Genomic DNA, 51,222 nt, shown 5'->3' with positions numbered 1-51,222 from the left:
ATATCATTCCCACTAATTGGGGTCAGTCCATTCTTTCTAAACGTCGTTTCTTGCTCTTTTTTATTCTATTACAAAGTCCATTAATGCATGATTCATTTCTGAATATATATCTGCTGTTCGCCATTCTCTTTTGTAACCTAAACAAGGACATAAAAAGGTTATATTATTTTCTACTAAAGATTTACGAAAATGAACATGTCCCATAATACTGTATTTAATCGGAAACTGCTGATATAATCGGTCGAAATCTGATGTACCTATAAATGCATTGAAAAAATCAAAAATACGATGAGGGGTAGGTACTACAAATTTAGAATGTGTTACAATATGTGTCATTAAAATAATTTGTTTATCTTGAAGTTGCTCCAATTCTTGTTTAACATGCTCAGCCGCCTTTTTAGATAAAATAGTATCATCTTCATCCCAATCGATTTTCACTTTATCTTGCCAAGTGGCCCCATAATATTTTCCTTTTTTTAATCGAGTTTCTTCAAACTTTTTATCAGCGTAACTGTAATCATACCAAGCAGTATGGCCTACAATAGCCCAATTATCATTAATTACATATGGATGATCCAACAAACACTCTGGCTTTGTTCTATAAAAATCATAAATATCTTGAGATGTCGTTTCATCCTCTACTTTCCAATAATCATGATTTCCTGGAACAAATAATATAGGAATATGTAAAGTAGTTTTTAAATCTTTAATAAATTGATAGCTATCTTTAAAATAATTCGAAATATCTCCTGCAATTAATAGTAAGTCAATCTCTCTATGTTGTACGACTTTAATCAATGTTTCTAGATATACAATTGACTTTAGTTTAGGATGTCTATCTATATGTAGATCAGAAATCGCTCCGATTCTCATTCCTCTACTCCTCTAATACATTTTTAAATTTATCTATTATGCCATAGATTATTATAAACATAAATTATTCTGTTTTTCATAGTTGTATACACATATTTGTTTTTTTGAAAATTGAGAGTATAATAAAATTAACTTTTAACAAAGTTACATATTTAACAAAATTTAGAAATTGTATACCCAGCGTCAAATTTTAGATGAATTGATAGCTATAAATAAAGTTACCAATGAAATTGCCACGCAATTACGTGAAAATATTAACTATAATGAAATTGTACTTGCCAATGAATTAAATCATTAATATGTAGAAAGAACTCGAGAGACCAGTATCTTTCGAGTTCTTTTTATACTCTCCTACTTTTGTAATTTATAAGGAACCATCGCTAAAATCACATTTTTTTGATAGAATAAATGCATTTTTAATCGCAAGCTCGTTTGATTGTGTAAAAAGTTATGCCATGGTTTTTTAGGAATAAATTCAGTGACAACCACTGTGATGACATAGTTTTGATCATTCGCTTTTTTATTAATTTTATCGATAAATCGAGAAATTGGACGAATAACACTGCGATATTCTGAGTGTAACGTCACCAGTCTAATATCTGGATATTGTTTATTCCATTTTTCAATAAATAATTTATCAGTTTGATCTCCGAAAGATACATGTACCGCAATCACATCATCTGCAATCATATGTGCATAATAAATAGATTTATTTAATGCTGTAGTAATCGTATTGACAGGTACAATCGCTAGATTTTTATCAACTACTGGCATATCTTGAACAATTTTAGTTGTGCTAAGTTGCTCAGCAATATCCTTGTAATGTCTATTAATACGCGTAAATATATATACAACAATGGGTAAAAAGATTAAGATTGGCCATACTTGGCTAAATTTCGTAATTAAGAAAATCATAAATACGATAAAAGTAATAGTCCCCCCTACAGCATTTGCAATAAGTTTAGTAGACCATCCTTTTTCACGACCACGAATCCATTTTAAAACCATTCCATATTGAGCTAGTGTAAATGGAATAAACACACCTACTGCGTATAAAGGAATAAGATTTTCAGTTTTACCATGGAAAAAGATAATAAGCAACATTGCACAAATGCCTAAAGTAATAATTGAATTTGAATAACCTAAACGGTCTCCTCTTACGTTAAACATACGTGGCATATATTTATCTTTTGACATACTTGCAGCTAACATTGGAAAAGCTGTGAATCCAGTATTAGCAGCAAGGACAAGAATCATGACAGTCGTTACTTGTACAAAATAATATCCTACATTATGCCCTAAAATATTCATTGCAAGTTGAGATAATACAGTTGTTTCAGCCTGTGGCATAATACCATACCAATATGCTAATCCCACAATACCTACAAGTAAGAAAGCTAATATCATTCCCATAGTAATTAACGTTTTAACTGCATTTTTAGATCCAGGATCTTTAAAGTTTGTTACTGCATTCGAAATGGCTTCTACACCTGTTAGAGATGATGCACCTGAAGAAAATGCTTTAAGTAATAAAAATAATGTGACACCTGGCACTGCTGTTCCTACTGTCGCATGCATATGAGGCTCTGCTTGTCCTGTCGCTACTTTCCATGTTCCAATAACAATCATGACTATTAATCCAATTATAAATAAATAAACTGGATAAGAGAGCACAGTTGCTGACTCTGTTAAACCACGTAAATTCATTATTAGAATAAATAGTACTAATAAACATGCAATGAATACTTTATGGTGATATAAAGCTGGAAATGCTGCAACAAAGGCATCTGCACCTGATGAAATACTTACTGCGACAGTTAAAATATAGTCTACTAATAAAGAACCACCTGCAAGTAACCCCCATTTTTCTCCTAAATTGGTTTTAGAAACCATATACGCTCCTCCGCCTTTAGGATAAGCATATATAATTTGACGATATGATAGAATCAATGCCGTAAGTAGCACTAAAACAGCGGCTGCAATAGGCAATGTATACCAAGATGCAATCGCTCCAACCACAGACAAAGTAATTAAAATCTGTTCTGGACCATATGCTACTGAAGATAATGCGTCAGAAGATAAAATTGCTAAAGCCTTAAAGTTACTTATTTTTTCATTTTTTAAGTCTCTATTTTTTTTGGGCTTACCAATAATAAGTCTTTTAAATTGAGTGAACATAATCCATCCTTACCTCTTTTTTATATTCAATTTTAATGGATAAAATATACTCCCTTTTGGTGAAAAAGTATACATTTCCCCGGAAATAATATAGTATAAATTACTTTTTAAGTAACTTTTTACAATTATATTTTTAGGATATTCCTTTTTTATTAGTTATCAAGAGGTGTCAACAGTATTTAATACTTGTACAGAGCGGTTTCAATTTAAACTTGCTATACTACTTTTAGAGGTTTAAGTTTAGGGAGTATTAAGTAATAAGGAAGTAATGAAAAATGAGAAAAGAATTTATCATGATTGGGATGATTTTATTAGTAGGAATCATTATTCTTTCCATAGCTATTAAATTAAAACCTAGTTATCCAATATTTAGTCCATCGTCACAAAGTGATATCGATAAAATGATTGTTAATAAAATGAAAGACGATCATATTCCAGGAATGTCCGTTCTTATTGTAAAAAATAATAAGACGATTCTTAATAAAGGCTATGGTTTTTCAAATATTAAAAAGAAATCTAAAGTCACACCACATACGCGTTTTGAAATTGCTTCAAATACCAAAGCATTTACTGGTTATGCCATTATGCAACTTGTTGAGGCACATAAAATCAATCTCAATGATAAAATCAGTCATTATATTCCAGGTTTCTATATGAAATATAATCATAAAAAAGTAGATATCACAGTAGATCAATTGATTGCTCAAACAAGTGGTATTTCAGGAGACATCACAAATGATGATAAAATCACAAAAGACACAAACAGTCTAGAAGGCCTTGTTCATAGTATCAAAGGACGTAATTTAGATGCTAAACCAGGAAAGCAATTTGAGTATTCCAACATGAATTATGATATTTTAGGTTTGATTGTTCAAAAGGCTTCACATCAATCATATGCGAATTATTTAAGCACACATCTTTTCACACCATTACATATGACACAATCAACTGTAAAAGAAAGTAATATGAAAAAGAACAATGACGCTCAAGGGTACGTAATAAAAAAAGGAAAAGCTTATGCTGATAGTCCCGAATTTAATTTAGGAGATAATCCATCTGCTTATATGATGACGAACACGAAAGATTTAGCCTCTTGGTTGAAGTTTCAACTTAGTCCGCCAAAAAAGGTAGCATCATTAGTTCAACTAACGCATCAACCTAAAGTTAAAGCAATAGATAATTCTCAAGACGTTCACTATGCAGCAGGTTGGTTTATTGATGATAATCATTCAGAAACCATTGTATATCATCCTGGTACACTTGAAAACTTCTCTTCATATATTATTTTAAATCCAAAAAAAGACTATGGCATTGTAGTTCTTGCTAATAGCTATTCAAAAAATGTAGCCGAGCTTGCACAGCATCTCAGTACACAAATGAGTAATGGTCAACATATTAAAACATTACAATATCTTATTAATCAGTGGAATATCGTGTTTATCATCATCACTATTATTTTACTGATAGCTGTAGCAAGTGTTTTTCTAATCATTTATCGTTTAATTTTTAAATCTAAGTCTATTTATTTTAAAACGATGTCTCGTGGATTACTCATTAAAATAAGTATGATGATGTTAACTTTTACACTTATTTTAGCGATACTCTACTTACTTCCACCACTTTTATTATCAAATTCTGATTGGCGTTTTATGATGTCATGGTTACCATTACAAGCGAAAATAACATTATTTAGCTTCGTTTTGTTACTGACAAGTCTATGGAGTTATTTTATCCTAAAAATGATCACGCTATCTAAACGATCAATATAGGCTATTCAAACATGAATGTCTTCTTTTCTTTATTATTATGTTAAGCTTATATCACTAAGACTAAGATTATTAAAGACCAGTGTATAGGAGTTTAAATATGAAAAAGAAATGGTTCTTATTACCAATGGCCTTAATAATGCTTGCAGGCTGTGACTATTCTCATAAAGAACAACAACACGGCCTGTTTTATACTGTATTTGTAAAACCAATGGATGCTTTACTCCATGTTTTAGGACATGCATTCAATGAAAATTATGGTTTAGCTATTATCGTCATTGTATTTATATTGCGTTTAATACTGATGCCACTCATGTGTATTCAAGTAAAAAACATTCATGTTATCCGTGGCAAAACTGATGTCGTAAAACCAGAAATTAATAAAATCCAAGAAAAAATTAAAGACGCTCAATCGCCCGAAGAACGACGTGCAGCAAATAAATTATTAATGAAAAAATATAATGAGTATGGAATCAATCCTTTTAAAAATTTAATTGGTACATTTCCAATTTTAATTCAAATTCCAATTCTTCTCGGGCTATATACGTCAATTAAATATCCAACAAGTGGTGGTATTACTCAGCATCCTCATTTTTTATGGTTTAATTTAATGCATACTGATATCATTATGACCATCATTGCAGCTGTGATGTATTTTATACAACCTCTTGTCAACTCAATCCATTATCCCAAAAATGAACGTCGCTCTTATTATGTCATGATGGTTTTATCTCCTTTATTTATTACTTATGCATCATTACATTCAGCATCAGCGTTAAGTTTATATTGGGCTATAAGCGCAACTTTTTTAATTATTCAAATGTATTTCGCTCATAGTCATTATGCGAAAGTGGGTAAAATTGAGGGAGAAAAATTAAGACAACACATAGAAACAAAGCGTCAAACTACTTCTGAAATATCTTCAAGCACTTCTAACCATTGATGCGAGCAATTATATAAAAAAGGAAGAGCGTGATGCTTACGCTCTTCCTTTTTATTTATCGATGACTATTTCGTATTAAATCAATCGTATTCATCCAAACAATATGACCTAATAATTCTGAAATATGCTCTTCTTTAGGTAAATCTTTAACTTGTGGTGTTAGGTTTAATTTAGGCAGTATATATTCATGAAAAGCAATATGAATCAAAATACCGAAGAATGTCCCTCTTAATGTCGTCACTTTTGGGCACTTTTCAGCAAGTAATCCATATACCATAGCATTTGCAATTGAAAAGCCATAATGAATGCCCATGACAGTTATAGGTATATCGTTCTCGTTATAATGGTACGTAGCATGTTTAACATTGTCAGGTAAATTCAATTTATGCAGTAATGTCATCGGTGGTGGTTCTTCTTCACGTTGTGGCGTTCTAGGAGGGATGAGTGCTTCCCATCCCATTTTAACTGCGCCACTTAATAATCCGCCAATAACGCCCGTCATGATAACTCTTTTCGTTGATTGTTTCATTAGTTTCACAACTCCTTATCTCACTATATATTCTATTTACCCTTAATGATTAGAAATTAAAAAGTGAGTTCATCACTTTTAACTCACTTTTTACACTCTATTTACTTAGCTTGACGTTGCTCTTCTTTGGCATGTACCATATTCGCTACAAATTGATTAATTGGCGCATTGATATGATGTTCTGAGCCTAAGCGAGCTACTGCTCCGTTAATATAATCAATTTCAGTACGTCGATTATGATTAATCAAATCTTGATACATTGATGGGAAATGTGGACCTACTTTATCATTTAAATCGATAAGATAATGATAGACCTCATCTGCATTTAAATGTACATCATCAACAGTAGCAACTTCTACTATCTCTTTAGTAATGTCATATACAAGTTTTCTTGCGTATTCACTTTCATTTAATGTTGACAAACGACATTCTAAAATTGTACATAGCGCATTGGCTGTACCATTTACACAAATCTTCTTCCAAATAGATTGTTGCAAGTCTTCACTTTTATGTGGATTAAGCTTTGCTTGTTCTAATAGATTATATATCACTTCAACATGATTCTGTCCCTCTGGCACAAGAGAACCTATCTCTACTGGACCACTACCCATTAAATGAGTATGTCCAGGTGAATCTAAACCAGCTGTCCATGTAGTTACACCACGAACAATACGTGATTTATCTATATAATTTACAATACGTTCTTCATGTTTTAGACCATTCATTGTACAAACCATAATTGTTGTATCATGAATATGTGGCTGGATCTGTGTTAACATGCGCTCAAGTTGCATAGCTTTTGTAAATAAAAATACAATATCAAATTGAAGATCACTTGGTATTTCTGTATCTTGATACATCGGAATGTTTAAATGATAGTCTTCTCCATTTATATCAATATGTAAACCTTCATGTTTTACAGCTGTTGCTTGTGGCTCCCAGCCATCAATGAGTGTAACATCATTACCTTGGCGATATAACATCGCACCGAAACCACTTCCCAACGCTCCTGAACCAGCAATTGCTATTTTCATAACATTCGACTCCTTCTTTTAATATTATTTTTAAAATACTACTTTAATAAAGTATCGTCAATAATATAAACAGAATATTCAAAAAATTTGATAAAATTAGACCTTTTTTATTTTTCAATAATTGACGTAGAAGTCATTATCACACTTTATAAGTACTCATTATTATGTTTATATTCAATAAAAAAATCTGAGGTACGCTATTCGCACCTCAGATTTAAATTGTATGAATATCCAGTTTTAATTAAGCACGTTTAGTTTTACTTGGAATTAAGAAGAAAATGACAAAGAAAGCAGTTAAAACGATGATGGCATTAAAGAGTCCGCCCGCCAAACCACCAAGTTCTAAATTCATTTTCGCTGCACAAACACCATAAATCGTACTTGATAAAGCTACACCAAATGCATTTCCTAATGATGAAGCCATTTTATACAATCCAGAGGCAACCCCCACTTTATCATCTGGGGCTTGATCAACTGCTGTATCTGTAGAGGGTGTTGCATACATACCAAGCCCAATACCAAATAGTAGGTAACCAATAATACTTGAAATAATATAAAACAAATTAGGTAAGAAGGTTAATGATAAAAGTATTAACCCTAAAAATGTAAATCCACTACCTATAAGCAATGGCTTTTTAGCACCTAATTGTTGTAATAGTTTTTCACCTACACGAATCATTACAAGAACTGCTACTAAATAAGTGATAGAGATTAATCCTGCTTGTAATGAAGTAAACCCTAAATGACTTTGGTAATATGTATTTACTACGATGAGTGTACCACCCGCTACTCCATTTAACATGAAGTTTGAAAGTGTAGCACCACTATATCCTTTATTCTTAAATAAACTAAAATCCACAAGTGGGTTCTCAGTTTTAAGTTCACGAAGAACAAAGAATATACCAGCAATTAAAAACATTCCAAATAATGATAGAATGACGGGTGATAATAATCCACGATCAGAGGCTTGTGTTACCATCACATTGACACTTAATAATGTAATAACTAATAAAATTAAACCTATAACATCAAATTTTGAACCGCTGTTGTCTGTATCAGTATCTGATTCACTTTTTGTTTCTGGTGTGTGTCTAATTAAGAAAAATGAAAGTATCGACAAAGCAATAGAAATAATAAAAATCCATTGCCATCCTATGGTTGAAGCGACCAATCCACCGAACAATGAACATATTCCACTGCCGCCCCATGACCCAATAGACCAGAAACTTAATGCACGTTGTCTTTCTTTTCCTATGTAATATTCATTAATTATCGCAAGAGTTGATGGCATAATAAATGCACCTGATAAACCTTGCAAAGCACGTCCAATCAGTAATAACCATGGAACTGGCGTAATAATCAATAATAATGAACCAATGATATTTAAGCCTAGTCCCAAATAAGTCATTTTGACGCGACCAAATTTATCAGCAACATCTCCAGCACCTACAATAAACAAACCAGAAAATAAGGCAGATAAGCTCACTGCAATATTAATGATACCCAAATCGGTATTAAATGATGATTGTAGTGTTGGCACAATATTAAGTAACGATTGCGCAAACAACCAAAATGTTAATACACTAATAATAATTCCAACGAGTAACCGATTATCTCCCTTAAATTCTTTTGAAGACTCCATTATAAAAAAATTCCTCCTACTTTGCCCAAAAACTATATAATTTTAAACTACATTAAAATTTTATCATAGCTTACTATAATGGGATATAAAAAACTTTTTTCTTTTTAAATATTATTTTTCAAAATAAATTATCATTTAATATAAATTAAGTGCTAAGTATTTATAAATAAACATTTTAAACTATCCACTTTAAATTTTCCATACTATAATAAAAAGTGTAGTAAAAATTTTGAATTTTATTAATATACTTAATAGGTGCAAATATGTTTAATTTATTTATTTTATTACTTGAACGTGTGGGCTTAATTATTATTATTGCTTACATTTTAATGAATATTAGTCACTTCAAGACGATTATGAGTGCACGTGAAAAATTACGTGCTCAAATAGAACTCACCATCTTATTTTCATTATTCGCAATTATTTCTAACTTTACTGGGATTGAAATTGAGCATGACAAAATTATTTCTAGTAATATTTACTATCACCTAAATAACGAAACTTCACTTGCGAATACACGGGTGTTAACGATTGGAATGTCTGGTTTAATTGGTGGTCCTTTTGTGGCAATTATCGTTGGTATTATCTCAGGCTTGTCACGAATCATCATTGGTGGTGCAAATGCTTATACTTACTTATTTTCATCAGTCATCATTGCATTAATTTCTGGATTTTATGGATATCGCACCATGAGACATAATCGCTATCCAACTGTTTTAATAGGTGCAATGATCGGATTAATAAACGAAAGTATTCAGATGGCTTGTATTTTAGTTTTTGCTGATGATTTTTCTAATGCTTGGTCATTGGTAAAATTTATTGCTTTACCGATGATATTAATTAATAGTATTGGAACGGCGTTATTTTTATCTATTATTCTATCTACTTTAAAACAAGAAGAACAAACACGTGCAATTCAAACTCACGATGTCCTTGAATTAGCAAACAAAACACTACCTTATTTCCGTTCAGGATTAAATGAAAAATCAGCTCGTCCTGTAGCTGAAATTATACTGAGGCTAATGAAAGTATCTGCTGTAGCAATTACCAATAAAACCGATATTTTAACACACGTAGGTGCGGGTAGCGATCATCATGTCGCTAAAAAAGAAATCATTACTAATTTATCTAAAGAAGTCATACGCACAGGTCAATTAAAAGAAGCCAATTCAAAAGAGGACATTGGATGTAATAATCCGAATTGTCCGCTTCGAGAAGCTATCGTTGTACCCTTAATGACGCATGGAAACGTCGCAGGTACTTTAAAATTTTATTTTACAGACTATAACCATATTACGACATCAACTAAACAACTTGCTCGAGGTTTAGCAGATATTTTTTCAAGCCAATTAGAACTGGGACTTGCCGAAACGCAAAGTAAATTATTACGAGATGCTGAAATTAAGTCTCTACAAGCTCAAGTTAATCCACACTTTTTCTTTAATGCGATTAATACCATTTCAGCACTTGTACGTATTGATAGTGAAAAAGCACGCAAGTTACTTTTGCAATTGAGTCAATTTTTCAGATCAAATTTACAAGGTGCTCGTAATAGTACGATTACTTTAGAAAAAGAATTACAACAAGTCAGAGCATATTTATCATTAGAACAAGCACGTTTTCCAGATCGATTTACAATTAAATATCATATTGATGAAGCCTATAAACAAGTATTAATTCCGCCATTCATCATTCAAATTTTGGTGGAAAATGCAATTAAACACGCATTCAAACATCGTCGAAAAGATAACATCGTTTGTGTAGACGTTCAATACAAAGAAGCCTTATTAAAAATATCAGTTAGTGATAATGGACATGGTATAGCGCCTGAAAAATTACCCTCACTTGGACAAATCAGTGTGGCTTCAGAAACTGGAACTGGCAGTGCACTAGAAAACTTAAATCGCCGTCTCGTTGGTTTATATGGTTCTAATGCAAAGTTACACTTTGATACATCTGATCACGGAACAACAGTATCCTGTATGATTCCATATCATTTAATAAAGGAGGAACGTTAAATGAGGACACTTATTGTTGACGATGAGCCATTAGCACGTAATGAATTATATTACTTATTAAATGAAATATCTAGTTTCGAAATCATCGATGAAGCTGAAAATATTGAAGAAACTCTAGAAAAATTACTCTGTCATACCTATGATTTAGTGTTTTTAGATATTAATTTAATGGATGAAAATGGGATTGATTTAGCTCATAAAATTCGAAAAATGAAACAGCCCCCTTATATCATTTTTGCTACGGCACATGATACGTTTGCAGTAAAAGCATTTGAATTAGATGCAGTTGATTATATTTTAAAACCTTTTGAATTAGAACGGATTGAACAAGCAGTTCAAAAAGTAAAACGATTATTAAACGCTAAACAACAGATTCAAACATTTTCTGATCCTATTCACTCTCCACAATCACAAACGAGTACTTCTTCTTATAATAATCAAAGTGTACTTCCTATCGAAGTGGATGACCGTATTTATGTCATTAATTTAGACGATATTGTTGCGATTTCTGTGAACAACGGAATTTCTACTATTACGACTTTAAAAAAAACATATGAAACGACAGAACCACTCAATTATTATGAGAAGAAATTACCTAAGCAGTGGTTTATAAAAATTCATAGAGCTACTGTTATTAATAAGCAGTATATTGAAAGTGTCGAACACTGGTTTAATTATACGTATCAAGTGACAATGACAACGAATGTTAAATTTCAAGTTAGTCGTTCATTTATGAAATCATTCAAACAAGAAATTGGTCTTGTTTAATATCTATTCTAAATTAGCTTTTAACCTAACACTTCATATGATCAAGTGTTAGATTAAAAGCTTTTTTAATGACATCATAGTTCATTTATTGTTCTATAAACACGTTCTGATTTTCAACTGGAAAATACTGCAACTCACCTATTAATTTTCGTAACTCACATCTAAATCCAACTAAAGAAAGCGTTTTCATTTTATACTAACATCAAGAGAAAAGAAAAAGAGGGAGAGTATCAATATGGCGAAAAACAATTCAACTACCGCTAATACTCAGGAAAATAAGAAAGCAGGTAAAACTTACAATTTCTTTATCCAAGTATTAACTATTGTTGCTGTATTATTTGTTTCAAAAATTATTGAATCATTTATTCCGTTTCCAATGCCTGCATCGGTAATCGGACTCGTATTATTATTTATTTTATTAAGTTCAGGAGTCGTAAAATTACGTCAAGTAGAGGGTGTGGGAACCGCTCTAACAAATAATATCGGCTTCTTATTCGTACCAGCCGGTGTATCAGTTATTAATTCATTACCACTTTTAAGTCAACATCCAATTTTAATTATTCTATTAATTATCATTTCAACATTATTATTATTAGTCAGTGTGGGCTATGTATCACAGTTATTTGTAACAAAAACATTATTCCCTACTGAAGAACAAAATAAAAAAACACGACTTAAGGAGGAAAACTAATGGTTGATCACTTAGGTATTACAACACCTTATTTTGGTATTTTAGTCTCATTAATTCCATATATTATTGCACAATATTTCTATAAAAAAACAAATGGCTTTTTCTTACTGGCACCTTTATTTGTAGCGATGGTAGCAGGAATTGTCTTTTTAAAAGTAACAGGTATTAGTTACGATAACTATAAAATTGGTGGAGATATTATCAACTTCTTCTTAGAAGCTGCAACAATTAGTTTCGCGATTCCACTTTATAAAAAACGTCATGTACTTAGAAAGTATTGGTTACAAATTTTTGGTGGTATTGCTGTTGGTACGCTAGTTGCTTTAATCTTAATCTATTTAGTTGCAACATTATTCCACTTAGGTGATCAAATTAGTGCGTCTATGTTACCTCAAGCTGCAACAACTGCGATTGCCTTACCAGTATCTGACGGTATCGGTGGCGTAAAAGAATTAACATCATTAGCAGTTATCCTTAACGCTGTCGTTATTTCAGCATTAGGCGGCAAAATTGTAAAAATGTTTAAAATTTCAAATCCAATTGCACGTGGTTTAGCTCTTGGTACAAGTGGACACACACTTGGTGTTGCCGCTGCTAAAGAACTAGGAGAAACAGAAGAATCAATGGGAAGTATTGCAGTAGTGATTGTAGGTGTGATTATTGTTGTAATCGTACCACCACTTGCTTCACTATTATTCTAATTAAAAAAGCGTTGCTGACGAACTAAGTAACAACTTAGTCATCGTCTAAGCAACGCTTTTATTTTATCTTAAACTTTGTACTTGTTTACTAGAACGATGTGTGGGATCTAATTTTTTTTCTAATAAACGTAGACCAATATCAATTAAAATCGCAATTAATGCAATTGGAATCGCACCTGCAAGAATAAAGACTGTACCATCAGTAGAATTTGTTCCACGAATAATAATGTCTCCTAACGTCGGTGCACCAATAAATGAACCAATAGCAACAATTCCTATTGCTACAACAAGTGCAATACGAATACCACCGATTATCACAGATAGCGATAGTGGAAGTTCAATCATACGCATAACTTGGTTATTAGTCATTCCCATACCTTTACCTGCGTCTTTAATGTTGGAGTCAACTTCTGTAATACCTGTGTATGTGTTTTTAATGATCGGTAGCAAGGCATATAAAAATACTGCAAATACAACTGTTGATGGACCGAGTCCTAACGCCAACATAAGTATGGCAAGCATTGCAATGGCTGGCACGGTTTGAATAATATTAGCAATAGTAATCACTGGCCATGCTATTTTTGAATAACGTGCGATTAAAATACCAATTGGAATGCCAATAATACAAGCAAACAATACGCCATATATAGACATTAATAAATGTTTAAAAAAGAGTTCCATCAGATAGCCAAAATTCAAAGTGTAATATTCATAAAGTGAACTTAATACATTCCCTTTCACTATTATTGACCACCTTTCTTATCTTCAAAATAGTTATGTTTTTTAACAAATTCTTCTGCAATGACGGCTGGTTCTTTTCCTTGTCCATCTGCTTCATAATTCAGTTTTTGCATGTCTTTTGTACTTATTGTATTTTCTAATTTTGTTAAAACTTTATCAATCTCTGGATGTTCTTTAATTAATTCTTCTGTGGCTAACGGACTGCCATCATATGGTGGGAAAAAGTTACGATCATCTTTTAAGATTTTCAAATTATATGCCGCAATACGTCCGTCTGTGGAGTAACCAACAGCAATATCTAATTTTTTGTTTTTAAGTGCATCATACACTAAACCAATTTGCATTGGACGTGCACTTTTGAATTTAAAGCCATACTCTTTTTGGAAAGCTGGGTATCCATCTCCAGCGCGATTCATCCATTGCGTATCCATACCCAAGCGTAACTGATCTTTATATTTTTCTAAGTCTGATACTTTTTCTAAGTGATATTTATCAGCAGTTTCTTTTGTTACCATAAAAGCATACGTGTTTTCAAAGCCAAGTGAATTATAATATTTTTGATTATATTTCTTTTTAAATAATCGCTGTGACTCATCCATTGCTTTATTCGCATCTCTAGTTGGAGGTGCATCAAGTACACTGGTTAACTCTGTTCCTGTAAAACGCACCGCTGACATATTAGCATCGCCACGCATAAGGGCATTATGTTGAACAATACTAGAACCTAAATTTCCAATAATGATTGGTTTGATATCTCCATTTGTATAATGTTCAATCATTAATTTCTCAATATTTGCTACTATTTTAGTTTCACTACTTTCAGTCGCTGTAATTTTCACACTGTCTTTCGAATTACTGTCACCTAAGCCGGGTAGCCCGCATCCAGATAATACGATGAGAGACAATGCAAGAACGATAAATATATATTTAATATTTTTCATAGTTGTTCATTCCTCCCTTTTAAACTATCTAGATACTTTAAGGCCTTTAGGTACAGCCCATTTTTCGACTAAAGATAATAAAAAATCCACAATTAGTGCTAAACAAGTCACTAAAATTGTAGCACTAATAATCATTGGTGGTTCATAGAGTGTTAAACCATTAAATACTAAATCACCTAACCCCCCTGCACCAATATAACTCGCAAGTGTAGCCCAGCTAATGACATACACACTTGCAAGACGTATACCACTGATAATCAATGGTAAGGCAAGTGGTAATTCCACGTCTTTCATTAATTGAAGTTTTGTCATCCCCATACTTGTTCCTGCTTCAATAATGTTCTTATCAATATTTTGAACGCCTAATACTGTATTATTTAAGATAGGTAATAATACATAGATAAACAAAGCTACAATTGCTGGTGTCTTACCTACACCAAAAATTGGAATCATAAGCGCTAAAATGGCAAGTGTTGGTATCGTTTGAAGTACACCTGCAATAGTCAATACAACATTTGCCGTACGTTTTGTTTTTGATAATAAAATACCAATTGGTACAGCTACGACAATAGCGATAAATAACGAAATAATAGAAATATAGAAATGTTCTATCGTTTTCGATACGAGTTCATCTCCGTATTGTGCAAAAAAGTCTCTCATTAACGATCAACTCCTGTATCATCCGTATTATGGGTATGTTCTCTATCTGTTCCGTTCATAATATCTTCATGATAGCGCTGTGTATCTTGAGATATTGAACGTTGTTGCATTTCATTTTGACGTTCATTCTCTCGCTCAACTTCATTTGAATAGGTTTTAGAAGATTGACTCGTTTCATTATCTTCACCCCAAATAGAGTCATACACAATATCTACTAAGTTTGCTCGTGTAATCAGTCCAATTAATGTTTGATTATCATCTACTACAGGCACATTACGAACATTACGTTTTAAAATAGTTCGTACTGAATCTTGTAGTTTTGAATCGATATGTACTTTATAAACATCACGCTGCATCGTATCAATTAATTCTTTACCTTGACGTAATCCTTGGTTTATATCTTCAATATCTAAAAAACCTAAAAGACGATGTTTATTATTCACTACAAAAATAGTGTCTATACGATGTTTTCTCATAATATTGACTGCATCATTAAGAGAATCGTCAGCTTGAATAGTGATAGGTTTGATCATCGCATCTTCAACCGTTCTCATGTTTGGTCGATCTTGAATCAGTCTATTTTGTCCAATAAATTCTCTAACAAAATCATTTGCTGGATATCTTAAAATATTGTCCGGTGTATCATATTGAACAATTTGGCCTTTCGACATAATACAAATTTTATCTGCTAGCTTAATCGCTTCATCCATATCATGAGTTACAAAAATAAATGTTTTTCCTAACTTTTTTTGTAAATCTTTAACTAAATCTTGTAATGTATCTCTAGTTATAGGATCTAATGCACCGAACGGTTCGTCCATCAAAATAATATCTTGTTCTGCTGCAAGCGCTCTAACTACACCAATACGTTGTTGTTGTCCACCCGACAATTCAGACGGATAACGATCTAAGTAATCCTCAGGTAAATCGACTAATTTAATCAACTCTTTTGCTTTAGCATCTTTCTTTTCTTTAGACCATTTTAAAAGTTTTGGAACGAGCACAATGTTTTCTCTGATAGTCATGTGTGGCATTAACCCAATTTGTTGAATCACGTATCCAATGCTACGACGTAATTCTACTGGATTCATGCTACGTACATCTTTACCATTCATTTCAATTGAACCCTCTGTAGGTTCAATCATACGGTTAATCATTCTTAATGCTGTTGTTTTACCACTACCACTTGTTCCGATAAATGCAATAAATTCTCCAGATTCAATATTTAAAGAAATATTATCGACTGCTTTTTTATTTCCAGAATAAATTTTAGTAAGGTTCTTTATACTAAGCGTCATAAGATGTCCCCTTCTATCGTATTAATGATGAAAAACTTTAAATACAAAAAAGCCAAAGTATTCTATTTTTGATTGTCTCAATTAAGAACCATATGGCCATTGCGTAATAAAGTTTTAAAAAATTGAATTTTAATATAAATCGTCAAAATTCCACCACTTATATTTATATACCCTTTATATTTTTTTGAAACATTATTTTTACATAATAATTAATTTTTTTACCTAATTATTTTTTTAAGTTCTTAATTTTATCATTCGTTATATACAACTATTCTTTGTAAACAGTACATTCTAACCTTTTTATATTGTCAACAATTAAAATTCGTAAAATCGTCATTTTTTTCTAAATTGTTTAACAATTCATTTATATATATTTGAATTTCTGAGTTACTCGTATTAATCTATACTTGTAAAGTGTTTTTATTATGAAAGGGATGTTATATATCATGAAAGCAGCAGTATGGTATGGTCAAAAAGATGTTCGCGTTGAAGATCGTGAACCAAAAGAATTAAAAGATAACGAAGTAAAAGTTAAAGTATCTTGGGCTGGTATTTGTGGTACTGACTTACACGAATATTTAGAAGGCCCAGTATTTATTTCAACTGACAAACCTGATCCATTCTTAGGTCAAAAAGCTCCTGTAACTTTAGGACATGAATTCTCAGGTATCGTTGAAGAAGTGGGAAAAGACGTTACAAAATACAAAAAAGGCGACCGTGTCGTTGTAAACCCAACTGTTTCTGCACGTGAAAAAGAAGAAAATGTAGATTTATACGATGGTTATACATTCATTGGATTGGGTTCAGATGGTGGTTTCGCTGAATTTACTAATGCACCTGAAGACAATGTGTATCACTTACCTGAAAATGTGTCTGCTCAAGAAGGTGCATTAGTTGAACCAACAGCAGTAGCAGTGCAAGCTGTTAAAGAAGGTAACTTATTATTTGGTGATACAGTGGCTATCTTTGGTGCAGGTCCTATTGGTTTATTAACAGTCGTTGCAGCTAAAGCAGCTGGGGCTAGTAAAATCTTTGTATTCGATTTATCAGAAGAACGTTTAGCTAAAGCTAAAGAAGTAGGCGCTACTCACGTGGTAAACTCTGGTCATACTGATCCACTAGAATTCGTAAACGAACATACTGAAAACGGTGTAGATGTAACATTTGAAGTAGCTGGTGTTGGCGTAACATTAGCACAATCTGTAAAAGTGACACGTCCAAGAGGTAGTGTTGTTATTGTTTCAATCTTTGCACACGAAGTTAACTTTGATCCAATGTTATTAACAAACTCTGGTGTCAAATTAACTTCTACTATTGCTTATACACCAACTACATTCCAACAAACAATTGATTTAATCGCAAATGGTAGCTTAGATGTTAAGAGCGTTGTAACAGATAAAATTGAATTAGCTGACATCGTTGAATCAGGATTCAATCAATTAGTTAATGATAAATCACAAGCTAAAATCCTAGTTAAATTAAATGGTGACCAAAAATATTAATTAAATGTTTTAACCCTGTAATGAAGGAAAACTTCTTTACAGGGTTTTTTGTATTATTTCAAATCATACGATTCTATGCCTATCATCTATCTTTTTATTTATCACTCATTCCCTTCCTACATCGATTTCACTACACACTTTTTCATAACATTATCATCATTATATTTTAGAAAAAATCCAATAAACTACTTTTAATAATATTTTGAAATCTTTTAAATATTTAATTTGACTAATTAAATAATAAGCGTATAATTATAACGTGTTTTTTTATAAAAAATAAAATAAATTAAAAGGAGTATTTATGGGAAAGAATAAAAACGATAATAAAATTAGCTTAACGCAACTCGTGTTACTCGGTTTAGGTTCGTTAATTGGTTCTGGTTGGCTCTTTGGAGCTTGGGAAGCATCTTCAATCGCTGGACCAGCATCCATTCTCTCATGGGTCATAGGCTTCATAGTTATTGGAACGATTTCTTATAACTATATTGAAATAGGAACAATGTTTCCACAATCTGGTGGAATGAGTAACTATGCTCAATATACACATGGGTCATTACTTGGCTTTATTGCTGCATGGGCAAATTGGGTATCACTCGTAACGATTATTCCAATTGAAGCAGTATCAGCAGTCCAATATATCAGCTCTTGGCCTTGGGACTGGGCTAAACCAACTCAGGCATTGATGCATAATGGTTCTGTAAGTACAGTTGGTTTATTTGTTGTTTACATTATCATTATTGTCTTTTCATTATTAAATTATTGGTCTGTAAAATTATTAACATCTTTTACAAGTTTAATTTCTGTATTTAAATTAGGTGTACCAATCCTAACAATTATTATGTTAACGATCTCAGGGTTTGATTCAGGAAACTATGGTCATTCCTTGAATACATTTATGCCATATGGTAGTGCACCTATCTTTGCAGCAACAACAACATCAGGTATTATCTTCTCATTTAATGCATTCCAAACGATCATTAATATGGGCTCAGAAATTAAAAATCCTGAGAAAAACATTGCACGTGGTATCGCCATTTCACTAACATTAAGTGCAATTTTATATATTATATTACAAAGTACATTTATTACTTCAATGCCACAATCAATGATTCATTCACATGGTTGGCACGGTATTAACTTTAATTCACCATTTGCAGACATGGCAATTTTATTAAGTATTAATTGGTTAGCCATTTTACTTTATATTGAAGCCGTAGTATCTCCATTTGGTACTGGCGTATCATTTGTAGCCATTACTGGTCGTGTATTAAGCGCTATGGAAAAAAATGGCCATATTCCTAAATTCTTAGGAAAAATTAATTCAAAATATAATATTCCACGTGTTGCGATTGCATTTAATGCTGTCATGAGTATTATCATGGTAACGTTATTCCGTGATTGGGGCGTACTTGCAGCTGTTATTTCAACTGCCACATTAGTAGCCTATCTTACAGGTCCTACTACCGTTATTGCGTTACGTAAAATGGGACCTAAATTGCATCGTCCCTTCCGTGGTAAGTTATTAAAAATCATGGCACCTTTATCATTCGTATTAGCATCACTGGCAATTTATTGGGCAATGTGGCCTACTACAGCAGAAGTTATTTTAATTATTATTTTAGGTTTACCAATTTACTTCTTCTATGAATATAAAATGAATTGGAAAAATACTAAAAAACAAATTGGCGGTAGCTTATGGATCATTGTCTATCTTATTTTATTAGCTGCTATGTCATTTATAGGTAGTAAGGAATTTAAAGGTATGAACTGGATTCACTACCCATATGATTTTATTGTTATTATTGTGTTGTCACTCATTTTTTATAAAATTGGTTCTTCAAGTCACTTCAATAGTATTTACTTCAAACGTGCTAAGAAAATCAATAAAAAAATGAAAGATGGTTCACCAGAAGAAGCGGAAGCAGCTGCTAAAGGTAACGAATAATCATTCAAACGTCTGAAACAAGTTAGAGAATCCTCTCATCTTGCTTCAGACGTTTTTTTTAATGTTATATTAGATATAAGATACATATGGAGATGATACTGTTGACTTTAATTAAAACACATGGCGGAGATATTAAAGGCTATACTAAAAGGAAAATTAATTACTTTCTCGGGATTCCTTATGCTAATCAACCCATCAATGAGGATCGATTTAAACACTCTAAATGCTTAAAATCTTGGGATAAGACCATTGAAGCAACATCGTTTAAATCTATACCACCACAACCCTACAACAAACTCGAAACCTTCTTCTCATCACATTCTCAATTATTTAATCAAAGTGAAGACTGTTTATATTTAAATATTTGGTGTCAAAATAATCAATATAAAAATAAGCCTGTCATTATCTATTTTTATGGTGGTGGCTTTGTGAACGGACATGGTTCTCAGGAACTTTATACACCTGAACATATAGTTGCACAACATGATGTCATTGTCATTACTTTTAATTATCGTTTAGGTGCTTTAGGTTTTTTAGACTGGTCTTTCTTCAATAGCAATTATAATAAAAACAATGGTTTGTCTGATCAAATTAATGCACTCAAATGGGTACATACTTTTATTAAATATTTCGGTGGAGATTCAAACAATATAACATTAATGGGACAGTCTGCTGGTAGTATGAGTATTATGGCATTAATGCAACGACCAGAATTAGATAAATACTATCATCAAGTGATGTTATTAAGTGGAACGCTACGTCTTGATTCTCATTTATTAGGACAAAAGAAAGCAGCCCATTTTGCCTATCTGAAAGATACCTATTTTCCTAAAAAAAGAATGACTCATTTAACAACTTTAGAGATATTATCATTAATGTCTTATGATGAAGCATCACGCGGAAAATCAAAAGGTCTTGAATTGATTTATGCACCTATTCAAGAGTCAAACATGTCTCGTCTCCTTTCTCAATTTACTAAACCGGTTGTTATAGGTACTACGAAAGAGGAAGGCAATATCTATATTCGTAATGAATCTAGAAAATTATCACCTGAGCGCTTTGTGGAAGTCATGACATTAAATGATATACATCTTCATATTTCTCAAGCTCAAACTGGTAAAGACCAAGCCCGTATGGTGACAACGCATTATTTTGAAACACCAGCGATTTCATTTTTAAATAAACTTGAAAACAATCACCTTTGTTGGAAATTACGTTTTGATTGGTGCCTTTCTAATGTATCACCGTTTCAATCTGCTTATCATATTTTAGATTTAGTGTTTTGGTTTGGAAAATTAGAGATTTTAAAAGCGCATGGTATTAACTCATTAGAACATGAACGTCATCTCAGTAAACACATGATAGATGATTTAATCTATTTTGCGACATACCACACTATGCCGTGGCCATCTTATTCTCCTCAAACACCTTATTGTTATATATATAAATAAAAAGAAGCGGAACAATGAATTCAAAATGAATTCTGTTCCACTTCTTCCTTAATGTCTCATATAAGACATATTTTTTAAACTTAAAACAATAATAAGTCCCATAGCTCCAACCATCGCGCTCACAATCGTGACTGCTTGAACAGAGATATTTGAAACAACGAGTCCTCCAATAATGCCTCCAAATCCTATTCCCGCATTCAGACTCGACATATTCCAACTCATCACTTGACTCGTATCACCTTCAACGTGTTCAATCATACCACTTTGAATTGCTGGATTGGTACTCCACTGTACAATATTCCATATAAACAATCCAATTAATAATAGAGTAACAGTATGCAAAATAAGATTCATCATCAACATCATCACTATAAAAATAGAAAAAGCAATGATTAGCCAACGTTTACTGCCAAGTTTATCTGCTAATATGCCACCTAACGACGTACCAATCACTCCTGCAATCCCATTCACTAATAACGCCAATGATACAAATCCCATTTGATGACCATGATTCAAAATAAGAGGATTAATATAAACAAATGTCACAGAATTTGCTACTAAAATTAAAAAAGTAATCGCTAAATATTTGACTACCTCCACCGGTCTTAAAATTTTAGATGTATTTAACTGTGTGTTTGAAGTTGAACCCCATTGACGTTGAACTTGATTTAATTCTGATGTTGATGGTAAATACACCATCATCAGTACACCAGCTATCACACTCACAATAATAATAAATAAGAACGTAAATCTCCAACCTATTGCATCCCCAATCATCGTACCGATTGGGACGCCAAATACGTTAGCTCCACTAAATCCGGTATAAACGATACCAATCATTTTTCCTCTATTTTTAGGTATCGTTAACATCGCTGTTAAAGCTAAGACTTTAACGATAATGAGTGACGCTGCTGCTGAAGATAAGATACGTCCAATCACTAAAATAGTAAAGTTAGGCGCCATCGCAATCATTGCGTTTCCAATAATAAATGCAACGAGTGTCCATAATAAGACCGGTCGTGCTGCAAAGCGATTTGTAAGCTTAACAAGTATGGGGCCACAAATAGCGAATGTTAATGCATATAAAGTCACAAGCTGACCAATAATCGCTTCAGAGACACCGAGATCTTCACTCATTAAATTCATAATTCCTGCAACCATCATCTCAACCATACCGACGATAAACACACTAATAATGAAGGTTGCCACTCGCATGACAGACATGCATAGAACTCCTTTCTTTCTATATTTTGGCATGAAAAAACAGTTACGCAATGGTAACCTTTATCATTCGTAACTGTTTCATTATATAATAATTTCTTAAACTTTTGTGCGAAAAAATATGTCGCTGAGATTTAGTTATTGTCTTTTATATTCGTTGTACGTGCTACAAGTTGATGACGTGCATTAAAGAATTGACCATAACTTAAATACGTTGCAATCAATGCAGACATAATCGTTGCAGTAGTATGAATAAACACAACAAGTAATTGGAATTTAATGGCTTGTAATGGTGCCATACCTCCAATAATTAATCCTGTCATCATACCCGGAATAGACACTAACCCATATGTTTTTACAGAATCAATTGTTGGAACAATCGCCAAACGAATACTTTCACGAATCGCCTCTTTAGATGCAAGCTTTGGCGTTGCCGCTAATGTTAACTTAGATTCAATATCATCTACATCTCGAACGAAAGCACGATCTAAATTTTGATATGCCAAATTAATAGCAATTAAACCATTATTTGCAAGCATACCACCAATAGGAATGACATCATTTGCTTTAAAATCGATGGCGCCAGCAAGCACTGTACATGCTAATGGAATTGCTGTTGATATAAATATAGAAACAAAAGAAATCCAAAACACATGATGCATAACAGGCGATGCACGATTAATTGTATTCCAAGAAGCGTTAATAATAATGACTAATACTGCAATCAATAATATCCATACTTGATCAATTTTAAAAATATATTCTAATATCAATCCTAAAATTAATAATTGAACCACCGCTCTAATCGAAGCGACGACTAAATCTTTGATAATATGTAAGCCTTCTTTATATGAAATAATAATAGGAATTAATAATAATAATGCTGTTAAACAAAGCGCTGTATTACTCATTATGACTTAACACCTCCTCATTTGTAATCTGACCGTCTTTGATAGTAATTCTTCTTTGGAAATTTCTCATACTTTGATCATTACTATGAGTAATCCATAATATAGCGACGCCTTCATCTGCTAATTTAAAGATAATATCTTCAATTTTTTCTTTATTCTGCGTATCAAGTGCACTCGTTGATTCATCTAGGAGTAATATCTCTGGTTGATACATTAACTGGCGTGCAATAGCAATACGTTGACGTTCTCCGCCAGACATATGTTCTACTTTTGAATCTAGACTATAATTTGATAAGCCGACTTTATTAAGTAAATCATTCGCCTTATCTTCATCAAATTGATCATGATGTGTTAATGCTGGGAATGCCATATTGTCTCCTACTGTCGTTCCAAATAATTCACTTTGTTGCATCATGTAACTAATTTTAGAACGTAATTCTTCAGGACTATACTCATCATAGGGTTTTCCTTTAAATAATAATTCTCCTTCAGTCGGACTAATTAAATTGTTAAGTTGCTTTAAGAATGTACTTTTTCCGCTTCCAGAAGGACCAACCACTGCAACGGTTTCACCTTGATCTAATTTAAAATTAATATTATTGAGTATCGTTCGTTGATCTGCTTTGTAGGTCAGATGTTTTACTTCTAATAACACAAACGTTTCCTCCTTATCTTTACTCTTTAATGGGATGAAATATTCTTTTTTATCATAACAAAAAAAGAAGCAAAGTAATGAAATTCAATGTTACTATTTTTTGAATTTCATTTACTCTACCTCTTATCTTTAACTCCAAATGATACTCATCATAATCGCTATAAAAGAAACAAAGTTATTTATCATATGTAGGGTAATCGTCATCGCTAAATTTCGACCACTTAAGTGATATGCCACAACAAATCCTGTAGCCATAATTAAATAAGGGCCAACTTCAAATGGTGATGATGCACTTGTCATATGTAATCCTGCAAATCCGAGCACTGACACGACATACATCACACCATACGTTAATTTTTTACCTAATTCATGAATTAACAAATGTCTAAATAATAATTCTTCTACAACAGGTGTAATAATCACAATATCTAAAAATAAAACAGGCCAAAGCCAATTGATTTCAAACATTTTAATAATCATTTTGTTATTTTCTGTATCATCAAACTGATATTGTTTCGGTAAAAATTCTACTAAATAACCATATGCCCCTTGCAACACATAAAGGGCCACCATCACAATAATAATGAGTGGAATATGTTTTTTTAAAGCTTTAAAACGTGAGATGGCAATAGGAATAATGGTTTTGCGATGCATTAAATAAAAGACTATTAATACAAGACATTGACCAATTAACGTAAAGACTTGTGCATAACCTAAATAATATTTTGTAAACTCACTTTCCGATATATGACCGCCTGTGATGCCTGAAATCAATCCCATCACAATAAATGTAAGAATCAATGGAAAAACAATATTCATGACTAAGTATGTAGGTATTAGCCAAAAATCACGTTTAACAATACGTTTTGAATCAAATTCATTTCTTATCGGTCGTTGTTCTGAGGTTTGGTAGTATGTATCATTATATTCCGAAGTCATATAACTCTCCTATTCTTTCTATTTAAACAAGCTTATCAATCATTGTAATAATAAATATAATGAGTTGTACAGTACTATGATAAAGATAGGAGGCTACTAAATTTTTCCCACTTTTCATATATACCATCACTGCACCTATTGAAATAATCATGTAAGGGATGGCTTCCAATATTGAAATTAAATCATATACTTGGACAATAGTTTCTATTAACACACTAACAATCATCATTACTAAAAGATTAAATGTTTTACCTAATTCATGAATCAATAGATGACGAAATAGTAACTCATCAATTAAGGGGCGCAATAATACTACTGAAATAAAAGTGAATATCAGCGCACTTGGATGAATAAACAATCCTTCTAAACGACGTTGTGCTTGTGTGTCTACGTAACCAAAAGGACGCGGTAATATGTGTGCCAATGCATTAAAACCATAATATAACATCACACTAACCATTACGATGATGATGATAAATTTCAAATAATGATGAATCGCAATACGATATTGTCGTCGTACAACACTCGCAATATAAAATTTGTGTAATGTAAAAAATAATCCTAACACAATAAATTGGGCAATCACAAAACTTAAACTTAGCATCACATTATATAAATAAGATGGCGGTGGTTGTTGGGTAACCATAGCCGTCACACCTAATACGCCAAAAACAATAATAATAGGCGTTAAAATTTGGAAAAAGATAAATAAAGGAATGAGTAGAAAATCCTTTTTTATTATTTTAGGACTACTCCATCGATTTTTTGATACCACTTGTGTGATCACATCTTTTTCTTTTTTCATATATCACCTCAACTATCTACGCATATAGTACTTTATCATTTAAACACATTATTGTCATAAGAGATTCTAACTTTTCCCTTATTTGATATTCAAAGATAAATATTAAATCTATTTATTTATATTTGTAAATAAAATTTTTTGATGTAAGATTTACAGTATAAAGAGAATTGAGGGGGGATGGGCATGACAACTTTACTTACTGTCATGCAATTTATAGTTAATATTCTTATTATTATGGTGTTACTTTCTATATTAATTGTTGGATTATTTCTTTTATTCAAAGATAAAAGACAAGAACAACATAGTGTGTTACGTAACTTTCCTGTATTAGGCAGAGTACGTTACTTTTCAGAGAAAATAGGACCAGAATTACGTCAATATTTATTTGCAAATGATACCGAAGGAAAACCATTTTCAAGAAATCAATATACTGATATCGTTTTAGCAGGTAAATATCATTCAAGAATGACTAGTTTTGGTACAGAAAAAAACTATGAAGAAGGCTTTTATATTCGAAATGCTATGTTTCCATTACAAAAGTCAGAACTTCAAATTGATAACCATTCAATGATTTCAACATTTATTTATTCAATCGATAATGAACGATTGTTTAAGCGTGAAGAGCATCGTGAGAACAAAAACATCGATCCTTATTATTTATCAGATGATCATGCAGTTATTATAGGCGAAAAATTAGCACATCCCTTTAAAGTCAAACGCTTAGTAGGCCAATCTGGTATGAGTTATGGCTCATTAGGTGGTCGCGCAATCACTGCATTATCTCAAGGACTTGCACGTGCTGGCACATGGATGAATACAGGGGAAGGTGGATTATCTGAATATCATCTTAAAGGTGGCTGCGATATCATTTATCAAATTGGACCAGGTTTATTCGGCGTGAGAGATAAAAACGGTGGTTTTAGTGAAGAAGCTTTCTTAAATGTGGCAAACTATAAAGAAGTTAAAGCATTTGAAATTAAGCTTGCACAAGGTGCTAAGACACGTGGTGGTCATATGGAGGGCGATAAAGTGACAGAAGAAATTGCTAAAATTCGTCATATTGAACCCTATAAGACCGTCAACTCGCCTAACCGTTTCGATTTCATTAATAATCCGAAAGAATTATTAGAATTTGTAGCTAAGTTGCAAAAACTCGGTCAGAAACCTGTTGGCTTTAAAATTGTTGTAAGCAGAGTTGATGAAATTGAGGCCCTTGTTCAAGAAATGATTAACCTAGATATTTATCCAAACTTTATTACTGTTGATGGTGGTGAAGGTGGAACTGGCGCAACATTTCAAGAATTACAAGATGGTGTTGGTCTCCCACTTTTTACTGTCCTTCCAATCGTTACTGGTGTTTTAGAACGCTATGATGTACGCAAATATGTGAAGATATTCGCATCTGGAAAACTTATTACACCTGATAAAGTAGCTATTGCACTTGGACTTGGTGCTGATTTGTGTAATATTGCAAGAGGTATGATGATTAGTATTGGTTGCATTATGAGTCAACAATGTCATTTAAATACTTGCCCAGTTGGCGTCGCAACAACTGATCCTAAAAAAGAAAAAGCTTTAATTGTTGAAGAAAAGCAATATCGTGTCACAAACTATGTGACGAGTTTACATGAAGGATTATTTAATGTTGCAGCTGCAGTAGGTGTTAAAAGCCCAAACGAAATTACAGAAGATCATATTGTGATTAAAAGAAAAAATGGACATATTGAAGATATCGCAAGTTATAAATTAAAACTTATTCAATCGTAAACAAAAAAGTGAGATAATCCATCTAAACCAATGGTTGTCTCACTTTTATATTATTCTTCATTCATATTGCTTTTTTTCTTGAATCCAATTTTTTTTAGTTCTTTAACCGTACCATCCATTGTCACTTTTTTATAGTTTTTAGAATAATGCGCTAATGCAAAGTAACGACTAACGTCTTTTAAGTTGGCTTTGTTATAATCAATATCTATGTTTTCAACTATTTTTTGATGCTTACTACTTAATGTATATGTGACGCCCTTTTTCCCTTTTAATGGACGATGGTCTTTAAAAGATTTTTTACCTTCTTGTTTAGACATTCCGAGATCCTCATATTTTAAAGTACTGACAATTGATTGTTTAATCACTTTATTATTTTTATAAGTTAATGTTGTAAGAACATGCTTACCCTCAATATCACCTTCGTATGTTTTTGAACGTGATTGAGTACAAGCCCCTAATATACTCACACTTAACACTAACAACACAAATAATGTTAAAACTTTTTTCATCATACTCATCGACTTCCCCATATTTAATTTTACACAAATTATATCACTTACTAACTATAAATAGGATACATTTAATTTACATAGATATGATAAACTATTTTTCATAAAATTCATTTTATCCATGCTAAAATATACTTAACGACGTTTTTAGGAGGACTCATTGTATGAAAGAATCTATCGAATTACTAAAAACATTAACAGATGTTAATGGTATCGCTGGTTATGAATACCAAGTTAAAGAAAAAATGCGAGAATATTTAACACCGATTAGTGATGAGATTATCGAAGATGGTTTGGGTGGTATCTTTGGTAAAAAGGAAAGTAAAACGGGATCTAAATCATTAATGTTAGCTGGTCATTTAGATGAAATTGGATTCATCGTCACTAAAATTGACAATAATGGGTTTATTAAATTCCAACCTATTGGCGGTTGGTGGAGCCAAGTGATGTTATCTCAAAAAGTAACCATCACTACTGATGATGGTAAAGAAATACGAGGTATTATTGGTTCTAAACCTCCACATGTACTTGAACCAGAAGCACGTAAAAAGTCTATCGATATCAAAGACATGTTTATTGATATTGGTGTTAGAAGTAAAGCAGATGCTGAACAATACGGTATTGAAATCGGAAATATGATTACACCTTATAGTGAGTTTGAACAACTTGCAAATGGTAAATATTTAACTGCCAAAGCATTTGATAATCGATATGGTTGTGCACTTGCTATTGATGTACTTAACAATCTTAAAGATGAATCAATTGGTATTGATTTATATGCAGGTGGTACTGTACAAGAAGAAGTTGGTTTACGTGGCGCTAAAGTCGCAGCAAATAAAATCAATCCCGATTTAGCTATCGCAGTCGACGTTGCGGTCGCATACGATACACCTGGAATGGCACAATACGGTAGTGATACAGCTATTGGTGACGGCCCAGTAATTATTTTAATGGATGCTTCAAATGTGGCACATCAAGGCTTACGTCAACATATTAAAGAAGTGGCTAAAAAACATTATATTACTGTTCAATGGGATACAACACCACGCGGTGGTACAGATGCTGGTAGTATCCATGTTGCTAACGATGGTATTCCAACAATTGCCATTGGTGTGGCATTACGCTATATGCACTCAAATGTATCTGTTCTCCATACAGATGATTATGAAAATTCAGTACGATTAATCACTGAAATTGTACGTTCTTTAAATGACCAAACATATCATCAAATCCAATGGTAATTTGAATATTGAAATATTACATCTACTTATGTTTACATCACATTAACGATTATTAACGTCATAACGATACGAACCCCTAGTCTATTGCCCTAGACTAGGGCTTCTTTATGTATTGGATTATCTGCCGTCTTTTTTATTCTTATATTGTTCAAACCAATAATCAAACAATATATTGAGCCGCCTATTGAATATAGGTGGAATAACGAGTACAAATATTAACGTCATAACTCCACCCCCTTTAAACGTACGACCGTCTAAAGGAAAGACGACAACAATATGATAATATTTTTATAAAATATAGTCATTTATCTAAATACATAAAAAGCAAGAGACAGCTTCACATTGAAGCCATCTCTCACACTTAAACGCTCATATATCCACTATGATCTATTCTACAGAATGTTTCCATTTATCTTCACTTAACATTTCACCAGGCCAAGTGTATGCCATCACACCGCCATCAATACGAATCGTTTCACCTGTAATAAATGAACTATCATCTGATGCTAGGAAAGCAACCAATTTACCTACTTCTTCAGGTTGACCTAAACGACCAAGTGGAGTGACCCATTTCTGATTATCACGGAACGTTCTACCCGCTTCATCTTCAGATGTACCAGCTAAATTATCTACAAGTGGTGTTTCAATGGTACCTGGTGCAATCGCGTTCGCACGAATATTTTCACGTCCATATTCAATCGCAATCGATTTAGTGAAATTAATGACGCCACCTTTAGCGGCATTATAACCAGAACGATACAAGTCTGCCGCTTGTCCTGAGAATGAAGCTGTATTAATGATTGAACCACCATTATCCAACATTAATGGTAATAAGAATTTCGTTACTAAGAACGTTCCTCTCATATCGACAGACATAATTTTATCAAATACTTCAACTGGATATTCATGAATACGTCCTGCCCCATTATCTACACCTGCATTGTTGAAGATAATGTCAATGTGACCATAATCTTGTTTAACTTTCTCAGCAAACTCTTTCACTTGTTGATCTTGAGAGATATCAACTTTATAAGCTGTCGCTTTACCGCCTTCTTGATTTATATCATCTACAGTTTTTTCTAATTCATCTGAAATATCAAGTGCTAAGACATGTGCCCCTTCTTTAGCTAACACTTTTGCTGATGCTTGTCCAATACCTGTACTTGCACCAGTGATGACTGCAATTTTATCTTCTAAACGTTTCATCTTGTCACGCTCCTAGTGAACTTGTTTTCTAATACAACCTTATTGTTCCACTAAACAGTTTAGATTAAACGTTATATTAAAAATGAAATCGTTTTACGATTGAATTCTTTTTTATATTCAAAGAAATACAAATATGCTTCGTATCTTTTTCTATTAATAAAATTCATGTAAAATAAAACTATAATAGAAAGTATTGAAAGACTTAGGAGGGCATGATGGAAGAACGTATAGGATTAATAGATATTGGCTCAAATACGATTAGATTAGTTATCTTTAGTTTTAGCAAAGATGCAGGATTAAATGAATTGCTCAACATTAAAACACCTGCTCGCTTGAGTCAATATTTGACAAAAGAAAATAAAATGAGCCAAGAAGGCATTAAAGTGCTCATTGAAGCATTACGCAGTTTTAAATCTGTATCTGAAAAATTTAAAGTAAAAGCATTACATCCTATCGCAACAGCAGCGATTCGTCAATCTGAGAATAAGGATGACATTGTTAAAAGAGTGAAAGATGAACTTGATATTGAAATTTCAATTATTCCTGAAAAAGACGAAGCATATTATGGTTACTATGCTATTACTCATACCACTGAAATTGAAAATGGCGTATCTGTAGACATCGGTGGCGGTTCAACTGAAGTTACTTTATTTAAGGATAAAGAATTATTTGAATCACATAGTTTTCCTTTCGGAGTAGTCACGTTAAAACATAAATTCTTTGATGGCAAAGACCACAATGATAAAGGCGCGATCAAAGATATGGAGAAATTTTTATCTCAACAATTTAGTACATTGGATTGGCTTAAAGATCAAGAGGTTGCATTAGTCGGTGTCGGTGGTTCTGCACGTAACGTAGCACGTATTCATCAATCTGAACACGCTTATCCTATAAGTGGCGTACACAATTATACAATGTCAGATAAAGATATTGATGAAGTGTACAACATGATACGTAAACGTTCACGTGATGAATTAAATCACCTAGATGGGTTAAGTCGCGATCGTGCAGATATTATTCTTCCAGCGGTGTCAGTATTTAAGACACTTTATAAAAAAATAGATGCTAAACAATTCACATTTTCAAGAAATGGCTTACGTGAAGGCTATATTATTAAACAAATTCGCTCACACTATCCAGATGTATTTGACAAATATAATGTGCGTAAAGAAGCAATTTATTTCTTAGCACATGAGTATCATATCGAAGAACATAGCTCGCAAGGTCGTTTAAAATTAGCACAGTCTTTATTAAAGCAATTAATGGATTTAGGTGATTTAAATATTAATGACACAGAGCAACGTCTATTTGAAGCAGGCGCCTATATTTATTATTTAGGTAGATTTATTGATTCAGATTCAAGTTCTCCACATACGTATTATATTATCGCGAACTCAATGATTAATGGCTATACACATAAAGATCGCGTTAAACTCGCTCTTTTAGCAAGTTTTAAAAATAAATCTTTACTTAAGTTCTATTGTAAAGAAACAGATTGGTTCAGTAATAAGGAAATTGAAACCATTCAAGCGTTAGGTGGCATTATTAAATTTGTGAATGCTTTAAATATTTCACAAACTAGCTTTGTTGAAGACGTGACTTTAAAAGAAACGAAAAAAGGCAATGACGATTATGAACTGACCGTACATTATACTGAAGGCGAACCGATTGCTGAGAAATATCAAGCATTAAGACAGAAAAAACATATTGAAAAGATCCTTAAAGGATCAGTATCCATTGTCTTTACAAAATCTTAAAATTTGTATGCTATATTATAGGTAGATAGTTCTGTCATAGACTATATATTTTTACAAATAGAAAGATTGATAATCGAAAAAATAACGAGGTGTATTTTGAATATGCAAACTCAATTGGGAGACTATGATATTAGCTTGCCGAAGTACTATAATAATCGCGAACTTAGTTGGTTAGATTTCAACTATCGTGTATTACAAGAATCTTATGATAACAACAATCCACTATTAGAAAAATTAAATTTCGTATCTATCTTTAGTTCGAACTTAGATGAATTCTTTATGGTGCGTGTGGCTGGTTTAAAAGACCAAGTAAAAATGGGATTCGATAAACCTGAAAACAAAACACAAATGACACCACAAGAACAAGTAGATGCTATTCAAGAAAAAGCTAAAAAATATGTCAATATGCAATATGAACGCTATAACGAACTTATCGAAGAATTACGCAATTATGATATTGTTATGTGTAAACCAGAAAACTTATCTGACTCTATTTTAAGTAAGTTAGAAAGAGATTTTAAACTCACAATTTTACCAACGTTAACACCACTTGGTATAGATGCATACCACCCTTTCCCAAAACTAAATAATAAAAGTCTAAATATCTTCGTAGATATCGATACAGATGATGCCATTAACTCAGCTATCGTTCAAATTCCATCTCTTATCCCTAGATTCTTAACTTATAATGAAGGCTCAAAACAATATGTAGTCATGGTAGAAGATGTTATTACACACTTCATCCATCACTTATTTACAGGCTATGAAGTATTAAATACCTTTACATTTAGAATTACTAGAAATGCTGATTTAACGATTCATGAAGATGGCGCTGAAGACTTACTTATCGAAATCGAACGTTTCTTAAAAGAACGTAAAAGTGGTTCTGCTGTACGCTTAGAAGTCGACAATCGTACCGCTTCTATCGAAGATTTAGGTTGGCTAACAGAAACGTTAGAAGTAGATGAACAAGACGTTTACTTACTTAACGGACCTTTAGATTTAACATTTATCTTTGGCTTAGTTGATCATCTATCCCATAAGTTAAAATATTTAACATACGATAAATATACACCACAAATTCCACGTTCATTAGGTAACAATAATGTGTATGATCTTGCATTAAAACGTGATGTCTTTTTCCATCATCCATATGAATCATTTGAACCTATCGTCGACTTTATTCGTGAAGCAGCTGAAGATCCTAACACGATTGCGATTAAACAAACGCTTTATCGTGTAAGTAAAGACTCACCAATTATTAAAAGCTTAAAAGAAGCGGCTGAAAATGGTAAACAAGTAACTGTACTTGTAGAATTAAAAGCGCGTTTCGACGAAGAAAATAATGTTCATTGGGCACGTATGTTAGAAGATGCAGGTTGTCACGTTATTTATGGTATGACCCATTTAAAAACACATAGTAAAATTGCTCTAGTCGTTAAACGCATCGGTGGAAAATTAACTTCATTCGTACACTTAGGTACAGGTAACTATAACGATAAAACTGCAAAACTATATACAGATATGGGTGTGATTACGACAGATACATTAATTGCTGAAGATGCCATTAATTTCTTTAACTATTTAAGTGGTTACTCAGTTAAACCTGAATATAATAAATTAATTGTCGCACCCTTCGATATTCGTGACGTCTTTATTGATCGGATTGATAAAGAAATTGCAAGTCATCGTCAACATGGTAACGGTAAAATTATGATGAAAATGAATTCCTTAACTGATAAGGCCATCATTGAAAAATTATTTGAAGCATCTCAAGCGGGTGTTACCATTCAACTCATTATTCGCGGTATCTGTTGCCTAAAACCAGGCATTCCAGGTGTCAGCGAAAATATTGAAGTTGTAAGTATTGTAGGTCGTCTATTAGAACACTCTCGTATTTATTACTTCTACAATAATGGTGACGAACGTATTTATTTATCATCTGCAGACGTCATGACACGTAACATGATTAAACGTGTTGAAATCTTATTCCCTGTAGAAGATAAAGAAATCGGTAAACGTCTTGTAGACTTTATGAATTTACAATTATCTGATAATCAAAAAGGACGTTATCAAGATCAATATGGTGAGTATCATTACGTTCAAAATGATTTATCTCCATTAAGTTCACAAGCTTACTTGATGAAAGAAGCAGTTAAGTATGGTAAAAAGCTAAAAAAGGAGGCAACCCAGCCTTCAGGAATGCCCGTCGTTTCTAAAAGAAGAGCTAGCTGGGTCAATCGTCTTCGAAACACATTAAAAAAATAATGTGACTATAAAATAGCCAAGTCGTGTCATTCATCAGCACGACTTGGCTTTTTAATTTATTTCTCAGGATGGTCATACCAGTGTTTTAAAAATGTATATAACACATCACTATAAGTTTGAAGTTCTTGTGCCTGTATCTTTTCATCTACACTATGAGCTTCTTCTAAACTACCTGGACCATATAAAATTGTTGGAATATCAAAATGAGCAGTCCAACCTCCATCTGTCACTGTGGTACTCATACCATGTTTCATTTCACTGTGATGAACGTGATAATGTGCATCTTGTAATTGTTTAAAGCCTGGATGTTCTAATGGAATCGTAAAACTTGGGAAAATTTCTCCTTTATCTTCTATCATTGATTCACCGCCCCATTCGAACTGTAACGGGTTCTCTCTCAACCAAATGTCTGCATCTGCAACACGATTTAAATACGCTTCTATCTCTTTTGTAACGTCTTCATAACTTTCATTCGGTAAATAATGAACCGTAATCCATAAACGACATTCATCAGCAATAAAAGCAGGATGGCGTCCCCCTTCAATCACTGCTGGATTAATCGTATTCGCACCGGATGGCATACCAGGACTATGTTTCATCACTGCCCAGTGCTGTTCAAGTTCATTCAGTGCTTGAATGATTTTGGTCATTTTTTCAATTGCACTCGCACCAAATAAACCTCCACCTGCATGAATCGTTTGACTACGTGCGCCATCATGAATGGTATTCTTACTTTTAACCGTAATCCATCCTGTAATGACCCCGCCTTGTCCAAGTGCCATATTTTCACTTGTATCTAACACTAATGCCAAATCTGCTTGAGGACCGATTTCACATGCACGTTTCGTCCCCGCTTCACCCACTTCTTCTCCTACTACAGATTGCACGACAATATCTCCTTTAGGTCGTCGTCCTTCTTGATGTAGTTTTTCAAGCACATAAAACAGCGAGGCCATACCGCCTTTCATATCACTCACACCACGACCATATAGCCATCCCTCTTTTTCAGTCAGTTGAAACGGTGGGTATTGCCAATTAGAATCATCGTCCACATTCGCCACATCTACATGACCATTGAGAATTAATTTAGGTGCATCCTCATCTTCCCCTTTTAATGTTGCGACGATAACACTATCATTTTCATATAAATGTTCACGTTGAATATCAAAATTTAGTGTTTTTAATAATTGTTCAATGTCATCTTGTAAAGGATCCGTATTACGTCCAGGAGGACTCTCCGTATTATATTTAACTAATACATCTAACAATTCAAATAAACGTTGTTCCATCACTTTATCACCCTTTTAAGTTATATGATCTTTCAATATAAGTGTAACATTTCAACACTAATATTGAAGGGTAAAAAGGAGCGTTTCCTACCATAGGCAAGAAACGCTCTTATTCTCATTAGATTTAAACTGGACGAATGACGACTTCATTAACGTTTACATGTGCAGGTTGCGTCACTGCATAGATCACCGCATCCGCTATATTCTCAGGATCTAATTTCTTTCTATCACCAAAGTCAGATCCTTCTGTCATAGGTGTATCTACCATTCCTGGTAAAATACTGGTTGATTTAATACCCGTTCGCGCAAGCTCTTTTTCTAAAGCTTCTACAATACGTAATACAGCAGATTTCGTTGCACTGTATAATGCACTCGTCTTATTAACTTCAAAGCCTGAAATCGATGCCATATTGACAATATGACCACTAGATTGTTCTTCAAAATAAGGGAGTACGGCATTCAGACCATATAACAATCCTTTAATATTCGTATCAACCATTTTATCCCAATCGTCTACTTTGTAATCTGTAATTTTAGACGATAAGTTAATGCCTGCACAATTGACAAAGATATCAACTTTTCCAAATTTAGCAATCGTATTTTCTACAAGAGCATCAACATCATCACGATACATCACATTGGTTGGCGTAATAAGGTAGTCTCCTTCATTCAAATGTTCTGCAACACGTTGTAACTTCTCATCATTACGACCAGCTAGCACAACTTTAGCACCTTCTTCAGCAAGTCGTTTGGTCGTTGCTTCACCAATTCCACTACTCGCACCTGTAATTATCGCAACTGTATCTGTTAATTTAGCCATATTCATCATCCTTTATTGTTGTTTATTCATCCATTTCCATAATTCTTTATACATAAACGTCATTATCAATTTAAAATCTCAATTATAGATTGTAATTTAAACTTAAACGTAATAAAGTAAAGATATATATGACTATAAATAAAGGGGAATAGATATGTCTGTGATTTCGAAAGATTTTAGTCCATTAGTTCAAGCATTACGTCAAAAAGTAGGTCGCACAAGTTTTTCATTTCGTTTCGAAGATTTATTTACTAAAGAAGAGTGGTTAAACATGAGTGTCAAAGAACGCACACGCCAAGAAAGAGAATTTATTGCACGAATAGATCACATTCCAAATATTCGAATGCCTTTTGCTAGTGAAGATGGCTATAAGTTCAAATTGTATAATCAAGAGTACCAATATAATGAAGTGAAGAAGAACTTTAAATCTTTATAATAAAAATACCCGCATCAAGGGAAGTGAGATGCGGGTTTTAACACATTATCTAAAAATGATTGGGGGTATATTTAGGATATGCCCTCGACTGCTCACCAACGAGGGCATGATAAGATACGTTCTTGAATGGTATAGGAGGTCATTCAATTTTGTATTTTAATTTGTAACTAGTGTTTTACGTTCGAGACCATAGAAATATAGACGTTCAGCGTCTAAATAAGACATTGAATCAATTGTCATATATCCATCTTTTATATCACTAATTAATCCTTGGTTTACGCCTGTTTTTAAATAAATATCGTAGCTGCCTTCTTCAGAAAAAATAACGCCTTCTATTACTTTTCTCAATTAGTATCACTCCAATTACTTATTCCTTACAATTCTTATCATACACGCTTTTTTATATTTTAAAAGGGGTATGTGATACTTTTCACAAATAGTTCAATAATTTGAAAATTCGTTTGTTCATTTTTTCACATGTAAGTTGAATTTAAATGATAAGTGTGCTAAGTAATTACAGACAATAGTGTCTATTTCATAAATAACTACTTTAAAAAATCAATATTGTACATTGTCTATTCCTTTAAAGTTGCCATAAATCTCTCAATAAAACATTTAATAAATAAGTGATTTATTTTATGAATTATATTATCCTTTAAATTAAATGCAATTATCAAATTATATTAAAGGAGAATTTTATGGAATTAATAGAGATTATGCAAAGTATTAGTCAAAATTATGAATATCCTATAGAAAAGGATTCAATTGAGAAAAATAAAATTATTACTAATATATCAAATCAAATAATAAAAGATGCTATTCCAGATTATATCTTTAGTTATAAAACATACATTAAGCGTTCATATGGACAAGGCAATAGAGCTGAAATACCTTGGATAGCTATTTTTGATGAAGAGTTAACTAAAAGTGCTCAAAAAGGGTTTTATATAGTTTATTTATTTACTAACGACTACAAAGGAGTGTATTTAACTTTAAATCAAGGTTACTCGATTTATAAAGACAAATTTGATAGTGACTTTAGAATGAAAGCGATAAAAAAAGTTTCTAATTTCTGGAAAGAAAATCTCTGCACTATAAATGAAAAAGACGGATTCACAATCAGCGATATTAATTTAGCTAATATAAAAAGTAAAAATGAAAAATTAAGAGGATATGAGCTAGGTACTATATATAGTAAATACTATGAAATCGATAAATTAAATTACGAAGATAATAACGAACTTTTACGTGATTTAGTTAAGATTAACACTGTTTATATGGAATTGAAATCTAAATTAGTTACTTCAAACGATCCAATTTCTTCAACAATTAATGCTATTTTAAATGAAGATAACATCAATTTAATAAATGATAACACAATTGAAAAAATTAAAAAAATTGAAGATAAAAAGCATATAATTCCTTTTACTAACACTCAAAGAGCTTATAATAGCAAAGTTAATATTAATCGTGACAAAAATTATCTAGAAGAGCACGAAATGAATATTGAAACTGGAATAAAAGGTGAAGAACTAGTCATTAACTATGAAAAAGAACGACTATCTAAAAATAATAAACTTTTACCTTACGTTAACAAAATTATACACACTTCTGTTGAAAAAGGTGATGGATACGGATATGATATCGAATCTTATGACATAATCAATGAAAAGGTGGAAAAAATATTTATAGAAGTAAAGACTACTACTTCAAATAGAACAAATGCGCAGTTCTTTATTTCTCAAAATGAAATAGATGTAAGTATGGAAAAAGGAGATAACTACCGAATATATTTTGTTTCTAATTACAATGACAAAAATCCAAATCTTCAAATAATTGATAGAATTAAAAACAATCTCGAATTATCTCCTGTCAATTATATAGCCAGAGTTACAAATTAAATATATTTTACAGAACTAAGAAAATTTTCTTAGTTCTTTTCTAACATTAATTTTAGCGCACCATTCTCTAAGTCATCTATTGAATATAAATTATCCATTATTGAAAAAGTCTCAGATAAATTATTTCTAGCAGATTTCCACCCTTTACCATCTGTTATCCATACAAATTCGAAGTTCGGAATATCTACTGAATTAATAGCTATATTCTTAAAACTTCTAGCAGTTTCATTCAATTTAGAGCCTCCACTTTGATAAAAATTAGTTTCTATCGCATAAACTTTATTATTATGATAAATTACAAAATCAAATCTCTTAATAGTTTTACCATTATTTGTAATGCTTGATATATCTAAATCATAATTACCAATTAATTTATCTGTTCTTACTTCTTTCTCATATCTTACACCTAGCTGTTTAATATTTTCTTCAACTAAGTCTTCCATTAAATGTCCGCCTCGATTTTTACGTCCATTACTATCTAAGCCGGTTTCTACTCCAGTAACATAATCAAAAAGATTATTTATTAAGTGATTTTCTAATAAGTTAAATAAACCCGTTTCTCTCATAAATTCACAATATTTTTCAATACTATAATTTTGTTCTTTAAAGTTGAATACTAAATCTTCATCAATTGTTTTGATATTAACTTCATTTCCTCTAATTGCTAACAAGATTGGAACACATTTTAGAACTTCAGGATACTTTGAAACTAAGTCTTTAAATTCTTCTTGGATATTATTTGACCCAATTAAAGAATTTAAAAGGTTCAATTCTAATTTTATTTTTTCAACGTTATTTATAACTTTTTTAAAGTCAATATAATATTCATAACTTGAAATGCTTTCCTTAAATTTAGATATCCATTCATTAAAATCGCGTTTTTCTACCATTCTAATTCCCCCTGCACTAACGTATTTACAATTCTTTCTTTAGCAATTTCAATAAAATCTTTTTCTTTTTCTATGCCAATAAAACGTCTTTGCAATCTTTTTGAAACAACACCAGTAGTACCACTTCCTAAAAAAGGATCTAAAACTACGTCACCCTTTTTTGTAGAAGCTCTTATAATCTTATCAAGTAAGTATTCTGGTTTTTGAGTAGGATGCTTTCCAAATGCTTTTTCACTTCTTCGAGTCAGTGGCCCTGACCATACATCTTTCATTTGTTTGCCACCATTAAATTCTTTCATTAAATCATAATTAAATGTATGTTTAGACTTCTTAGATTTTTTCTTCGCCCATAATAGTGTTTCTGTAGAATGAGTGAAATTTCTACATCCTAAATTAGGCGGTGGATTCGTTTTTTGCCAAGTAATATTATTTAAAATTTTAAAGCCTTCTTGCTCTAAAGCAAAACCAATAGAATAGATATTATGAAAAGTTCCCGAAATCCAAATTGTTCCATTATCAGATAAAATTGCTTTACATAATTTGATCCATTGTCTGTTAAATACATGTTTTTCTTCTAAAGTAAGTGCACTATCCCAATCCCCTTTATTAACGCTAACCATTTTCCCTCCTGAATTCGTTATACCATTACTCGATAAGAAATATGGTGGATCCGCAAAAATAAGATCCACACTATTTTCTTTAAATTCATTTAGTATTTTTAAAGAATCATTATTATATATTTCAACATTTTCTTCTTTATAATAAAGGTTCATAGAATTATCATCCTTAATAATTAGTAATTATTACTTCTTTTCCTACTCTCTTAGACGCATCTGAATTAATACTTCGTCGAACGTTTATCTCTTTTATTTTAAAGTCTTTATATAATTCTGTTATAAGTTCAGTATTATGATTGGTTAACATGCACTTAACATTTTTATTAGTTAGAGTTTTATATACTCTTGAAAGTCTTTCATGCTCTTCGATAGAAAAACCAGCTTTGTCATATGCAATAAAACTCGTAGGATTTAGAGGGGCATAGGGACTATCGAAGAATATAAAATCATTTTCTTTCGCGTTTTCAACTGCTTTTTCAAAATCTGAACTTGTAATTGTAGTAGACTGTAAAAATTTAGAAATTTCGATAATGTTTTCTTTATTATATGAAGCAACATATTCTTTTTTGTTCCATGGAACATTAAATAATCCTTTTTTATTAACTCTAAATAAACCATTAAAAGCATGTTTATTTAAATAAATAAATAGTGCAGCAGTAGTAATATCATACTTTCTTTCTATAATGTGTTGGTTATAAAGCTCTCTGATTTCTCTATATTTATTTTCATCAAGACGTATTGAATCATATTCATCTAATTTTTCCATTAAATTATTAGGATTATCCCTTATAGATTTATAACTATGAATTAAATGAGTATTTATATCATTTATATATGAACTCTTATGTTTAAGAGAAAACAATACTGCTCCCCCTCCGACAAATGGTTCATAATAATCATTAAAAGTTTCAGGAGCCATGTCCATTATAGTTTTGATGTATTGCCTTTTTCCTCCAGCCCATTTAACAAATGGTTGCATATTTTCTCTCTCCTAAATATATATTTTTACTTTTTCTAACTATAGATTCAGTTCACAACTTAATTATATTGTTTTTTTATAATATATCATAAAAAGTGATATTATTAGTCAAAATATTGCTATTGAAACATCTATGATATTCAAATTTTATATTATATAATAAAAATGTCTTAGGAGAAGTCCTAAGACGCTGAGGAAAAGATTCTCAGAAAAAAATTTCTGAGATGTTGAGGATTTATGGTTAGAGAAGTGTTTGTCGACAATTTATACCTTCTCTAATCCAGGGCACGCCTTAGCGGAAAATAGGGTGTGTCCTGTTTTTAGGTTTAGTTTTGATGAGATTGAAGTGTCTAAGAAGATTGAAGAATCACCACTTGTTCTTCAATGTCTTAGGCACTTTAATTATTATAATCCTAAATGTTTAATAAATGTGACGAGTTCCTCTTTCATTTTAGGATCTTTTAACGCATATTCTATTGTCGTTTTAACGAATCCTAATTTTTCTCCAACATCATAACGATTACCATCAAAGTCATATGCATACACTGGAACATCACCATTCATACGTTCAATCGCGTCGGTTAATTGAATCTCATTACCGGCGCCTTCTTTTTGCGTTTTTAAATAATCGAAAATTTCTGGTGTTAAAATATAACGTCCCATAATCGCTAAATTAGAAGGTGCTGTCCCTTGTTCAGGCTTTTCAACAAATTGTTTCACCTCATAGCGGCGACCTTGTTTCTCTAATGGATCAATAATGCCATAACGGTGAGTCACATGTTCAGGTACTTCTTGCACCCCAATAACAGAATGTCCTGTTTCTTCATATACATTCATCAATTGTTTAATTGCTGGCTCTTCAGATTCCACGATATCATCGCCTAATAATACTGCAAATGGTTCGTTACCAATGAATTGACGTGCAGTATAAATGGCATGTCCTAATCCTTTTTGTTCTTTTTGGCGTACATAGAAGATATTCGCTAAATTTGTAGAATACTGTACTTTTTCTAGTAAGTCTGTTTTACCTTTGTCTTCAAGGACCATTTCTAGTTCTTTTTGATTATCGAAGTGATCTTCAATCGCACGTTTATGTTTACCCGTCACAATAATAATATCTTCAATGCCCGCACGTGCCGCTTCTTCAACAATATATTGAATCGTTGGCTTATCTAAAATAGGAAGCATTTCCTTAGGCATGGCTTTTGTCGCTGGTAAAAAACGTGTCCCTAAACCAGCCGCAGGTATGATGGCTTTCTTTATCTGTTTCAAACTCGAATATCTCCTTTGCGCATTTTGTCTTTTATATTATAAGTAAGTTTATCATTCTTTTATTATCATTCATAGCGATTGACTATTTTCTTCCATGATATAAAAAATAAGAAGTAAGATTGAAATTCAATGATTTCTCTCTCACTTCTTTTATCAGTTATACAAACAAACTAATGAATAAGATAAAGATGATGCCCGATACTGAAATGATGGTTTCAAGTAATGACCAAGTTAAGAAGGTTTCTTTAACGGTCAATCCGAAATATTCTTTAAACATCCAGAATCCAGCATCGTTAACGTGTGATAAGATCACGCTACCTGCACCAATGGCCAGTACGACAAGTGCCACATTTGCATCTGAATGTTGTAATAATGGTAAAACGATACCTGTGGTTGAAATCGCTGCGACGGTTGCTGAGCCTAGTGCAATACGTAATACTGCAGCGACAATCCATGCTAGTAAGATAGGTGACAGGGTTGAACCTTCGAATAACTTAGCAATCGTATCCCCTACACCGCCATCAATGAGGACTTGTTTAAATGTACCGCCGCCACCAATAATTAAAATCATCATACCGATTGGGTAAATAGCATTCGTTACAGATTTCATAATGTCATCCATTTTTCTTCCTCTATGTAAGCCCATTGTAAAAATAGCAAAGATGACTGAAATTAACATCGCTGTACCTGCTGTACCGATAAAGTAAATGATTTGTTCAAACAGATTTTCAGTATTTTCATGTCCAGTCACTAATTGAACAACCGTTGATAATAACATTAAAATAACAGGTAATACAGCAGTGAGGATACTTAAACCAAAACTTGGCATTTCAGATTCTTTAAATTCTTTTTGTGAACCAAGTGCTGAAATATCCCCTTCACGTGTATAAGCAGATGGGATGAGTTTTTGTGCAACTATATTAAAAATCGGACCTGCAATGAGCGTCACTGGAATAGCAATAATAATGCCATATAATAACACATGTCCAATATTCGCTTTTAATTCTTTTGCTATGACCACAGGACCAGGATGTGGTGGTAAGAAACCATGTGTCACAGATAATGCTGTGACCATGGGTAATCCTAATTTCAGTGGTGACACTTTCGCACGTTTAGCAATGGTAAAAACAAGTGGAATGAGTAATACGAGTCCTACTTCAAAGAATAATGCAATACCAACGATGAAAGCTGCAATCAGCATCGCCCATTGAACGTGTTTTTGTCCAAATGTATCAATCAGTGTATCCGCAATACGGTTGGCGCCTCCACCATCTGCAAGTAATTTGCCAAGTATTGCTCCTAATCCAAAGATAAGTGCAATATGACCTAGAGTACCGCCCATACCTGCTTCTATCGTTTCCATTACTTTATTTAAAGGTATGCCTAATAAGATGGCCGTGACAATCGATGTAATAATTAATGAAATAAATGTATTTAGTTTTAAGAAAATAATCAGTGTCAGTAGTAATACGATTCCAATGACAACACTTGCTAGTGTCCATATTGTTCCCATTTGTCTTCTCCCCTTTGACGTTTAATTAATTTAAATATGTGGATTAATTAATATGTTTACGTTGAAAATCTGCAATTTCTTCATAGCGATCTTCAAGTGTACGGCTTAAGTTTATGAATATCGTTACAAGTTGTTGATATATATTTACTGTATCTTGGTTAGGTTGATGTGCATGAGTCGTACCAACCATATTTTCGATCATTGAATAATCTTCAATGTCTCCCAATGCTTTTAAACCAAGGACACACGCACCTAGACAAGAGCTTTCATAACTTTCTGGTACGATGACATCAGTATCAAAAATATCTGCCATCATTTGACGCCATACTTCGCTTTTCGCAAAGCCACCTGTTGCTTTAATCGTATTTGGTGTTTCATTCATTACTTCAACAAGTGCTAAATAGACGGTATAAAGGTTGTACAACACCCCTTCAAGTGCAGCGCGTATCATGTGTTCTTTTTGATGTGACAATGTTAAGCCGAAGAATGATCCACGCGCATTCGCATTCCATAAGGGTGCACGTTCTCCTGCAAGATACGGATGGAAAATTAAACCCTCTGCCCCTGGCTTAACACGACTCGCTATTTTGGTAAGTACATCGTAAGGATCCACTCCCAGGCGCTTTGCTGTTTCAACTTCACTGGCGAGTAATTCATCTCGTAACCATCGAAGAATGACACCCCCGTTATTGACTGGTCCACCAATCACATAATGGTCTTCATCTAAGACATAACAGAAAATGCGACCTTTATAATCTGTGCGAGGTTTATCAATGACTGTACGAATCGCACCTGATGTCCCAATTGTGACTGCAACTTCCCCTTTTTTATAACTATTGACGCCTAAATTTGATAACACCCCATCACTTGCACCAACCACAACCGGTGTATTTTCATCGATACCCATCAATGTGGCATAACGTTTTTTCATCCCTTTTAAAATGTGTGTCGTTGGTACAAGTTGAGGCAATTGAGAGGCTGAAATACCGAGTAATTCAAGTGCTTCTTGATCCCAGTCTAACTGCTGTAAGTTAAACATACCTGTTGCTGAAGCCATAGAGTGATCCATCACGTATTCTCCATAAAGTTGATAGAAAATATATGTTTTAATATCTGCAAACATTGCAGTATTTTGATAAATGTCTGGTTGTTCATGTTTCATCCAAAAGATTTTAGAGAGTGGTGACATAGGATGAATGGGTGTACCTGTGCGTTTATAAATGTCATGTCCCCCATGTTGCTCATTTATCAAGTCAGCATATTGATTCGCACGATTATCCGCCCAAATCATGCTTTCAGTTAAGCGCTCGTGTTGGCTATCTAATGCAATTAAGCTATGCATTTGCGCACTAAAAGAAATGAGTTTAATATCTTCTTTATGCACCCCAGATTCGCGAATCACATGTTTGACTGTCATTAATACGGCATCGAATAATTCGTCAGGATTCTCTTCTGAAACATCAACATTTGGCGTATGTAAAGGATAGCCAATATTATGCTTTGTAATAAATTGACCATGTTCATCATAAAGTACTGACTTCGTACTTGTTGTTCCAATATCTACTCCAATCATGTATTTCATACCTATTCCTTCTTTCTTCTATTTATTGTAACCAAAAGCTTTCAATATCTTTACCTACATCATCAAAGTTTAAATGAAACGCTTCTCTTAACGTATCAGTATCATAACGTTCTACCGCTTCTATAAATACCGAATGATTACGGTGTATTCTGTCAAAATCTTCTTTATTTGTTCTCATTCGCTCTCTCATTGAACATAATACAAGTACTTCTACAATGGGTTTCAAATGGTTCCAAAATGTTTGAAGATAATGATGTCGAGAGGCGTGAATCAATGCTTCATGAAATTGAAGATCGTGTTGCGTAAAGGATTCAGCATCTTCAAATTGAACAGCAACTTTCATCATTTCTAAATGTTTTTTCATTTCTTTAATCACTTTTTTTCTATCAATATGCTTTAATTTTGAAAATGCAAAGGATTCAAGCATTAATCGTAAATCATATAATTCTTTCTTTTCTTGTTCACCAAATTCAAGAACCCTTGCACCCATGCGCTCGAGGTGAATGAGTTGATTCGTTTGCAGTAATTTAAATGCATCTCTAACCGGAGAGCGACTTACATCGAATTGTTTAGCCACTTGATTTTCAGTTAGTAATGTATCGGGTTCAAGTGTACTATTAACAATCTGAAACCTAAGTTCCGCAGCGATACTTTCCCCTGTGGTCATTCTATTTTTCCATTGTTTCGGATAATGTTGTTCCATCTTTTCACCTCAATACGTTAACTTGTATACAAGTATAGTAATACACTCACTCTAATTTTGCAAGCGCTTACTTTTTTGTAATTTAAAACACCTAGCTCATTATAAGCCAGGTGTTTATTACGATTCGTTTTGATATACTTCGATACAATAATGTGTTTGATGGCAGTTGGGACATGTTAATTGTCTTGTTTTAGGTGTATGTTTCGCTTTCAAGAAGGCACCTAATGTAGGTTTAAATGTATGCTGGCAATTCGGACATAGATATAACACTTTTTTAAAATATATTGCTGTCAGCGCAATGGCATATGTGATTAAGATGGGAAATATAACAATCAACGGCTTAGTTGAACGTCTTAATAGACTTAATAGTAAACCACTATAGTGTATGATCCCTAAGATTCCAACACTTATCCAAATCTTTTTTCTAAAGTATGCTATTTTATATTCTTGTTTCATAGCGTCATCTATGTCAGTAAGATGGTTAATAGGCGCACTTGACTGTTCAGAAATGTATGTTTCGACTTTTTCAATTTGATTTAACGTATGACTGTACACCTCTACTTTTGAATGTAACGCATCTTTTCTCAATGAAAGTAATGTTTTAAACGTGTTCATATTTGTATCTTCATCAAGTAATGTCTTTATTTCATCTAACGTACATCCTAATTGTTTTAATATTAAAATCAGTTCAAACTGCTTTACATGTTCGTCAGTATAATATCTCCGATTAGAGTCAGTTTGTCGATGAGCTATAAGTAATCCTCTTCGATCGTAATATTGTAATGTTCGAATCGTGACTTTACTTTGTTTTGCCAATTCTCCAATCGTATAGTGTGACATATCATTCACCTCCTACTGTTAACATAGCTAATGACGCTACGTCATAAGCAAGTATGATTTTAACATTTGCTTATGAAGTCTGCCGGTCGTCTTATTCTTCTTGAATCCACTGTTTAATGTGGTCAATAATACCTATGGTTCCATTAGGCAAATTATCCAAGACAGCAGGAAAGTCGATATGTCCGATACCAGAATACACGACTTCATTTACTTCACCGCCATATTTTTTATACATTTTCATTGTTTCTTGTGAATCCGTGTAAGGAATGATTTCGTCATCTTCACCTGAAATAAATAACAGTTTAGGAAATTGTTCTATTTCTTCTATATCTGGAAGGTAATCTGCGTTTGTAGAATAAATGATATCTGTAATAATCGTTTTAATGGGTGCAATATATGAAAATAAATTACGAATGCTATTATTTTTGTTATGAAAAGATTTTTTCAAAATATATTGCGGTAAATTTTTAAAGGCAATCATCTCATCTTTAAAATGATTTCTTTTACTATTTGAAGTAAATAAACGTGACAACATGCTTTGATTTGGTGTAATACGTGCAGCGCTATTTAAATAAACCAGATGTGAAATAGGTAACGTATTAAATTTTAATAAGCGTGTGCCAATCATCCCTCCCATAGAATAACCTATGATCACTAAGTTTTTAATACCGTATGTTTCGATAACTTGTGAAAGCACATCATTAATACGCTCAGAATAATCATCTAACGTATGTTGTTCTCTTACAATGTTAGAGCTTTCGCCTCTACTTGGACAGTTAACAAAAATAAGGTTGTTCTCTCTAAAATAAGGCTCAAACAACAACATAATGCGATATGTCATCATTGCTCCATGTATAAATACGATGGTTTTATCTGCATTCATATTTCCGGCAAATGCGACTTCAATGTGTTCACCCTTAAATTGTTTTAATTCATATCGTTGTGACTTAAAATTCTGTTCAATCATTTTAAAACTCCAAAAAATATATATTACTATTAATTTATTTTATATAAAAAAGCGAAACAATAGCTATACGTTTCTATCGTTTCGCTATATGACTAAATTATTTATCTTTATCTTGAATCTCTGAGTGAATGGTTTGCATTTTTGCTTCGACATCTGAGATTTCTACTGCACATTCTTTAAGTTTGTCTTTATAGTCCTCTGTATTGGTATTATTTTTATAACGAATTTTATGTTCTAAACTTGCCCACATATCCATACCAATAGTTCGAATTTGAATTTCTACTGGTGTAACCTCTACTCTATCAGCTAGAAAGACTGGAATCGACACGACTATATGAAGACTGCGATAACCATTTTCTTTTGGGTGTTGTATATAATCTTTACGCTTAAGTAATTTAACGTCCTCTTGTTTTAATAATAATTTCTCAATCACATAAATATCTTCAAGATAATTACATACCACACGAATACCAGCGATATCTAAAATATTGGTTTTCGCTGTTTCCGCATCTATAGTTAAACCTTTACGTTGCAATTTTTTAACTAAACTCGTCATTTCTTTGACGCGACGTTCCATATGATGAATTGGATTATGTTTGTAAATATGATTAAAATTGTCATCTAAAATATCTAACTTCGTACTAATCTCTTTTAATGCAGAAGAATATAGATGATCGAGTTCTACGAAACCCACTAGCTTATCGAAGGCTTCATCTCCATTCTTAAACTTATCAATATTTTCTTTGAATTCACTGCGTAGCTCTTCAATGTACAATGATGGTTTTCTCTCTACGTACATATTTGTTGCCTCCTTTAATCATCACTGTATATTATATCTAACTCTTAAGTGAACTAAAAATGATAACCTAGACTTGACGCTACTCATTTAGTCTGAGTCATTTAGTCATAAAAAAAGCCGAATAGCAGGTTTCATTGCTACTCGGACTCTATTACATTATTCATCTTTTTTATGTTCAATCACGTGTGTACCACGATTATCAGCAATTTCTTTGGCACGTTGTTTTGCTTCTTTTTTAGTACTCAACGTATCAGACGCTTGTTTTGCATCTTCTGTTTTAACTTTCCATTCATGATCCTCATAATATACATGAACATCTTCATCATTCAGTTCAGGTCGTGCTGATGGATCTTTTTGATGTTGAGTAATATGTTTGTGTTTTAATTTTTCTAATTCTTCTTTACTAGCTTCTTTGTACCACTCTTCTGCTTGTTTTGTTGCAATAGGAATAGCGTCTCCCTCTTTGTAGCCATCTTTTAACATCGCATTTGCAATATCAATTGCTTTTTTACGCTCTAATTCATCTAAATGTTTCCAAGTTTGTGGATAATCATTCATTGTCCAAGGCATGATGTCACGCTCCTCTATAGTGTTTAGTAAGCTTTACCACCCTACGCTATAATGAAACGTCATACATTGATATTAAGCGTCCACCGTTTTCTGATAATCTGTATATTCAACGTCTTTACGTGTTGCTACACAATTATCTTGTAACTTCATTAAGGCAGATTTTAAATAATTATACTGTGGTAAATCCGTCAATTCTTTTTCATTAAGACTACCGCGTAATTCAAAATGTTTTGCTACATTTTCAAATGTGACAAGATATTCTCCCATTTGTTTTTCTGAAATGCGTTGACGTTGTTTGTCTTGCATTGCACGCATTAACATAAAGCTAATTTCTTCTAAGGCAAAAATACTTGGATAATAATAACGAATGGCCTCTTTACTTGAGAATAATTCACCATTGGCTGAATTGTACACTTGTGTCATGTTATTCATTTTTACAGATAATGATAAACTTTCTGTTCTATCACGTGCTGTATCTTGGTATTTATTTTCTGAAAATAAATATTGGAAAATAACCGCTTCTTTACGTACCACTTCTGCAATCACAGTAGGTAACATGGTTGAAGCATTTTTTCGATTAATGATTAAAACACCAATGACCGCAATCACAATCCCGATCAATACGTCAACAATTCGTGTATACGCAATATCAATGGATAAATTACCAGAGGCTAAACCATTTAACAGGATGACTTGTGTTGTAATAAAAATAACTGCAAAAGCATAATTTGCTGCGACAAATCCTTCTGTCATCATAGCAGACAGTCCCATTAAAATGACTGCGACAATTAAATGAGGTTGGAAAAAGAGTATGGCTGATAGAAGTAAAGTCCCTACAATTGTTCCAAGACCCCGTGCTAATGAACGGTCTAACATACGAATCGTCGTTAATCCTAATAATACTGTATGGGCGGATAATGGAATCCAATATGAGCGTTGGATATTGAAAAATAACGAGACAAAAATAGCTGCGCCCATAATAACAGCATACGTTAATGCATTGCGGAAAATAATGGAATCGAGTGTTAAGTTTTGAACGATACGTTTACTATATAATGGTTTACGAATACTCGCTTCAGATTCT

General features: G+C 32.6%; 46 protein-coding genes and 1 pseudogene (1 of these 47 cut by a window edge). 16 read left to right on the top strand and 31 right to left on the bottom strand.

The window, feature by feature from the left end:
* Window positions 1-60: 60 nt before the first annotated feature.
* Window positions 61-873, bottom strand: a complete 813-nt coding sequence (locus HMPREF3046_RS03940) for a metallophosphoesterase (protein WP_070716623.1) — start codon at window positions 871-873, stop codon at window positions 61-63.
* A 169-nt stretch (window positions 874-1,042) separates the two neighbouring features.
* Here HMPREF3046_RS03940 and HMPREF3046_RS11485 point away from each other — a divergent pair.
* A pseudogene (locus HMPREF3046_RS11485) lies at window positions 1,043-1,171 on the top strand (hypothetical protein); the annotation flags it as partial.
* A gap of 53 nt (window positions 1,172-1,224) precedes the next feature.
* Here HMPREF3046_RS11485 and HMPREF3046_RS03935 read toward each other — a convergent pair.
* Complete coding sequence (locus tag HMPREF3046_RS03935; protein WP_070716621.1) at window positions 1,225-3,051, bottom strand: APC family permease; 1,827 nt, start codon at window positions 3,049-3,051, stop codon at window positions 1,225-1,227.
* 275 nt (window positions 3,052-3,326) lie between these two features.
* Here HMPREF3046_RS03935 and HMPREF3046_RS03930 point away from each other — a divergent pair, with 275 nt between their 5' ends.
* Both HMPREF3046_RS03930 and yidC read left to right on the top strand, forming a co-directional pair.
* Entirely contained in the window at window positions 3,327-4,820 is a 1,494-nt protein-coding gene (locus tag HMPREF3046_RS03930) for a serine hydrolase domain-containing protein (protein WP_070716619.1), read from the top strand.
* 97 nt (window positions 4,821-4,917) lie between these two features.
* Window positions 4,918-5,760: a membrane protein insertase YidC gene (gene yidC / locus HMPREF3046_RS03925; RefSeq protein WP_070716617.1), complete on the top strand. Its 843-nt coding sequence runs from the start codon at window positions 4,918-4,920 to the stop codon at window positions 5,758-5,760.
* Window positions 5,761-5,815: 55 nt separating this feature from the next.
* On the opposite strand, the gene HMPREF3046_RS03920 is transcribed toward yidC, so the two are convergent.
* The 3 genes from HMPREF3046_RS03920 to HMPREF3046_RS03910 all read right to left on the bottom strand — a co-directional run bounded on the left by HMPREF3046_RS03920 (window position 5,816) and on the right by HMPREF3046_RS03910 (window position 8,965).
* Window positions 5,816-6,289: a DUF1440 domain-containing protein gene (locus HMPREF3046_RS03920; protein ID WP_070716614.1), complete on the bottom strand. Its 474-nt coding sequence runs from the start codon at window positions 6,287-6,289 to the stop codon at window positions 5,816-5,818.
* A gap of 101 nt (window positions 6,290-6,390) precedes the next feature.
* Window positions 6,391-7,323, bottom strand: a complete 933-nt coding sequence (locus HMPREF3046_RS03915; RefSeq protein WP_070716613.1) for a 2-dehydropantoate 2-reductase — start codon at window positions 7,321-7,323, stop codon at window positions 6,391-6,393.
* A gap of 241 nt (window positions 7,324-7,564) precedes the next feature.
* Window positions 7,565-8,965: an MFS transporter gene (locus tag HMPREF3046_RS03910; RefSeq protein ID WP_070716611.1), complete on the bottom strand. Its 1,401-nt coding sequence runs from the start codon at window positions 8,963-8,965 to the stop codon at window positions 7,565-7,567.
* Window positions 8,966-9,228: 263 nt separating this feature from the next.
* On the opposite strand from HMPREF3046_RS03910, the gene HMPREF3046_RS03905 reads away from it, so the two are divergent.
* The 4 genes from HMPREF3046_RS03905 (at window position 9,229) to lrgB (ending at window position 13,143) form a co-directional block, all read left to right on the top strand.
* Window positions 9,229-10,983 (top strand): sensor histidine kinase, encoded by a 1,755-nt coding sequence (locus HMPREF3046_RS03905; RefSeq protein ID WP_070716609.1) that lies wholly within the window; start codon window positions 9,229-9,231, stop codon window positions 10,981-10,983.
* Window positions 10,984-11,751, top strand: coding sequence for a response regulator transcription factor LytR (locus HMPREF3046_RS03900; protein ID WP_070716607.1), 768 nt, complete (start codon window positions 10,984-10,986; stop codon window positions 11,749-11,751).
* Window positions 11,752-11,986: 235 nt separating this feature from the next.
* A complete protein-coding gene (gene lrgA / locus HMPREF3046_RS03895; RefSeq protein ID WP_070716606.1) occupies window positions 11,987-12,442 on the top strand; it encodes an antiholin-like murein hydrolase modulator LrgA in 456 nt (151 codons plus the stop codon).
* A complete protein-coding gene (gene lrgB / locus HMPREF3046_RS03890) occupies window positions 12,442-13,143 on the top strand; it encodes an antiholin-like protein LrgB (protein WP_048762187.1) in 702 nt (233 codons plus the stop codon). Before lrgA ends, lrgB begins: the two co-directional genes overlap by 1 nt.
* A 63-nt stretch (window positions 13,144-13,206) precedes the next feature.
* Here lrgB and HMPREF3046_RS03885 read toward each other — a convergent pair whose 3' ends face one another.
* From HMPREF3046_RS03885 to HMPREF3046_RS03870, 4 genes are read right to left on the bottom strand one after another with little or no spacing between them, the layout of a single operon-like run.
* The gene (locus HMPREF3046_RS03885) at window positions 13,207-13,884 is read right to left on the bottom strand and encodes an ABC transporter permease (RefSeq protein ID WP_070716603.1); all 678 of its coding nucleotides are present in this window, start codon (window positions 13,882-13,884) and stop codon (window positions 13,207-13,209) included.
* A gap of 2 nt (window positions 13,885-13,886) precedes the next feature.
* A complete protein-coding gene (locus HMPREF3046_RS03880; RefSeq protein WP_070716600.1) occupies window positions 13,887-14,825 on the bottom strand; it encodes an osmoprotectant ABC transporter substrate-binding protein in 939 nt (312 codons plus the stop codon).
* A gap of 24 nt (window positions 14,826-14,849) precedes the next feature.
* A complete protein-coding gene (locus tag HMPREF3046_RS03875) occupies window positions 14,850-15,485 on the bottom strand; it encodes an ABC transporter permease (RefSeq protein WP_070716597.1) in 636 nt (211 codons plus the stop codon).
* Window positions 15,485-16,783, bottom strand: coding sequence for a betaine/proline/choline family ABC transporter ATP-binding protein (locus HMPREF3046_RS03870; RefSeq protein ID WP_070716596.1), 1,299 nt, complete (start codon window positions 16,781-16,783; stop codon window positions 15,485-15,487). Before HMPREF3046_RS03870 ends, HMPREF3046_RS03875 begins: the two co-directional genes overlap by 1 nt.
* A gap of 446 nt (window positions 16,784-17,229) precedes the next feature.
* Between HMPREF3046_RS03870 and HMPREF3046_RS03865 the strand changes: the two genes are divergently transcribed.
* From HMPREF3046_RS03865 to HMPREF3046_RS03855, 3 genes are all read left to right on the top strand, one after another.
* Window positions 17,230-18,285 carry a 2,3-butanediol dehydrogenase gene (locus HMPREF3046_RS03865; protein ID WP_070716631.1) on the top strand — a complete coding sequence of 352 codons (1,056 nt, stop codon included), beginning with the start codon at window positions 17,230-17,232 and terminating at the stop codon, window positions 18,283-18,285.
* 301 nt (window positions 18,286-18,586) lie between these two features.
* The gene (locus HMPREF3046_RS03860) at window positions 18,587-20,230 is read left to right on the top strand and encodes an APC family permease (protein ID WP_070716594.1); all 1,644 of its coding nucleotides are present in this window, start codon (window positions 18,587-18,589) and stop codon (window positions 20,228-20,230) included.
* Between the two features lie 101 nt (window positions 20,231-20,331).
* Window positions 20,332-21,681, top strand: a complete 1,350-nt coding sequence (locus tag HMPREF3046_RS03855) for a carboxylesterase family protein (protein WP_070716592.1) — start codon at window positions 20,332-20,334, stop codon at window positions 21,679-21,681.
* Window positions 21,682-21,729: 48 nt separating this feature from the next.
* Here HMPREF3046_RS03855 and HMPREF3046_RS03850 read toward each other — a convergent pair whose 3' ends face one another.
* The 5 genes from HMPREF3046_RS03850 to lnsB form a co-directional block, all read right to left on the bottom strand.
* Window positions 21,730-22,905 carry an MFS transporter gene (locus tag HMPREF3046_RS03850; protein WP_070716590.1) on the bottom strand — a complete coding sequence of 392 codons (1,176 nt, stop codon included), beginning with the start codon at window positions 22,903-22,905 and terminating at the stop codon, window positions 21,730-21,732.
* A 131-nt stretch (window positions 22,906-23,036) separates the two neighbouring features.
* Window positions 23,037-23,813, bottom strand: coding sequence for an ABC transporter permease (gene fetB / locus HMPREF3046_RS03845; RefSeq protein WP_070508411.1), 777 nt, complete (start codon window positions 23,811-23,813; stop codon window positions 23,037-23,039).
* On the bottom strand, window positions 23,806-24,468 hold the full coding sequence (locus HMPREF3046_RS03840) for an ABC transporter ATP-binding protein (RefSeq protein WP_070716588.1): 663 nt from the start codon (window positions 24,466-24,468) through the stop codon (window positions 23,806-23,808). Before HMPREF3046_RS03840 ends, fetB begins: the two co-directional genes overlap by 8 nt.
* Before the next feature lie 129 nt (window positions 24,469-24,597).
* Window positions 24,598-25,407 (bottom strand): CPBP family intramembrane glutamic endopeptidase, encoded by an 810-nt coding sequence (locus HMPREF3046_RS03835; protein WP_070716585.1) that lies wholly within the window; start codon window positions 25,405-25,407, stop codon window positions 24,598-24,600.
* Between the two features lie 22 nt (window positions 25,408-25,429).
* A complete protein-coding gene (gene lnsB / locus HMPREF3046_RS03830) occupies window positions 25,430-26,212 on the bottom strand; it encodes a CPBP family lipoprotein N-acylation protein LnsB (protein WP_070716583.1) in 783 nt (260 codons plus the stop codon).
* Between the two features lie 183 nt (window positions 26,213-26,395).
* Here lnsB and HMPREF3046_RS03825 point away from each other — a divergent pair, with 183 nt between their 5' ends.
* Window positions 26,396-27,979: an FMN-binding glutamate synthase family protein gene (locus tag HMPREF3046_RS03825; RefSeq protein WP_070716580.1), complete on the top strand. Its 1,584-nt coding sequence runs from the start codon at window positions 26,396-26,398 to the stop codon at window positions 27,977-27,979.
* A 50-nt stretch (window positions 27,980-28,029) separates the two neighbouring features.
* Here the strand turns inward: HMPREF3046_RS03825 and HMPREF3046_RS03820 are convergent, their stop codons facing one another.
* The gene (locus tag HMPREF3046_RS03820; protein WP_083316364.1) at window positions 28,030-28,491 is read right to left on the bottom strand and encodes a DUF1307 domain-containing protein; all 462 of its coding nucleotides are present in this window, start codon (window positions 28,489-28,491) and stop codon (window positions 28,030-28,032) included.
* A gap of 161 nt (window positions 28,492-28,652) precedes the next feature.
* Between HMPREF3046_RS03820 and HMPREF3046_RS03815 the strand changes: the two genes are divergently transcribed.
* The gene (locus tag HMPREF3046_RS03815; protein WP_070716578.1) at window positions 28,653-29,729 is read left to right on the top strand and encodes a M42 family metallopeptidase; all 1,077 of its coding nucleotides are present in this window, start codon (window positions 28,653-28,655) and stop codon (window positions 29,727-29,729) included.
* A gap of 387 nt (window positions 29,730-30,116) precedes the next feature.
* Here the strand turns inward: HMPREF3046_RS03815 and HMPREF3046_RS03810 are convergent, their stop codons facing one another.
* On the bottom strand, window positions 30,117-30,935 hold the full coding sequence (locus HMPREF3046_RS03810; RefSeq protein ID WP_070716576.1) for an SDR family oxidoreductase: 819 nt from the start codon (window positions 30,933-30,935) through the stop codon (window positions 30,117-30,119).
* A gap of 215 nt (window positions 30,936-31,150) precedes the next feature.
* Between HMPREF3046_RS03810 and ppx the strand changes: the two genes are divergently transcribed.
* The gene (ppx, locus tag HMPREF3046_RS03805) at window positions 31,151-32,692 is read left to right on the top strand and encodes an exopolyphosphatase (RefSeq protein WP_070716574.1); all 1,542 of its coding nucleotides are present in this window, start codon (window positions 31,151-31,153) and stop codon (window positions 32,690-32,692) included.
* A gap of 102 nt (window positions 32,693-32,794) precedes the next feature.
* A complete protein-coding gene (locus tag HMPREF3046_RS03800; protein ID WP_070716572.1) occupies window positions 32,795-34,960 on the top strand; it encodes an RNA degradosome polyphosphate kinase in 2,166 nt (721 codons plus the stop codon).
* Between the two features lie 56 nt (window positions 34,961-35,016).
* Here HMPREF3046_RS03800 and HMPREF3046_RS03795 read toward each other — a convergent pair whose 3' ends face one another.
* Window positions 35,017-36,249: an acetylornithine deacetylase gene (locus HMPREF3046_RS03795; RefSeq protein WP_070716570.1), complete on the bottom strand. Its 1,233-nt coding sequence runs from the start codon at window positions 36,247-36,249 to the stop codon at window positions 35,017-35,019.
* A 124-nt stretch (window positions 36,250-36,373) separates the two neighbouring features.
* Window positions 36,374-37,069, bottom strand: coding sequence for an SDR family oxidoreductase (locus HMPREF3046_RS03790; protein ID WP_070716568.1), 696 nt, complete (start codon window positions 37,067-37,069; stop codon window positions 36,374-36,376).
* Window positions 37,070-37,223: 154 nt separating this feature from the next.
* Between HMPREF3046_RS03790 and HMPREF3046_RS03785 the strand changes: the two genes are divergently transcribed.
* Window positions 37,224-37,505 (top strand): DUF1413 domain-containing protein, encoded by a 282-nt coding sequence (locus HMPREF3046_RS03785; protein WP_070716567.1) that lies wholly within the window; start codon window positions 37,224-37,226, stop codon window positions 37,503-37,505.
* A gap of 156 nt (window positions 37,506-37,661) precedes the next feature.
* Here the strand turns inward: HMPREF3046_RS03785 and HMPREF3046_RS03780 are convergent, their stop codons facing one another.
* Window positions 37,662-37,853, bottom strand: a complete 192-nt coding sequence (locus HMPREF3046_RS03780) for a hypothetical protein (protein WP_002448449.1) — start codon at window positions 37,851-37,853, stop codon at window positions 37,662-37,664.
* A gap of 350 nt (window positions 37,854-38,203) precedes the next feature.
* Here HMPREF3046_RS03780 and HMPREF3046_RS03775 point away from each other — a divergent pair, with 350 nt between their 5' ends.
* Window positions 38,204-39,406, top strand: a complete 1,203-nt coding sequence (locus HMPREF3046_RS03775) for an MrcB family domain-containing protein (protein ID WP_070716565.1) — start codon at window positions 38,204-38,206, stop codon at window positions 39,404-39,406.
* Between the two features lie 29 nt (window positions 39,407-39,435).
* Here the strand turns inward: HMPREF3046_RS03775 and HMPREF3046_RS03770 are convergent, their stop codons facing one another.
* The 12 genes from HMPREF3046_RS03770 to HMPREF3046_RS03715 form a co-directional block, all read right to left on the bottom strand.
* Window positions 39,436-40,296: a type II restriction endonuclease gene (locus HMPREF3046_RS03770; protein ID WP_070716563.1), complete on the bottom strand. Its 861-nt coding sequence runs from the start codon at window positions 40,294-40,296 to the stop codon at window positions 39,436-39,438.
* Window positions 40,290-41,069, bottom strand: coding sequence for a DNA-methyltransferase (locus HMPREF3046_RS03765; protein WP_070716561.1), 780 nt, complete (start codon window positions 41,067-41,069; stop codon window positions 40,290-40,292). Before HMPREF3046_RS03765 ends, HMPREF3046_RS03770 begins: the two co-directional genes overlap by 7 nt.
* Window positions 41,070-41,082: 13 nt before the next feature.
* Window positions 41,083-41,892 carry a DNA adenine methylase gene (locus HMPREF3046_RS03760; protein WP_070716559.1) on the bottom strand — a complete coding sequence of 270 codons (810 nt, stop codon included), beginning with the start codon at window positions 41,890-41,892 and terminating at the stop codon, window positions 41,083-41,085.
* A gap of 405 nt (window positions 41,893-42,297) precedes the next feature.
* Entirely contained in the window at window positions 42,298-43,164 is an 867-nt protein-coding gene (gene galU, locus HMPREF3046_RS03755; RefSeq protein WP_070716556.1) for a UTP--glucose-1-phosphate uridylyltransferase GalU, read from the bottom strand.
* 157 nt (window positions 43,165-43,321) lie between these two features.
* Complete coding sequence (locus HMPREF3046_RS03750) at window positions 43,322-44,677, bottom strand: gluconate:H+ symporter (protein ID WP_070716554.1); 1,356 nt, start codon at window positions 44,675-44,677, stop codon at window positions 43,322-43,324.
* Between the two features lie 43 nt (window positions 44,678-44,720).
* Window positions 44,721-46,259 carry a gluconokinase gene (gene gntK / locus HMPREF3046_RS03745; protein WP_070716553.1) on the bottom strand — a complete coding sequence of 513 codons (1,539 nt, stop codon included), beginning with the start codon at window positions 46,257-46,259 and terminating at the stop codon, window positions 44,721-44,723.
* Between the two features lie 22 nt (window positions 46,260-46,281).
* Window positions 46,282-46,962 carry a GntR family transcriptional regulator gene (locus tag HMPREF3046_RS03740; RefSeq protein ID WP_070436357.1) on the bottom strand — a complete coding sequence of 227 codons (681 nt, stop codon included), beginning with the start codon at window positions 46,960-46,962 and terminating at the stop codon, window positions 46,282-46,284.
* A gap of 117 nt (window positions 46,963-47,079) precedes the next feature.
* A complete protein-coding gene (locus tag HMPREF3046_RS03735; protein WP_070716550.1) occupies window positions 47,080-47,802 on the bottom strand; it encodes a MerR family transcriptional regulator in 723 nt (240 codons plus the stop codon).
* A gap of 91 nt (window positions 47,803-47,893) precedes the next feature.
* Entirely contained in the window at window positions 47,894-48,769 is an 876-nt protein-coding gene (locus HMPREF3046_RS03730; RefSeq protein ID WP_070716548.1) for an alpha/beta fold hydrolase, read from the bottom strand.
* A 97-nt stretch (window positions 48,770-48,866) separates the two neighbouring features.
* Entirely contained in the window at window positions 48,867-49,568 is a 702-nt protein-coding gene (locus tag HMPREF3046_RS03725; protein WP_002454864.1) for a GTP pyrophosphokinase, read from the bottom strand.
* A 156-nt stretch (window positions 49,569-49,724) separates the two neighbouring features.
* Window positions 49,725-50,138: a DUF2188 domain-containing protein gene (locus tag HMPREF3046_RS03720; RefSeq protein ID WP_070716545.1), complete on the bottom strand. Its 414-nt coding sequence runs from the start codon at window positions 50,136-50,138 to the stop codon at window positions 49,725-49,727.
* A 72-nt stretch (window positions 50,139-50,210) separates the two neighbouring features.
* A protein-coding gene (locus HMPREF3046_RS03715) for an FUSC family protein (protein WP_176746067.1) crosses the window boundary here: on the bottom strand, window positions 50,211-51,222 show its 3' portion. The gene runs 926 nt beyond the window's last position; 1,012 of the gene's 1,938 nt are visible here — the last part of the coding sequence; the start codon falls outside the window, past its right edge; the stop codon is at window positions 50,211-50,213.

Origin of the sequence: Staphylococcus sp. HMSC070D05 (assembly GCF_001815595.1) — a bacterium.
GTDB lineage: Bacteria > Bacillota > Bacilli > Staphylococcales > Staphylococcaceae > Staphylococcus > Staphylococcus hominis.
The sequence above is the reverse complement of the archived record's forward strand: the minus strand, read 5'-3'. Positions and strand labels throughout refer to the sequence as shown.

Coding starts and splice junctions, on each gene's coding strand:
- lrgB (WP_048762187.1), top strand. CDS start 12,442: ATGGTTGATCACTTAGGTATTACAACACCTTATTTTGGTATTTTAGTC.
- HMPREF3046_RS03935 (WP_070716621.1), bottom strand. CDS start 3,051: ATGTTCACTCAATTTAAAAGACTTATTATTGGTAAGCCCAAAAAAAAT.
- HMPREF3046_RS03860 (WP_070716594.1), top strand. CDS start 18,587: ATGGGAAAGAATAAAAACGATAATAAAATTAGCTTAACGCAACTCGTG.
- HMPREF3046_RS03835 (WP_070716585.1), bottom strand. CDS start 25,407: ATGACTTCGGAATATAATGATACATACTACCAAACCTCAGAACAACGA.
- lrgA (WP_070716606.1), top strand. CDS start 11,987: ATGGCGAAAAACAATTCAACTACCGCTAATACTCAGGAAAATAAGAAA.
- gntK (WP_070716553.1), bottom strand. CDS start 46,259: ATGAAATACATGATTGGAGTAGATATTGGAACAACAAGTACGAAGTCA.
- HMPREF3046_RS03760 (WP_070716559.1), bottom strand. CDS start 41,892: ATGCAACCATTTGTTAAATGGGCTGGAGGAAAAAGGCAATACATCAAA.
- HMPREF3046_RS03730 (WP_070716548.1), bottom strand. CDS start 48,769: ATGATTGAACAGAATTTTAAGTCACAACGATATGAATTAAAACAATTT.
- HMPREF3046_RS03815 (WP_070716578.1), top strand. CDS start 28,653: ATGAAAGAATCTATCGAATTACTAAAAACATTAACAGATGTTAATGGT.
- lnsB (WP_070716583.1), bottom strand. CDS start 26,212: ATGAAAAAAGAAAAAGATGTGATCACACAAGTGGTATCAAAAAATCGA.
- HMPREF3046_RS03900 (WP_070716607.1), top strand. CDS start 10,984: ATGAGGACACTTATTGTTGACGATGAGCCATTAGCACGTAATGAATTA.
- HMPREF3046_RS03905 (WP_070716609.1), top strand. CDS start 9,229: ATGTTTAATTTATTTATTTTATTACTTGAACGTGTGGGCTTAATTATT.
- HMPREF3046_RS03725 (WP_002454864.1), bottom strand. CDS start 49,568: ATGTACGTAGAGAGAAAACCATCATTGTACATTGAAGAGCTACGCAGT.
- HMPREF3046_RS03765 (WP_070716561.1), bottom strand. CDS start 41,069: ATGAACCTTTATTATAAAGAAGAAAATGTTGAAATATATAATAATGAT.
- HMPREF3046_RS03875 (WP_070716597.1), bottom strand. CDS start 15,485: ATGAGAGACTTTTTTGCACAATACGGAGATGAACTCGTATCGAAAACG.
- HMPREF3046_RS03735 (WP_070716550.1), bottom strand. CDS start 47,802: ATGTCACACTATACGATTGGAGAATTGGCAAAACAAAGTAAAGTCACG.
- fetB (WP_070508411.1), bottom strand. CDS start 23,813: ATGAGTAATACAGCGCTTTGTTTAACAGCATTATTATTATTAATTCCT.
- HMPREF3046_RS03750 (WP_070716554.1), bottom strand. CDS start 44,677: ATGGGAACAATATGGACACTAGCAAGTGTTGTCATTGGAATCGTATTA.
- HMPREF3046_RS03810 (WP_070716576.1), bottom strand. CDS start 30,935: ATGAAACGTTTAGAAGATAAAATTGCAGTCATCACTGGTGCAAGTACA.
- HMPREF3046_RS03940 (WP_070716623.1), bottom strand. CDS start 873: ATGAGAATCGGAGCGATTTCTGATCTACATATAGATAGACATCCTAAA.
- HMPREF3046_RS03915 (WP_070716613.1), bottom strand. CDS start 7,323: ATGAAAATAGCAATTGCTGGTTCAGGAGCGTTGGGAAGTGGTTTCGGT.
- HMPREF3046_RS03870 (WP_070716596.1), bottom strand. CDS start 16,783: ATGACGCTTAGTATAAAGAACCTTACTAAAATTTATTCTGGAAATAAA.
- HMPREF3046_RS03920 (WP_070716614.1), bottom strand. CDS start 6,289: ATGAAACAATCAACGAAAAGAGTTATCATGACGGGCGTTATTGGCGGA.
- HMPREF3046_RS03785 (WP_070716567.1), top strand. CDS start 37,224: ATGTCTGTGATTTCGAAAGATTTTAGTCCATTAGTTCAAGCATTACGT.
- HMPREF3046_RS03770 (WP_070716563.1), bottom strand. CDS start 40,296: ATGGTAGAAAAACGCGATTTTAATGAATGGATATCTAAATTTAAGGAA.
- HMPREF3046_RS03720 (WP_070716545.1), bottom strand. CDS start 50,138: ATGCCTTGGACAATGAATGATTATCCACAAACTTGGAAACATTTAGAT.
- HMPREF3046_RS03740 (WP_070436357.1), bottom strand. CDS start 46,962: ATGGAACAACATTATCCGAAACAATGGAAAAATAGAATGACCACAGGG.
- HMPREF3046_RS03825 (WP_070716580.1), top strand. CDS start 26,396: ATGACAACTTTACTTACTGTCATGCAATTTATAGTTAATATTCTTATT.
- HMPREF3046_RS03930 (WP_070716619.1), top strand. CDS start 3,327: ATGAGAAAAGAATTTATCATGATTGGGATGATTTTATTAGTAGGAATC.
- HMPREF3046_RS03775 (WP_070716565.1), top strand. CDS start 38,204: ATGGAATTAATAGAGATTATGCAAAGTATTAGTCAAAATTATGAATAT.
- HMPREF3046_RS03795 (WP_070716570.1), bottom strand. CDS start 36,249: ATGGAACAACGTTTATTTGAATTGTTAGATGTATTAGTTAAATATAAT.
- yidC (WP_070716617.1), top strand. CDS start 4,918: ATGAAAAAGAAATGGTTCTTATTACCAATGGCCTTAATAATGCTTGCA.
- HMPREF3046_RS03880 (WP_070716600.1), bottom strand. CDS start 14,825: ATGAAAAATATTAAATATATATTTATCGTTCTTGCATTGTCTCTCATC.
- HMPREF3046_RS03790 (WP_070716568.1), bottom strand. CDS start 37,069: ATGGCTAAATTAACAGATACAGTTGCGATAATTACAGGTGCGAGTAGT.
- HMPREF3046_RS03820 (WP_083316364.1), bottom strand. CDS start 28,491: ATGATGAAAAAAGTTTTAACATTATTTGTGTTGTTAGTGTTAAGTGTG.
- HMPREF3046_RS03910 (WP_070716611.1), bottom strand. CDS start 8,965: ATGGAGTCTTCAAAAGAATTTAAGGGAGATAATCGGTTACTCGTTGGA.
- HMPREF3046_RS03850 (WP_070716590.1), bottom strand. CDS start 22,905: ATGTCTGTCATGCGAGTGGCAACCTTCATTATTAGTGTGTTTATCGTC.
- HMPREF3046_RS03865 (WP_070716631.1), top strand. CDS start 17,230: ATGAAAGCAGCAGTATGGTATGGTCAAAAAGATGTTCGCGTTGAAGAT.
- ppx (WP_070716574.1), top strand. CDS start 31,151: ATGGAAGAACGTATAGGATTAATAGATATTGGCTCAAATACGATTAGA.
- HMPREF3046_RS03800 (WP_070716572.1), top strand. CDS start 32,795: ATGCAAACTCAATTGGGAGACTATGATATTAGCTTGCCGAAGTACTAT.